Origin of the sequence: Acidovorax temperans, assembly GCF_028596105.1 — a bacterium.
Lineage (GTDB): Bacteria > Pseudomonadota > Gammaproteobacteria > Burkholderiales > Burkholderiaceae_C > Acidovorax > Acidovorax temperans.
The window spans coordinates 2,769,004-2,825,302 of record NZ_CP117193.1 but is presented as its reverse complement, the minus strand read 5'-3'; the positions used below and the strand labels follow the sequence as shown (position 1 = coordinate 2,825,302).

At 63.4% G+C, this 56,299-nt stretch carries 50 protein-coding genes and 1 pseudogene (2 of these 51 running past the window's edge); 19 read left to right on the top strand and 32 right to left on the bottom strand.

Annotation, left to right across the window (positions count from 1 at the left end):
• The 3 genes in view from PQV96_RS13285 to folK are tightly spaced (at most 54 nt apart) and all read left to right on the top strand, a layout consistent with a single transcriptional unit that may run on beyond the window.
• Positions 1–333 carry the final stretch of a histidinol-phosphatase gene (locus tag PQV96_RS13285; protein ID WP_207375554.1) on the top strand. The gene continues 387 nt to the left of window position 1, outside the view, so the window shows 333 of its 720 coding nt (coding positions 388–720); the start codon falls outside the window, past its left edge; it ends in the stop codon at positions 331–333.
• A gap of 54 nt (positions 334–387) precedes the next feature.
• Positions 388–1,974 carry a polynucleotide adenylyltransferase PcnB gene (pcnB, locus tag PQV96_RS13280; RefSeq protein WP_273623169.1) on the top strand — a complete coding sequence of 529 codons (1,587 nt, stop codon included), beginning with the start codon at positions 388–390 and terminating at the stop codon, positions 1,972–1,974.
• Positions 1,971–2,480 carry a 2-amino-4-hydroxy-6-hydroxymethyldihydropteridine diphosphokinase gene (gene folK, locus PQV96_RS13275; protein WP_273623168.1) on the top strand — a complete coding sequence of 170 codons (510 nt, stop codon included), beginning with the start codon at positions 1,971–1,973 and terminating at the stop codon, positions 2,478–2,480. Before pcnB ends, folK begins: the two co-directional genes overlap by 4 nt.
• Before the next feature lie 52 nt (positions 2,481–2,532).
• On the opposite strand, the gene PQV96_RS13270 is transcribed toward folK, so the two are convergent.
• Together PQV96_RS13270 and PQV96_RS13265 are read right to left on the bottom strand one after the other, a co-directional pair.
• Entirely contained in the window at positions 2,533–3,510 is a 978-nt protein-coding gene (locus tag PQV96_RS13270; protein WP_207373802.1) for a Bug family tripartite tricarboxylate transporter substrate binding protein, read from the bottom strand.
• Positions 3,511–3,686: 176 nt separating this feature from the next.
• Entirely contained in the window at positions 3,687–4,757 is a 1,071-nt protein-coding gene (locus PQV96_RS13265) for a CDP-6-deoxy-delta-3,4-glucoseen reductase (RefSeq protein ID WP_207373801.1), read from the bottom strand.
• A 198-nt stretch (positions 4,758–4,955) separates the two neighbouring features.
• On the opposite strand from PQV96_RS13265, the gene PQV96_RS13260 reads away from it, so the two are divergent.
• Positions 4,956–5,933, top strand: a complete 978-nt coding sequence (locus PQV96_RS13260) for an SDR family oxidoreductase (RefSeq protein ID WP_273623167.1) — start codon at positions 4,956–4,958, stop codon at positions 5,931–5,933.
• On the opposite strand, the gene PQV96_RS13255 is transcribed toward PQV96_RS13260, so the two are convergent.
• The 3 genes from PQV96_RS13255 to PQV96_RS13245 form a co-directional block, all read right to left on the bottom strand.
• The gene (locus PQV96_RS13255) at positions 5,918–6,643 is read right to left on the bottom strand and encodes a V-type ATP synthase subunit E family protein (RefSeq protein ID WP_273623166.1); all 726 of its coding nucleotides are present in this window, start codon (positions 6,641–6,643) and stop codon (positions 5,918–5,920) included. The two genes, PQV96_RS13260 and PQV96_RS13255, sit on opposite strands and share 16 nt — an antisense overlap.
• A 21-nt stretch (positions 6,644–6,664) precedes the next feature.
• Positions 6,665–7,180 (bottom strand): hypothetical protein, encoded by a 516-nt coding sequence (locus PQV96_RS13250; RefSeq protein ID WP_273623165.1) that lies wholly within the window; start codon positions 7,178–7,180, stop codon positions 6,665–6,667.
• 192 nt (positions 7,181–7,372) lie between these two features.
• On the bottom strand, positions 7,373–8,332 hold the full coding sequence (locus PQV96_RS13245; protein WP_273623164.1) for a chemotaxis protein: 960 nt from the start codon (positions 8,330–8,332) through the stop codon (positions 7,373–7,375).
• A gap of 695 nt (positions 8,333–9,027) precedes the next feature.
• Here PQV96_RS13245 and ppk2 point away from each other — a divergent pair.
• Positions 9,028–10,254, top strand: a complete 1,227-nt coding sequence (ppk2, locus tag PQV96_RS13240; RefSeq protein WP_273623163.1) for a polyphosphate kinase 2 — start codon at positions 9,028–9,030, stop codon at positions 10,252–10,254.
• Positions 10,255–10,296: 42 nt separating this feature from the next.
• Here the strand turns inward: ppk2 and PQV96_RS13235 are convergent, their stop codons facing one another.
• From PQV96_RS13235 to PQV96_RS13220, 4 genes are all read right to left on the bottom strand, one after another.
• The gene (locus PQV96_RS13235; protein WP_207373796.1) at positions 10,297–11,880 is read right to left on the bottom strand and encodes a methyl-accepting chemotaxis protein; all 1,584 of its coding nucleotides are present in this window, start codon (positions 11,878–11,880) and stop codon (positions 10,297–10,299) included.
• 279 nt (positions 11,881–12,159) lie between these two features.
• Positions 12,160–13,128 (bottom strand): tripartite tricarboxylate transporter substrate binding protein BugE, encoded by a 969-nt coding sequence (locus PQV96_RS13230; RefSeq protein ID WP_066783682.1) that lies wholly within the window; start codon positions 13,126–13,128, stop codon positions 12,160–12,162.
• Positions 13,129–13,225: 97 nt separating this feature from the next.
• Complete coding sequence (locus tag PQV96_RS13225; protein ID WP_273623162.1) at positions 13,226–14,485, bottom strand: CaiB/BaiF CoA transferase family protein; 1,260 nt, start codon at positions 14,483–14,485, stop codon at positions 13,226–13,228.
• A gap of 70 nt (positions 14,486–14,555) precedes the next feature.
• Positions 14,556–15,752: an acyl-CoA dehydrogenase gene (locus PQV96_RS13220; protein ID WP_066696739.1), complete on the bottom strand. Its 1,197-nt coding sequence runs from the start codon at positions 15,750–15,752 to the stop codon at positions 14,556–14,558.
• A gap of 180 nt (positions 15,753–15,932) precedes the next feature.
• Here PQV96_RS13220 and PQV96_RS13215 point away from each other — a divergent pair, with 180 nt between their 5' ends.
• Positions 15,933–16,892, top strand: a complete 960-nt coding sequence (locus tag PQV96_RS13215) for a LysR family transcriptional regulator (protein WP_044398180.1) — start codon at positions 15,933–15,935, stop codon at positions 16,890–16,892.
• Between the two features lie 209 nt (positions 16,893–17,101).
• Positions 17,102–17,923, top strand: coding sequence for a DUF6279 family lipoprotein (locus tag PQV96_RS13210; protein ID WP_273623161.1), 822 nt, complete (start codon positions 17,102–17,104; stop codon positions 17,921–17,923).
• A gap of 160 nt (positions 17,924–18,083) precedes the next feature.
• On the opposite strand, the gene PQV96_RS13205 is transcribed toward PQV96_RS13210, so the two are convergent.
• From PQV96_RS13205 to hemC, 8 genes are all read right to left on the bottom strand, one after another.
• Positions 18,084–18,707, bottom strand: a complete 624-nt coding sequence (locus PQV96_RS13205) for a VOC family protein (protein WP_044398182.1) — start codon at positions 18,705–18,707, stop codon at positions 18,084–18,086.
• Between the two features lie 138 nt (positions 18,708–18,845).
• Entirely contained in the window at positions 18,846–19,421 is a 576-nt protein-coding gene (locus PQV96_RS13200) for a YceI family protein (RefSeq protein ID WP_066783672.1), read from the bottom strand.
• 77 nt (positions 19,422–19,498) lie between these two features.
• Positions 19,499–20,068 (bottom strand): YceI family protein, encoded by a 570-nt coding sequence (locus tag PQV96_RS13195; protein ID WP_273623160.1) that lies wholly within the window; start codon positions 20,066–20,068, stop codon positions 19,499–19,501.
• 89 nt (positions 20,069–20,157) lie between these two features.
• The gene (locus tag PQV96_RS13190) at positions 20,158–20,733 is read right to left on the bottom strand and encodes a cytochrome b (RefSeq protein ID WP_273623159.1); all 576 of its coding nucleotides are present in this window, start codon (positions 20,731–20,733) and stop codon (positions 20,158–20,160) included.
• A 344-nt stretch (positions 20,734–21,077) separates the two neighbouring features.
• Positions 21,078–22,358 (bottom strand): heme biosynthesis protein HemY, encoded by a 1,281-nt coding sequence (locus PQV96_RS13185; protein ID WP_207373791.1) that lies wholly within the window; start codon positions 22,356–22,358, stop codon positions 21,078–21,080.
• Positions 22,359–22,372: 14 nt separating this feature from the next.
• Positions 22,373–23,485 (bottom strand): uroporphyrinogen-III C-methyltransferase, encoded by a 1,113-nt coding sequence (locus PQV96_RS13180; RefSeq protein WP_207373790.1) that lies wholly within the window; start codon positions 23,483–23,485, stop codon positions 22,373–22,375.
• Entirely contained in the window at positions 23,482–24,291 is an 810-nt protein-coding gene (locus tag PQV96_RS13175) for a uroporphyrinogen-III synthase (RefSeq protein ID WP_066695370.1), read from the bottom strand. Before PQV96_RS13175 ends, PQV96_RS13180 begins: the two co-directional genes overlap by 4 nt.
• Positions 24,292–24,308: 17 nt before the next feature.
• On the bottom strand, positions 24,309–25,253 hold the full coding sequence (hemC, locus tag PQV96_RS13170; RefSeq protein WP_066695368.1) for a hydroxymethylbilane synthase: 945 nt from the start codon (positions 25,251–25,253) through the stop codon (positions 24,309–24,311).
• A 138-nt stretch (positions 25,254–25,391) separates the two neighbouring features.
• Between hemC and ppc the strand changes: the two genes are divergently transcribed.
• Positions 25,392–28,181, top strand: a complete 2,790-nt coding sequence (gene ppc / locus PQV96_RS13165) for a phosphoenolpyruvate carboxylase (RefSeq protein ID WP_273623156.1) — start codon at positions 25,392–25,394, stop codon at positions 28,179–28,181.
• 60 nt (positions 28,182–28,241) lie between these two features.
• Here ppc and PQV96_RS13160 read toward each other — a convergent pair whose 3' ends face one another.
• From PQV96_RS13160 to PQV96_RS13150, 3 genes are all read right to left on the bottom strand, one after another.
• The gene (locus PQV96_RS13160) at positions 28,242–30,563 is read right to left on the bottom strand and encodes a putative bifunctional diguanylate cyclase/phosphodiesterase (RefSeq protein WP_273623155.1); all 2,322 of its coding nucleotides are present in this window, start codon (positions 30,561–30,563) and stop codon (positions 28,242–28,244) included.
• A gap of 97 nt (positions 30,564–30,660) precedes the next feature.
• Positions 30,661–31,803, bottom strand: a complete 1,143-nt coding sequence (locus PQV96_RS13155) for an AI-2E family transporter (protein ID WP_273625257.1) — start codon at positions 31,801–31,803, stop codon at positions 30,661–30,663.
• 361 nt (positions 31,804–32,164) lie between these two features.
• Entirely contained in the window at positions 32,165–32,644 is a 480-nt protein-coding gene (locus tag PQV96_RS13150; RefSeq protein WP_207373807.1) for a spherulation-specific family 4 protein, read from the bottom strand.
• Between the two features lie 32 nt (positions 32,645–32,676).
• Between PQV96_RS13150 and PQV96_RS13145 the strand changes: the two genes are divergently transcribed.
• A complete protein-coding gene (locus tag PQV96_RS13145; RefSeq protein WP_044398359.1) occupies positions 32,677–33,441 on the top strand; it encodes a hypothetical protein in 765 nt (254 codons plus the stop codon).
• A gap of 10 nt (positions 33,442–33,451) precedes the next feature.
• A complete protein-coding gene (locus tag PQV96_RS13140; RefSeq protein ID WP_273623154.1) occupies positions 33,452–34,000 on the top strand; it encodes a FlgO family outer membrane protein in 549 nt (182 codons plus the stop codon).
• Between the two features lie 112 nt (positions 34,001–34,112).
• Here PQV96_RS13140 and flhC read toward each other — a convergent pair whose 3' ends face one another.
• From flhC to PQV96_RS13115, 5 genes are all read right to left on the bottom strand, one after another.
• Positions 34,113–34,661: a flagellar transcriptional regulator FlhC gene (gene flhC, locus PQV96_RS13135; RefSeq protein WP_044398204.1), complete on the bottom strand. Its 549-nt coding sequence runs from the start codon at positions 34,659–34,661 to the stop codon at positions 34,113–34,115.
• Positions 34,662–34,718: 57 nt separating this feature from the next.
• Positions 34,719–35,045, bottom strand: coding sequence for a flagellar transcriptional regulator FlhD (gene flhD, locus PQV96_RS13130; RefSeq protein ID WP_273623153.1), 327 nt, complete (start codon positions 35,043–35,045; stop codon positions 34,719–34,721).
• A gap of 231 nt (positions 35,046–35,276) precedes the next feature.
• Positions 35,277–36,176, bottom strand: a complete 900-nt coding sequence (locus PQV96_RS13125; RefSeq protein ID WP_273623152.1) for a sulfurtransferase — start codon at positions 36,174–36,176, stop codon at positions 35,277–35,279.
• Between the two features lie 263 nt (positions 36,177–36,439).
• Positions 36,440–37,351 (bottom strand): DMT family transporter, encoded by a 912-nt coding sequence (locus tag PQV96_RS13120; protein ID WP_207373784.1) that lies wholly within the window; start codon positions 37,349–37,351, stop codon positions 36,440–36,442.
• 177 nt (positions 37,352–37,528) lie between these two features.
• The gene (locus PQV96_RS13115; protein WP_207373783.1) at positions 37,529–38,668 is read right to left on the bottom strand and encodes an aromatic ring-hydroxylating oxygenase subunit alpha; all 1,140 of its coding nucleotides are present in this window, start codon (positions 38,666–38,668) and stop codon (positions 37,529–37,531) included.
• Between the two features lie 308 nt (positions 38,669–38,976).
• Between PQV96_RS13115 and xseB the strand changes: the two genes are divergently transcribed.
• The 5 genes from xseB (at position 38,977) to PQV96_RS13090 (ending at position 44,815) form a co-directional block, all read left to right on the top strand.
• Complete coding sequence (xseB, locus tag PQV96_RS13110; RefSeq protein ID WP_044398212.1) at positions 38,977–39,219, top strand: exodeoxyribonuclease VII small subunit; 243 nt, start codon at positions 38,977–38,979, stop codon at positions 39,217–39,219.
• A complete protein-coding gene (locus tag PQV96_RS13105; protein WP_207373782.1) occupies positions 39,216–40,172 on the top strand; it encodes a polyprenyl synthetase family protein in 957 nt (318 codons plus the stop codon). Before xseB ends, PQV96_RS13105 begins: the two co-directional genes overlap by 4 nt.
• A 101-nt stretch (positions 40,173–40,273) precedes the next feature.
• Positions 40,274–42,169, top strand: a complete 1,896-nt coding sequence (dxs, locus tag PQV96_RS13100; protein ID WP_067511720.1) for a 1-deoxy-D-xylulose-5-phosphate synthase — start codon at positions 40,274–40,276, stop codon at positions 42,167–42,169.
• 341 nt (positions 42,170–42,510) lie between these two features.
• Entirely contained in the window at positions 42,511–43,593 is a 1,083-nt protein-coding gene (locus PQV96_RS13095; RefSeq protein ID WP_067511722.1) for a TRAP transporter substrate-binding protein, read from the top strand.
• 142 nt (positions 43,594–43,735) lie between these two features.
• Positions 43,736–44,815: a TRAP transporter substrate-binding protein gene (locus PQV96_RS13090; protein WP_067511723.1), complete on the top strand. Its 1,080-nt coding sequence runs from the start codon at positions 43,736–43,738 to the stop codon at positions 44,813–44,815.
• A 509-nt stretch (positions 44,816–45,324) separates the two neighbouring features.
• On the opposite strand, the gene PQV96_RS13085 is transcribed toward PQV96_RS13090, so the two are convergent.
• From PQV96_RS13085 to PQV96_RS13075, 3 genes are all read right to left on the bottom strand, one after another.
• Positions 45,325–47,094 (bottom strand): TRAP transporter large permease, encoded by a 1,770-nt coding sequence (locus PQV96_RS13085; RefSeq protein WP_067511727.1) that lies wholly within the window; start codon positions 47,092–47,094, stop codon positions 45,325–45,327.
• 18 nt (positions 47,095–47,112) lie between these two features.
• Positions 47,113–47,730, bottom strand: a complete 618-nt coding sequence (locus PQV96_RS13080) for a TRAP transporter small permease subunit (protein ID WP_066691211.1) — start codon at positions 47,728–47,730, stop codon at positions 47,113–47,115.
• Between the two features lie 181 nt (positions 47,731–47,911).
• Entirely contained in the window at positions 47,912–49,039 is a 1,128-nt protein-coding gene (locus PQV96_RS13075; protein WP_273623151.1) for a substrate-binding domain-containing protein, read from the bottom strand.
• 50 nt (positions 49,040–49,089) lie between these two features.
• Between PQV96_RS13075 and PQV96_RS13070 the strand changes: the two genes are divergently transcribed.
• The 4 genes and pseudogenes from PQV96_RS13070 to PQV96_RS13055 all read left to right on the top strand — a co-directional run bounded on the left by PQV96_RS13070 (position 49,090) and on the right by PQV96_RS13055 (position 52,240).
• Positions 49,090–49,827, top strand: coding sequence for an ABC transporter permease (locus PQV96_RS13070; protein WP_066691216.1), 738 nt, complete (start codon positions 49,090–49,092; stop codon positions 49,825–49,827).
• A 5-nt stretch (positions 49,828–49,832) separates the two neighbouring features.
• Entirely contained in the window at positions 49,833–50,564 is a 732-nt protein-coding gene (locus tag PQV96_RS13065) for an ABC transporter ATP-binding protein (protein ID WP_082759311.1), read from the top strand.
• 53 nt (positions 50,565–50,617) lie between these two features.
• Positions 50,618–51,388 (top strand): ABC transporter substrate-binding protein, encoded by a 771-nt coding sequence (locus PQV96_RS13060; RefSeq protein WP_420482210.1) that lies wholly within the window; start codon positions 50,618–50,620, stop codon positions 51,386–51,388.
• 3 nt (positions 51,389–51,391) lie between these two features.
• Positions 51,392–52,240 (top strand): annotated as a pseudogene (locus tag PQV96_RS13055) (molybdate ABC transporter substrate-binding protein).
• A 94-nt stretch (positions 52,241–52,334) separates the two neighbouring features.
• On the opposite strand, the gene PQV96_RS13050 reads toward PQV96_RS13055, so the two are convergent.
• The 4 genes from PQV96_RS13050 to modA all read right to left on the bottom strand — a co-directional run.
• On the bottom strand, positions 52,335–54,032 hold the full coding sequence (locus PQV96_RS13050; RefSeq protein WP_273623150.1) for an ABC1 kinase family protein: 1,698 nt from the start codon (positions 54,030–54,032) through the stop codon (positions 52,335–52,337).
• A 33-nt stretch (positions 54,033–54,065) separates the two neighbouring features.
• Complete coding sequence (gene modC, locus PQV96_RS13045) at positions 54,066–55,136, bottom strand: molybdenum ABC transporter ATP-binding protein (RefSeq protein ID WP_273625256.1); 1,071 nt, start codon at positions 55,134–55,136, stop codon at positions 54,066–54,068.
• Between the two features lie 5 nt (positions 55,137–55,141).
• Positions 55,142–55,819, bottom strand: a complete 678-nt coding sequence (gene modB / locus PQV96_RS13040) for a molybdate ABC transporter permease subunit (RefSeq protein WP_273623149.1) — start codon at positions 55,817–55,819, stop codon at positions 55,142–55,144.
• Between the two features lie 82 nt (positions 55,820–55,901).
• A protein-coding gene (modA, locus tag PQV96_RS13035; protein WP_273623148.1) for a molybdate ABC transporter substrate-binding protein crosses the window boundary here: on the bottom strand, positions 55,902–56,299 show its 3' portion. Its footprint extends 367 nt past the window's final position; only the last 398 of its 765 coding nucleotides appear in the window; its start codon lies off the right edge, out of view — the gene reads right to left on this strand; its stop codon occupies positions 55,902–55,904.

The window sequence follows — 56,299 nt, the reverse complement described above, 5'->3', positions numbered from 1 at the left end:
GCCAAAGCGCTGGGCGTGGGGGAATTGCTGGCCGTGCAATTGGCGCGCGATGCGCAAGGCTGGTACACCGGTGAAATTGACGGCATACCGACCATGCGCCAGGGTAAGGTGCTGCGCATGGAACAATGGCTGGCCGACCGCCAGTTGGGCTGGGGCGACGTGGAAAGCACGTTCTACAGCGATTCCATGAACGACGTGCCTTTGTTGGAAAAAGTCGATCATCCTGTGGCCACCAACCCCGATCCCCGGCTGCGCGCCCTGGCGCAAGAGCGCGGCTGGCGCATACTGGACCTTTTCGCGGACGATGCCAGCGCCGCCACTGCGGGCGCGTAAGCTCCCGCCCCCTGAACTGCGCCCCGTGCCAGTCACACTGTTTACTGCATACCCATGATCAAGAAGTTCATCGACAAACTGCTGGGCAAATCGACGCCCGGAACCTCTGGCGGCAAGCCGCACTTCGGCAAGCGCGAAGAGGTTCCTGCCTCGGTGCACGGCATCAACCCCGAGCTGGTGGACCGGCGCGCGGCCGATGTGGTGCACACGCTCAAGGATGCGGGCTACGAGGCCTACATCGTGGGTGGTGCCGTGCGCGACCTGCTGCTGGGTCTGCGCCCCAAGGACTTTGACGTGGCTACCAACGCCACGCCTGAGCAGGTGAAGGCGCTGTTTCGCCGTGCGTTCATCATCGGCAAGCGCTTTCGCATCGTGCACGTGGTGCATGGCCGGGGCCGCGAGCATGAAGTGATCGAGGTTTCCACCTTCCGCGCCTACCTCGACAATTCGGCCGCAGGGCAGGTGAGTGGCAACGAAAAGACCAGCAAGGCTCAGCTGTCGGGCATGCAGCATGCGGTGGATGCCAGCGGCCGCGTGCTGCGCGACAACGTGTGGGGCCCGCAAGACGAAGACGCCACCCGCCGTGACTTCACCGTGAACGCCATGTACTACGACCCGGAAACCCAGGTGGTGGTGGACTATCACAAGGGCATCCAGGACGCGAAGAAGAAAACCCTGCGCATGATTGGCGACCCCGCCACGCGCTACCGCGAAGACCCGGTGCGCATCATCCGCGCCGTGCGTTTCGCCGCCAAGCTCAGCCCCCTGGGTTTCACCATCGACGCCAAGACGGCCGCGCCGCTGGTGCAGTCGCAGGCGCTGCTGGCCGATGTGCCGCAAAGCCGCATGTTTGACGAAATGCTCAAGCTGCTGCAAACCGGCCACGCCATTGCCACCATCGAACAACTGCGCAAGCTGGGCATGGCCAAGGGCATTTACCCCCTGTTGGACGTGGCTGTGGAGCGGGCCGACACGCCGTTTGTGAAGGCTGCCCTGATGGACACCGACCGCCGCGTGCAAGAAGGCAAGCCCGTGGCGCCCAGCTTCTTGCTGGCCTGCGTGCTGTGGGAAGACGTGCGCAAGGGCTGGGACGAGCGCCTGAACCGCCGCGAGCATGCGCTGCCTGCCTTGCAGGATGCGATTGACGAGGTGTTTGACCGCCGCATTGGCGATGTGTCGGGCCGCGGCAAGCTGGCCGCCGACATGCGCGAGATCTGGGTCATGCAGCCCCGCTTTGAAAAGCGCGTGGGCAACACGCCGTTTGGCATGGTCATGCAGCCCCGTTTCCGCGCAGGCTTTGACTTCATGCGTCTGCGTGCCGACGTTGGAGAGGTGGAGGAAGCCCTGGCCGAGTGGTGGCAAGACTTCCAGACGGCCGACGACGAGCGCCGCGAGGACCTGATGGACCAGGCCCGGGAAGAGCAGCGGGCGCGCCAGAAGGCGCAGCAACAGGCCCAGCCCGTGGTGCGCCGTGTGCCCAAGAAGGCGGCCCCCGCAGCCGCCGCGCCATCGACCGAGGCAGGGTTGCCCACCGCAGATGGCGCGCCTGATGACGCTGCTGCCCCCAAAAAGCGCCGCCGCCGTCGCCGCAAGCCAGGTGGCGCGGCAGGAGACGCCGGGCCAGCATCGTCCGCCGAATGATTGCGGAGCAGGGCGCGGCCGCGCCTGTTGATGTGTGGGTGGGCCTTGGGGCCAACCTGGGCGAACGTGAAGAGGCCCTGCGCAGTGCCTTGCAGCGCATGGCTGAATGGCCTGGCACCCGTTTGATCGCAGTGTCTGCCCTGTACTCCAGCGCCCCCGTAGACGCGGGTGGCCCCGATTACCTGAATGCCGTGGCGCACTTGCAGACCGCGCTGGCGCCTCTGGATGTACTGCAGCGCCTGCAGGCCATAGAACAGGATGCTGGCCGCGAGCGGCCTTACCGCAATGCTCCGCGCACGCTGGACTTGGACGTGCTGCTGTACGGCAGTGAAGTGCTGTCTACCCCTACGCTCACGGTGCCGCACCCTCGCATGAACGAACGCGCATTTGTGCTGCTGCCGCTGGCAGAGCTGGCGCCTGGCTTGGTGAGCGAAGCTGCGCTGGAGGCCGTGGCAGACCAGCGCATTGCCCGTTTACCCCAGGCGTGGGTTGCAGGTTTGCTATAAAAATATGAGCTGCTGGCGCTTTGCATATAAGCGCTAGAGCCCAATTTTCCTCTTAATCTACCTTCGCGCCAGAGAGCTTCACCACGTCCTTGTACTTGGCACGTTCGCTGGCCATGAAGGATTCAAACTGCTGCGGTGTGGTGGGCACAGGCTCTGCCAACAGCGCCCCGAAGCGCGTCTTGGTTTCCGGGGCCTGAAGGGCCGCGACAAAGGCGCGGTTGAGCTTGTCCACCACGGGCTTGGGCGTGTCCTTGGGCGCTACAAGGCCCCACCAGGTGTCAATCGAAAAGCCCTTGAACGTGCCGGCCATGGTGGGCACGCCCGGCAGCGCAGAGGAGGGCTCCAGCGATGTCACTGCCAATGCCTTGAGCTTGCCCGAGCGGATATTGGGCGCCGCTGCGGCCAGGTTGTCGATGTTGAAGTCCACCTCGCCCGCCAGCAGTGCCAGCTGCGCAGGGTTGGCTCCGCGGTAGGGGATGTGCAGGGCGTAGATGCCTGCGCGTTGCTTGAACATCTCGCCCGCCAGATGGCCTGCACTGCCATTGCCGCCGCTGCCGTAGTTCAGCTTGGCGGGGTTGGCTTTGGCGTAGGCAATCAGGTCCGCCAGGCTATTGATCTTGAGCTGCTCTGCCTTCGCTGCATTCATGACCAGCACATTCGGCACCCGCACCATCTGCGTGATGGCCACGAAGTCTTTGGCTGCATCGAATGGCATGCGGCTGTAGAGCCACGGGTTCACCGCATGTGTGGCTGTGGCCGCGATGCCAATGGTCAGCCCGTCAGGCGAAGCCTTGGCAATCGCATCGGCCCCGATGTTGCCGCCCGCGCCGCCCTTGTTGTCGATGATGACCGTGCCCAGCGAATCGCGCACACGCTCTGCCAGGGCCCGTGCCGTCACGTCAATCGGCCCGCCAGGGGCATACGGAACGATGATTCGGATGGGTTGTCCGGTGTCTTGTGCCAAGGCCAGGGGTGATGAGAAGGCTGCTGCAACAGCAGCACCGGCGACGAGGAGGTTTCTGCGGTTCATGGCTACATTGTTGCAAAAAAGTGAACAACCTCAGAGGGAAGCCTGCACGGAGCGATGTGTGGCAGGCCCTCCAGCCCAATCGGCAAGCATCTGAATCGGTGAAGTGGATGAATCGCTGGAGGTGCCAGAGCAGCCAGGGATTCATCCTTGCGCAGCAGGGCCGTGCCCGCCAGCCCTCAAGCCTGCGGGCCGTGTTTGTCGGCTTCGGAGGTGAAGGAATCCGCGAAGAACTCTTCTGCAGGAAGACCCCGCTGTGCCGTGTAGGCCGTGCGTGCCGATTCCACCACGATGGGTGCGCCGCAGGCGTAGACCTGGTGGCCCGAGAGGTCGGCGAAGTCGTCCAGCACGGCCTGGTGCACAAAGCCGGTGCGGCCTGTCCACTGGTCTTCAGGCAGCGCGTCAGACACCACGGGCACGTAGCGCAGTTGCGGCATCTGCGCAGCCAGTTCGACCACCCACTGGTGCATGTACAGGTCACCCGGCCGGCGACCGCCCCAGTACAGCGTGGTGGGGCGTGTGATGCCCTTGAACTGCATGTGCTCCAGCAAGGCTTTGATGGGGGCAAAGCCCGTGCCCGAGGCCAGCAGCACGATGGGCTTGTCGGAATCTTCGCGCAGGAAGAAGCTGCCGAAGGGGCCTTCCACGCGCAGGATTTCCTTTTCCTTCATTGCGCCAAACACGTGGTCGGTGAACTTGCCCCCTGGCAAATGCCGAATGTGCAATTCGACACCTGCGGCGGTGGTCTGGGTGTGCGGCGCGTTGGCCATCGAGTAAGCGCGCCGCGCGCCGTCGCGCAGGATGAATTCGATGTATTGGCCTGCGTGGTAGCGGAACGTATCGGCCGCAGGCAGTTGCAGGCGCACCTGCATCACATCGTGCGACTTTTTCTCCAACGTGGACACGCGCACTGGCATCTTCTTGATGGGGTAGGCGCTTTCGTCGGTGACTTGCCGGGACTCCAGCACCACATCAGACAAAGGCCTTGCGCAGCAGGTCAGCACGAAGCCGGCGGCTTCTTCGTCGGCGCTCAATGCCTTGGCCTGATGGTCTGCGTGGGCTACTGAGCCGCTGAGCTTCTTGCACTTGCAGGAGCCGCAGGCACCGTCCTTGCAGCCATAGGGCAGGCCCACGCCGCTGCGGATGGCGGCAGCCAGAATGGTTTCGTCGCCCTGGCTTTGGAAGCTGCGCCCGCTGGGGGCTACAGAAATCTGGAATGCGGCGGCGCCACTGTCTTCAGGTCGCGTCATGTTGTGGGTATCCTCGGGGTTCTTGTGCGAATGGCGCCGATTTTGCCCTCAGAAACTGAAGGTCTGCTGAGGTGGCCTATTTGCCCGACGTTTCCTTGACATGGGCTGGGTGTGGTCGCCACGCGGGCTTCGCGTGCGGATGACCTGCCTGCGCCCGAGCAACACCCATCATCCTCGCTTGTCTGTCCGAAAGAATTCATGAGTACCGTGGCTTTGTCCAGTGGCTTGGGCGCCTTGCCCGCGCGTTTCCGCCGCGAGCGGTTGTTGATTGTGGGTTGCGGCGATGTAGGCATGCGCGTGGCCCGCAACTATGCGCAGGGCGCGGGTGCCGGCCGCGTGCGGGTGATGGCCCTGACCTCCAGTCCAGAACGCAAGGCGGCTTTGCGCGGGGTGTCTGTCACGCCGCTTTTGGGAGACCTGGACCAGCCTGCCACGCTGCGCCGCCTGGCCGGGCTGGCCACGCGGGTGTTGCACCTGGCCCCACCGCCTAGCGAAGGGGGTGGGCGCGACGCGTGGTGGCGCGATCCGCGCACGCTGGCGCTGGCCCGCGCGCTGCGCATGCGCAATTTGCCAATATCGCTGGCGTACGCATCGACCAGTGGGGTGTATGGCGATTGCGCCGGGGCGCTGGTGCCCGAAACGCGCCCCGTGGCGCCTGCTACCCCACGCGCCCAGCGCCGTGTGGATGCTGAAGCCGCCGTGCGCCACCTGGGCCGCGCAGGGGTGCGGGCCAGCATTCTGCGCATTCCGGGCATTTACGCGCCTGACCGGGAGGGCGGCACGCCCCAGGCGCGTTTGCTCAAGGGCACGCCAGTGCTGGAGGCGGGCGACGACGTCTACACCAACCACATCCACGCGGACGACCTGGCCCGCGCCTGCGAGGCCGCACTGTGGCGGGGGCGTGCGCAGCGGGCGTACCACATCAGCGATGGGCAGCACATGCAGATGGGGGCGTACTTCGACTTGGCGGCCGATCTGTATGGGCTGCCACGCCCTCCACGCATTCCGCGCAGCGCTGCGAAAGAGCAGCTCTCGCTCATGCTGCTGAGCTTCATGAGTGAATCGCGCCGGCTCGACAACCAGCGCATGCTGCGCGAGCTGGGGGTTCGCTTGCGGTTCCCGGATGTGGTGGCGGGCCTGCGCTCCGGGCTATCCGCCCATCAGCAGGGGGCCTGACCGCCTTTGGAACGGCACACGCCGTCGTTGCCGGGAAAGCGCCCTGGCCCCGCCCGTGGGTAGCGGGCGCCGGTGTTGTCCACGCAGTGAAAGTTGCCGCAGTGCGTGAGGTACGGCTTTTGCGGAACAGGGGGGGCATACACCGGCTGCCGTGGCGGGGCCACGACGATGCGCGGCTGCGTGGCGCGGGCGCGCTCCAGCTCGGCATAACCCTGTGGGCCCAGGCAGTCCAGATCCATCTGCCGCTGGGCAGCCTCCAGGCGCGGTTCCTGGTCATAGGTGTTGCCTGACAAGGTGCTGGAAACAAGCTCCAGATTTCTGCGTGAACGCGCGCATTCCGCAGAGCGTGCGTAGTCCTGCGGTTGCGGCGCGGTGGCGGCTGCTCTGGCCGCCCTCACGCGTTCTTGCTCGGCTTCGCGTTGGGCTTGCAGATCGGCCGCCGCTTTTTCGGCTTGCAGGCGTTGCTGTTTGAGCTCAATGGCCCGCTCGGCCGCTTTGCGATCCTGCTCTATTTCTTCGGCGGAGCGTTTGGCTTCCACCTCGTGGCCTGTGGTGCCCGCCGCGCATTTCCCATCGGTGTACGTCACTTGGCCGGTTTTTGGGTCGGTGCAGCGCACCACCTGGCTGGATGCAGGCAACGCGCTGAAGGCCGCAAGCGCCAGGAAGGCGACTGGTTTCCAGAGGGTGATCAAGCGGCGTGGCTGGGTCATGGCAGGGCCTGCTGACAAGGTTCAGGGCCGGGCTCCCGGCATGGAGGGGCGCCCCCAAGGGCCGCGGCCGTCTTCCGCACTTTGCCCTTGAGCTGGAGGGCGCGCGTCGCGCCATACCCGGTCAGGCCCTTGCGGGGTGGGTTTGCGGCTGGGTTCGCCGCCCTGGGGCTCGCGGTCAGGCTCTCTGCGGTCGGGGCGGTTGGGGCGCGGGGGGCTGGGCCGGTCTGGGTCACGGTCGCGGTGGGGGTCGCGTGCGTTGTCCCGGTCCGGGCCCCTCCAGTGGCCGGGCGGGCCGGGCGGCGGGGGGCGGCGGTCATCCCAGTGGCGGTCGTAGCCGGGGCGGCCGTAGTAGGCCGGTGGGGGTGGTGCAGGGTAGGGGCGAACGATGTAGGGTTGCGGGTAGATGTACACCGGCGGCTCGCCATACGCAGGGTGGTAGGCGGGCTCGTAGTAGCTATCTCCGGGCACGGTTGCGCAACCAGCCAAGCCTGCTGCCACTGCCGCTGCACTCAAAAACCGGAGGAAAAATGTCGTCATGGGCCGTTCCCTGGAGTAGTGCCACCTTTGCAGGCGCCGTGAACTGCCCGAGCAGGCGGTATTCACGGTGAGAGCACGCTACCACATGACGTTTGGGCACACGGTCTGGTTGACCGTTGCGGGCAACCAGGGCCCGGCCCTAGCCCTGCGGCGCTTGCGGGTGTGGGCAAGCGCTGCTGGGCCGAGTCTGTGTCAGTGCGGCAGAACCCGGCGGATGGTTTCCGCCAGTTCTTCGGCCACGAACTTGGCCACGTAGCCATCAGCGCCCACGCTGCGCACATGGTCTTCATTGGCTGAGCCCGAGAGCGACGAGTGGATGACCACGGGCAGGCCGCTGAAGCGGGCATCCTGCTTGATGTTGCGCGTGAGCGTAAAGCCGTCCATCTCGGGCATTTCCAAGTCAGTCAGCACCATGGCCACGCGGTCGGTCACGGCCTTGCCCTCGGCCTCGGCGGCCTTGGCGATGGCGTTCAAGCGGTCCCAGGCTTCCTTGCCTGACTTGACCATTTCATAGGGAGCATGCAGAGCCTTCAGCTCTTGCTCGATGAGCGAGCGGGCGACAAACGAATCGTCTGCCGCCAGAACGATGGTGCCGGGCTTGAGCTTGAGCTTGGCGCCGACCTTCTCTTCGGTCACTTCGTGGCCGTCCGATGGCGACACCATCTGCAAGATGGCTTCCACGTCCAGCACCTGGGCCAGGCGCGACTCATCGGTGTTGCCATCCAGGCGGGCAATGCTGGTCACCAGCTTGCCAGCGGCGCCGCTGGTTTCAGCGGAGAGCACTTGTTTCCAGTCCAGACGCACGATGTCTTCCACCGATTCCACGGCGAAAGCCTGTGTGGTGCGCGCGTATTCCGTCACCAGCATGATGTTCAAACCCGTCTGGGGCTTGCAGCCCACGATGGAGGGCAAGTCCAGCACCGGAATCACCTGGCCGCGCAGGTTGACCACCCCCAGCGAATGCGCCGTGGTGCCCGCAATCGGGGTGATGCTGGGCATGGCCACGATTTCGCGGATCTTGAACACGTTGATCCCGAACAGCTCGGACTTGCCCAGCGCGCTGTCGATACCCAGGCGGAACAGCAGCAGCTCGAACTTGTTGGTGCTGGTGAGGTTGGTCCGCTCGTCAATTTCCTGCTGAACTGCTTTCATGGTCGTGTCCTTCGCGTTGATACGCATATTTACAAATTCTAGGAGGAGTTCAGGTTGCGAGGGTGAGGAAATTTTCAGGCTTAACCCGTACAACCCACCCCGAATCTGCCCGGCTGCGGGGTAACAAGGGGTGGCACAGCGCCATGGGCGGCTGCCAAGGTGCCAGCATACGTCTTGCGCGTCGCATTTACGCGTCATTTTGCGCAATGAAGGGGATATTCCACTTTCGGTACGTGCGTGCATTGGCTGGCAGGGATGTGCGCGTGGCTGGACGAGGCGCTTTTGAAGGGGGCGGCCAACCCCCGTTCTGGCCTGCTGCCCCGAGTGCCTTGCGCGGGCTTTCACGCCTGGGCCAAGAATGCCGGGTTACATCGGCAAACCGTGGTTTTTCCCCAGCAGGACTGAGTTGCTATTAAAAATATAGCTGATTGCGCTTGTTTGGCGGGCGCTAGAGGGTGTTTTTTCTAAAATTCGCCATCCGGGCTTGCTTGCGACTTCTTGTGATCGCTAAACCCTTGCAGGCTTGATGCTTGTCAAATTGCAACCAGCGGTGCGCGCAAAAATGGTGCTTTCATAATTTTGTAACAAGCCCTCGCGCGCTGAGATCGCTACTGCGGATGCCAGAAAACGGCCTTGCTCGGTCTGGCCTGCAGCACAAGCTGCGAACGTGGGCGTGCCCAACCTGATACCTCGCCATGACACAACGCCGCGCTTCTGTTCCTCCCGCCGCTTCGGTCAGCCCTCTTGATGGCGTCGAGCCTGCCACGCCGGCCAGGCGCCGCCGGGCATCGGCGGCGGTCAAGACTCCCGTGCGTGCGGGGCGCACGGTGGCCCGGGGCGATGTGCCGCCCAGCCTGCAGTCGGCCACGCTGGCGCGGCATGTGGCGCAGCAGGCGGTGCAGGCGGCAGACGGGCAGCAGACGTCGGCCATACTGTCTTTGCTGGGCAGCGACGACGCCACGCAAACCACCCAGGAGCGCATTGACAGCCTGCGGGCCTTGCTGGCGGGGGCTTCGCAAGATGACCTGGACGCGCTGCGCGAAGCCTTGCGCCAGCACATGGACCGGCGCGATGAAGAGTCTGACGACAGCGTGAACCCTGACGAGGAGCTGGCCAGGGATTGGCGCCGGGGCGCCTACCCTTACCGCAACTTGCTGCGCCGCTCTACCTACGAGCGTGAGAAGTTTCGTCTGCAGGTCGAATTGCTCAAGCTGCAGGCCTGGGTCAAGGAGACCGGGCAACGCGTGGTGATCTTGTTTGAGGGGCGCGATGCTGCAGGCAAGGGCGGCACCATCAAGCGCTTCATGGAGCACCTGAACCCCCGCGGTGCGCGTGTGGTGGCGCTGCAAAAGCCCACTGAAACCGAGCGTGGGCAGTGGTACTTCCAGCGCTATGTGCAGCACCTGCCCACGCAGGGCGAGATCGTGATGTTTGACCGCAGCTGGTACAACCGAGCCGGTGTGGAGCGGGTGATGGGTTTTTGCTCAGACGCCGAATACGCCGAGTTCATGCGCCAGGCCCCAGAGTTTGAGCGCCACCTGGTGCGCAGTGGCGTGCATGTGATCAAGTTCTGGTTCTCGGTCAGCCAAAAGGAGCAGCGCCGCCGCTTCAAGGAGCGCGAGGCGCACCCGCTCAAGCAGTGGAAGCTCAGCCCCATTGACACCGCATCGCTCGACAAGTGGGACGACTACACGCGCGCCAAAGAAGCCATGTTTTGCGATACCGACACGGCCGACGCGCCCTGGACGGTGATCAAAAGCGACTGCAAGAAGCGCGCGCGCCTGAATGCCATGCGTTACGTGCTGCACAAGCTGCCTTACGCGGCCAAAGACCTCGCCCGCATTGGCAAGCTGGACCCGCTCATCGTGGGGCGCGCCCATGTGGTGTACGAGCGTGGCGAGCAGCCCGGCGCGATCCTCTAATAAGGCCAGCAGGGCGCGCGGTGCAAGCGCTTCCTCGGGGGCCTAGCCCGCAGCCAGTGACGGAGTGCGAGCGGCGGGGGCGGGAGAGGCCGAGTCCTGCGCAGACACACGGAAGAACGCCACCGCATCAACCAGCTGCCGCGCCTGCAGCTTGAGGCTGTCGGCAGCAGCAGCGCTTTCTTCCACCAGGGCGGCGTTTTGCTGGGTCACCTGGTCCATCTGCGTGATGGCTTCGCCCACCTGCGCCACCCCCTGGCTCTGCTCCGCGCTGGCGGCACTGATCTCGCCCACGATGTGCGTCACGCGTTGAATGGCGGCCACCACATCGGTCATGGTGCTGCCCGCCTGGTCCACCAGTGCCGAGCCTTGTTCCACCCGTTCCACGCTGGTGTGGATGAGCCCCTTGATCTCTTTAGCCGCTTGTGCACTGCGCTGCGCCAGGCTGCGCACCTCGCTGGCCACCACGGCAAACCCGCGCCCTTGCTCGCCCGCACGGGCTGCCTCCACGGCAGCGTTCAGCGCCAGGATGTTGGTCTGAAAGGCAATGCCATCAATCACGCCAATGATGTCTGCAATCTGCTTGCTGCTGTCGTTGATGCCCCGCATGGTGCTGACCACTTCAGACACCACGTCTCCCCCACGCACGGCAACCACAGACGCATCGGCGGCCAGCTGGCTGGCCTGACGGGCGTTGTCGGCATTGGCCTGCACGGTGGAGCTGAGTTCTTCCATCGAGGCGGAGGTTTGCTCCAGCGCGCTGGCCTGTTGCTCGGTGCGCATCGAAAGGTCGTTGTTGCCCAGGGCGATTTCAGCGCTGGCACCTGCCACGCTGTCGGCGTTGGTGCGCACCCGCTGCACCACCAGCGCCAGGCTGCCCTGCATGTCGTGCAGGGCGTTGAGCAGCTGGGCAATTTCATCGCGCCCGGCCGATGGGGCCGCCACGGTCAAATCACCTTTGGCCACAGCCTGTGACACCTGCACGGCCTGTCCGATGGGGCGCACCACCGACCGGCTGAACAGCAGCGCCCCCACCACGCTGGCGGCGCACACCGCCAGCATCACGATCAGGCTGACCGTGGTGGCCTGGCTGGCGCGCTGGGCCGCTTTGCCTGCAGTGTCAGCACTGGCCTTGGCGATCAGCTCTGCTGCTTCGTCCAGCAGCTTCGACGGCTCCCGGTCCATGCCTTGCACCGCCTTGTCTCCGGCCTGTGGGTCGTGGTCTGCTGCCTGAAAGGCTTCGTAACCCTTGCGATAGGCGGCCCCCATGCGCTCGTGCGCCTGGCTGAAGGCTCGCACCTTGTCCAGCGCGGGGCCTGGGGGCAATTCGGCCAGCAGCTGGCTGGCGTCTTGCACCACGATGCGCTCTTGTTTCTGGAAGGCGGCCCAGTAACGCTCGCGCTGGGCGCTGTCCTTGCCGCGCAGCAGCACGTTTTTCCACTCCTGCACCTGCACCTTGAAGTCCTGCAACATGGTGGCGGCTTTGCGCTCTTGCGCGTAGCTCTGCGCAACGGAGGTTTCGTACACCGCAAGTGCCTGGTTCAGCTGCTGTATGCCGAACAGGGCCGCACCCATCAACAGCAGCAACGCCGCCAGAAAGGCGAGGGGGAGCTTGAGACTGAGCTTCATGGAAATCTCCAAACAAAAAGCAGACCTGTTCTTCGTATCTGCTCTCGTCCATCCCTCACGCCAACCCGGATGACCCAAGAGCAAATGCCGCGCTTTGTCGGTGCCCCGCACTGCGCAATGCGGGCCAGCGCATTTTACACATGTTACGAATTGTTTGTGTGAAGATCACAGGCCTTGGCAGGCAGCCTCGCCCATGAAAAAGCCCCCGGGGTACGGGGGCTTGTGGGGCTCAGGCGTTGGCCTGCTTTGCTCGCAGGGCCAACGCAGGGGCGCGGCAGATCAGTCCATGGTCAGATTTTGCTTTGCCACCACGTCTTTGTAGACCGCCAGCTCTTCACGCATCTGCTTGGCAAAGGCCTCAGGCGTGTCGGCCATGATGATGGAGCCGGTTTCCTCGATGCGTTTGCGAATGGCGGGGTCTTGCACCACCTTGCGCACGGCGGCGTTCACTTTGTCCACCACGTCCTTGGGCATGCCCTTGGGGCCAATCAGCCCGTAGTAGGCCATGCGGTTCACCTGCTCCAAGCCGACTTCCTTGAAGGTGGGAACGTCGGGCAGGGCTGGCACGCGCTGCGGTGCCGCCACCACCAGGGCCACCAGGCGCTTTTCCTTGATGAAGGGCAGGGCCGAGGGCAGGTTGTCAAAAATCAGCGGCACCTGGCCGGCCACGGCGTCGGTCAGTGCGGGGCCCGAGCCACGGTAAGGCACGTGCACCATGAAGGTCTGCGTGCCCAGCTTGAACATCTCCATCATCAGGTGCGTGATGCTGCCGTTGCCAGGCGAGGCGTACGAGTATTTGCCTGGCTCGCGCTTCACGGCAGCCAGCATGCCCTTGTAATCCTGAAAAGGCAGCTTGGGGTAGGCCGCAATCACATTGGGCGTGGCCGCAATGTTGATGATGGGTGTGAAGTCGGTAGCGACGTTGTACGGAATCTTGGGGTTGATGGCAGGGTTGGTGGCCGTGGTGGAGACGGTGGCCATGCCCAGGTTGTAGCCATCGGGGGCGGCGCGCGCGGTTTCGGCAGCGCCAATGCTGCCGCCGCCACCGCCGCGGTTTTCCACCACCACGGGTTGGCCCAGTTCGCGCCCCAGGGGCTCGGCAATCACGCGGGCAATCAGGTCGGTGGTGCCGCCTGCCGCAAACGGAACCAGCAGGCGGATGGGCTTGCTGGGCCAGGCGGTTTGGGCCTGGGCTGTGCTGGCTGCGAGGGCGAGGATGCCCAGAGCGAGGGCGGTGCGGCGAATCATGAGGTTGTCTCTCCTTGTTATAGGGTGCGCGCAGCACAGGCTGGCGCAGCTTTCTCGCATGAGGGTGCCTGTGCACCCAATGTTTTTGGCCCGGAAGTCAGATGGCCTTGGCCGCGCGCAGCGCTGCAATGCGTTCGGCATCCAGCCCCAGCTCGCGCAGCACCTCATCGGTGTGCTGCCCCAAGGCTGGCGGCGCATTGCGCAGCACGGGCGGTGTGGCCGACAGGCGCAGCGGGCTGGCCACGCCGGTGATGTGCGTGATGCCATCGCCCGCTTCACCATCCTTCCAGCGCGGCAACGATACGGCCAGGCCGCGTGCCTTGACTTGTGCGTCGTCAAACGCCTGGGCAATGGTGTTGATGGGACCGCAGGGCACGGCCTTGTCTTCCAGCAGCGTGATCCAATCGGCCGTGGTGCGCGTTCGGGTCACAGCCTCCATGGCGGGGATGAGCTCTGCGCGGTGCTTCACACGCAGCGTGTTGGTGGCAAAGCGTTCGTCGCTGGCCCACTGGGGTTGCCCGGCGGCTGCGCAAAAGCGCTGGAACTGCCCGTCGTTGCCAATGGCCAGCAGCATGTTGCCATCCTGCGTGGGGAAGTCCTGGTAGGGCGCCAGGCTGGGGTGGCTGTTGCCCATGCGGCCAGGGGCCTGGCCTGTGGCCAAAAAGCCTGCGGCCTGGTTGGCCAGCACGGCCATGCCCACGTCCAGCAGGGCCATGTCGATGTGCTGGCCCTGGCCCGTGTGGTGGCGCACGTTCAGCGCCGCCAAAATGGCATTGCTGGCGTACAGGCCTGTGAACAGGTCGATGACGGCCACACCCACGCGCATGGGGCCACCGCCGGGGGCGTTGTCTGCGTGGCCGGTGATGCTCATCAGGCCTGTCATGGCCTGCACCATCAGGTCGTAGCCTGCGCGTTCGGCGTAGGGGCCGTCTTGCCCAAAGCCGGTGACGGAGCAGTAGATGAGCCGTGGGTTGAGCGCCCGCAGGCTTTCATGGTCCAGCCCGTACTGCTTGAGGCCGCCGACCTTGAAGTTCTCCACCACGATGTCCGCCTGCAGCGCCATCTGCTTGATGAGCCCCTGGCCCTCGGCAGTGGCCATGTCGATGGTGACCGAGCGCTTGTTGCGATTGCAGGCCGTGAAGTAGCTGGCCTGGTGGGTGTCGTTGCCCTGGGCATCCTTCAGAAAGGGAGGGCCCCACTGGCGCGTGTCGTCGCCCAGGCCTGGGCGCTCCACCTTCACCACATCTGCACCCAGGTCTGCCAGCATTTGCGTGCACCAGGGGCCCGCCAGAACGCGCGACAGGTCAAGGACTCGGATACCGGCCAGCGCGCCCGGCGTTGCAGAGGTGGAATTCATGGTTTTGAATAAAAAAATGCCGCTAGCGCTTATGGGTAAAGCGCTAGCAGCTATCAAAAGATGAGCGCTATCAGTTGGCGAACGCCGCCAGACCCGTCTGTGCGCGGCCCAGAATCAGCGCGTGCACATCGTGCGTGCCTTCGTAGGTGTTCACCACTTCCAGATTCACCAGGTGGCGGGCCACGCCAAACTCGTCGCTGATGCCGTTGCCGCCCATCATGTCGCGCGCCAGGCGGGCAATGTCCAGCGCCTTGCCGCAGCTGTTGCGCTTGATGATGGAGGTGCCTTCCACGCTGGCCGTGCCTGCGTCCTTCATGCGGCCGAACTGCAGGCAGGCCTGCAGGCCGATGGCGATCTCGGTCTGCATGTCGGCTAGCTTCTTCTGGATGAGCTGGTTGGCAGCCAGGGGGCGGCCAAACTGCTTGCGGTCCAGCGTGTACTGGCGGGCGGTGTGCCAGCAGAATTCGGCCGCACCTAAAGCGCCCCAGGCGATGCCGTAGCGGGCGCTGTTCAGGCAGGTGAAGGGGCCCTTCAGGCCTTGCACTTCAGGGAAGGCATTTTCTTCCGGCACGAACACATCGTCCATCACGATCTCGCCGGTGATCGAGGCGCGCAGGCCCACCTTGCCGTGGATGGCGGGGGCGCTCAATCCCTTCATGCCCTTTTCCAGCACAAAGCCACGAATCGGGCCGACGGCGCCGCCTTCGGACACTTCCTTGGCCCAGACCACGAACACGTCGGCCACGGGGCTGTTGGTGATCCACATCTTGCTGCCCTTGAGCTTGTAGCCGCCGGGCACCTTGTAGGCGCGCGTGGCCATGCTGCCGGGGTCGGAGCCGTGGTCGGGCTCGGTCAGGCCGAAGCAGCCAATCCACTCGCCGCTGGCGAGCTTGGGCAGGTACTTCTGGCGCTGGGCTTCGCTGCCGAATTCATAAATGGGCACCATCACCAGCGACGACTGCACGCTGGCCATCGAGCGGTAGCCCGAATCCACACGCTCCACTTCGCGGGCGATCAGGCCGTAGGCCACATACGACAGGCCGGGGCCGCCGTACTGCTCTGGGATGGTGGGGCCCAGCAGGCCCACTTCGCCCATCTCGCGGAAGATGCTCACGTCCATCTTCTCGTGGCGGAAGGCGTCCAGCACGCGCGGGGCCAGCTTGTCCTGGCAGTAGGCCGCCGCTGCGTCGCGGATGGCGCGCTCGTCGTCGGTCAGTTGCTGGCTCAGGAGGAACGGGTCATCCCATTGAAAAGCGGCGTGGGCCATGTGTGTCTCCAGGTCAAAAAGAGGGGGGTAACAAAAGAATCTGGATTGCATCGTAGGCCTGGCTTGGCCGAGCCGCAAGCGAGTTCTTTTCATCCAGAAATGCGTTTCATGAATATATGGAATACTTGATTCTGCTGGCAGTAGAGGAAATCGCTGCTGCTCAAGTTCCTTTTCATCATCATGCGCCGCAACATTCCATCGACCCAAGCCCTGGCCTGCTTTGAAGTGGCCGCCCGGCATGAAAGCTACACCCGTGCCGCACAAGAGCTGTTCTTGACGCAGAGCGCGGTGTCGCGCCAGATTCAGGCGCTGGAAGAGTTTTTGGGCGTGCAGCTGTTTCGCCGCACACGCCATGGCGTGGTGCTGACGCCCGCCGGTGCGCACTATGGCCGCCAGGTGGCGCGCTGGCTGCAGGGGCTGGAGCGCGACACGCTGGACGTGATGGCCCACCAGGGCGAGGGAGGCACCATTTCGTTGGCGGCGGTGCCCACGTTCGCCACGCGCTGGCTCATCCCGCGCCTGCCGCAGCTGGCGCAGGCACACCCCGACATCGTGGTCCACATCGAAACCCAGACCCGGCCCTTCTTGTTTGCCGACACCACCTTCGATGCAGCCCTTTACGCAGGCACACCCGAGCAGGTGGCCCACTGGCCCGGCGTGCAGGCGCAGTTGCTGATGCATGAAGACGTGGTGCCGGTGTGCAGCCCCCGCCTGCTCGAATCTGCTGCGCCCCGTGGCCGGGGCCGCGCCCACCAGCCGGTTGCTGCCGAGGCGCTGGCCGATTTGCCGCTGCTGCAGCAAAGCACGCGCCCCTACGGCTGGCGCCAGTGGTTTGATGCGATGGGAGTGGATGCGCCGCACGCGCTGGATGGCCCGCGCTACGAGCTGTTTTCCATGGCCGCCGTGGCAGCCACGCATGGCATGGGCGTAGCGCTGATGCCGCTGCTGCTCATCGAGGCAGAGCTTGCCAGTGGCGAACTGATGGTGGCCTGCAACCGCCCGCTGCGTGGCGAGCGGGCGTATTACCTCATCAGCCCTGCACAGGCCCAGCCACCGGTGCTGACTACGTTTGCGCAGTGGCTGCAGACCATGGCCCAGACGGCCACCAGCGCCGCAGGAAAGGCGGGTGGGGCCGAGTGATTCCTCGCCATTGGTGGTGAACAGGTATGGATAGCCACAGCATCTTTTGGCCGTGACAGACCCAGCCGCCCCATTACCCCTGCCGCACACTTCGGCACCCCATTGCCCCTATCCTGACGCCTCGATTGCTGTTATCGCCAGGAACCATCGTGTGTGCACTGTTGTTTCCTTTTCATTCCACATGGCGCGCTTTTGCCCTGTTGGCGTGCGTGCTGCTTATTCAGGGCTGCAGCGCCGTGAAGCTGGCCTACAACCAGGCGCCGCAGCTGGTGTATTGGCGGCTGAACAACTATTTCAACCTGACCGATACCCAGGCAAACCGTTTGCGAAGCGAACTGGGTGATCTGCACCAGTGGCACCGCGATCAGATGCTGCCGCAGCACGCCGCCCTGTTGCAACAGGTGCAGCAGCAGCTGGCTGCCGACATTACGGCTGACCAGGCCTGTCGTGTGTATGCCGACGTGCGCGCGCAGATCGGCCAGCTCATCGCGCAGGCGGAGCCCAGGCTCGTGGTGCTCGCATCGCAGTTGACCGAAAGTCAGATTCGGAACTTCGAAAAACAACAAACAGACAGCAATGCTGACTGGCGGCGGGAGTGGCTGGATGTGCCTGCCGACAAACTGGCTGCGCATCGTTTCAAGTTGCTGTTGTCGCGGGCTGAAGGCTTTTATGGGGCGCTGCAGGATCCTCAGAAAGCTGCTTTGCGCAGCTTTATTGCCGAGTCAACGTTCGACCCCCAGCGCAGCTACGCAGAACGCCTGCGTCGGCAAAGTGACTTGGCCCAGGTACTGCGGCAGATTGCCTCTGACCCAGCCAGTACAGAGCGCAACCGAAGCCTGCTGCGCGGCTACATGGAGCGTTTCAACACCTCACCCGACCCGGCTTACCAGGGCTACGCCCGAAAACTGGTGGAGGAAGGGTGCGCCGGTTTTGCCCTGGTGCACCGCGCGATGACGCCTGCCCAGCGGATGAAGGCGGTGCAGTCTGTGAAAGGATATGAGCAGGACTTTTGGGTGCTGGCGGGGTGTTGAACTCTGGCGGCAGCGAAGGGCTGTTTTTTTCAGCACTGACAATGGCGTGCCTTGGGGCCAGGCAACAAGTGCTGCGCCTGAGCCTCTGGTCAGTTGGGCAAGGCATAGCCTTTGTCGTTGATCAGTCGAACGGCCGCACCTGTGCGGCTCTTTTTGAACATCAGCCCCGTGCGAACTCCGGCCGGTCGTTTTGCTGCGGCTTCAAAGGCGCAGCTACCTTGCCTTCGGCGCGTTCCTTGCGCCATTGCTCCTTGCGTGCTGTCCACTCGTTGAGTCGGCCGTGCGCCACCGTGCTGTCTTTGGCCATCTGTTCTTCGTTGGCCACTTGTGCTGCCAGTTCCAGGCGTATGCCATTGGGGTCGAAGAAATAAATGCTTTTGAAGATGTGGTGGTCGGTCACGCCCAGCACTTCCACGCCGTGGGCTTGCAGGCGGGCCTTGGTGTCTTCCAGTTCCTGCACGGTGTTCACGCGAAAGGCGATGTGGTTCACCCACAGGGGGGTGTTGGGAGAAGGTTCGGGCTTGACGTCATCGCCCAGGTCGAAGAAGGCGATGAAAGAGCCGTCTTGCAGGCGGAAGAAGAAGTGGGTGTAGGGGCAATACTCGCCCGTGCTGGGCACATAGTCGCTCTGGATGATGTGGTACAGCGGCAGGCCCAGGATGTCTTCGTAGAAATGGCGCGTTTCCTCCGCATCCCTGGCTTTGTAGGCGTAGTGGTGCAACTGCTGAATGGCGGCTGGCGCAGGCAATGTGGCTGTGGGCGCAGGGGTCTGGGGGGCGGTCATGGGGCGTCTCCTGAATGTGGATCAAATTCTACTATTCATAATTGATTTACTTAAAAATAACTCTTGTGGATTCACCGGCATAAAAAAAGCCACCGCAGCGGCAGGCGCTGCGGTGGCTTTTTGCGGGTGCGCCAGGAATTACTGCTTCACAGCTTCCACTTGCACGACCAGGCGCACGTTCTTGGAAAAGCCCCAGTCCACGCCGTAGTTCATGCCCCACTGGGTGCGGTCGATGGTGGCTTCAAAGTCGCCACCGCACACTTCGCGCTTGAGCATGGGGCTTTGGTAGCAGGCGAACTGGTTGGCCTTGAGGGTGATGGGGGCTGTCTTGCCCAGCAAGGTCAGCTGGCCGGTGACTTCGCTCACGTTGTCGCCCTTGAAGACGAACTTGTCAGAAACAAACTTGATGGTGGGGTGGGCGGCTGCGTTGAACAGGTCTGCGCTTTGCAGGTGCTTGTCGAATGCAGGCGTGCCAGAGTTGACCGAAGTGGCGTCGAAAGAAATCTCCACCTTGCCAGTCTTGCCAGCACGGTCGAATTGCACGGTGCCTTCCTTCTTGTCGAAGCGAGCACGGTTGACCGATGCGCCGAAGTGGCTGATTTCAAAGGTCACGAAGGTGTGTGTGGGGTCGATGGCGTAGTTGGCCGACTGGGCTTGTGCAGCGCCTGCAAACATGGTTGCTACGGCGGCCAGTGCGAAGAGAGATTTGCGCATGGGAAAAACTCCTGAAAATCAGAGGGTTGAGGAAAGGGTTATGAAAATTGAATGCACGGCGGATGGGCGCGTGGGGCTCAGAGCTTGCCCACACCCGTCAATGCCAGCTTGAACTTGACTTGAACGTCATCGGCCACCATCGAGGTATCGGCCCATTCGTTCTCGCCAATCTTGAAAGCCAGGCGCTTGATGGGGAAGGAGCCCGTGGCGGTGGTGACAGGGCCGGCTTGTGTCAGCGTGACGGGTGCCACGATATTGACCGAATTGCCTTTGATGGTGAGCTTGCCCGCCACTTCAAACTTGCCGCCGCCCAGGGCCTTGATGGCGCTGGATTCAAACGTGGCTTGGGGGAACTTGGGCACGTTGAACCACACGGCCTTGGGCAGTTCGGCGTCTGTTTCCTTGGAGCCGAGGGTGGCGCTGCCGGTGTCTACCGTGAAGGTGATTTTGCTGGTGGCCAGCTTGGCAGGGTCGAAGGCCACTTGGGCATCGAACTTCTTGAAGTGACCGTCCAGGGGCACGCCCATCTGGCGTGCGGTGAACTGCACTTCGCTCCTGGCAGTGTCCAGCTTCTGCTGGGCCAGGGCGGGTTGGGCGAGCAAAGTGGAGCCCAGGGCCAGTGCGGAAACGATGTTGGCGAATTTCATGAAAACTCCTCAGAGATATGGGGCCTGCCAGCGAGGTTGGCAGCGATGAGAGTGTTGGTTTTGCGGTGCAAGCAGGTTCAGCGGTTGTTTCAGCGCTTGCCGGGCAGCATGCGTTGCAGCAAGCCGTCGCGGTCAATGAACTGGTGCTTGAGCGCTGCGGCCACATGCACTACCACCAGGCCTGCCATGGCATAGGCAGATAGCTCGTGCCAGGGCTTGATCGCCTCGGCCAATTCCTTGCTCACGGGCACAAAGTCGGGCAATTGCCACACGCCCAGGAACACGATAGGGAAGCCTGCTGCCGAGCTGTAAGCCCAGCCAATCAACGGCACTGCGAAAAACAGCACATACAGCAGGTGGTGCGTGGCGTGGTGCGCCGCCTTTTGCCACACGGGCATGGCGCGTTCCATGGCGAGTGGCAAGGCCGGTGGCCGGTGGGTGATGCGCCACACCAGTCGCAGCAGGGACAGCGCCAAAATCGTCACGCCCGCCCATTTGTGCCAGTTGTAGAGCTTGAGCCGCTGGGGCGAGAAGGGAAGCCCGGTCATGTAAAGGCCCAGGCCAAAAATCGCGATCAGTGCGATGGCCAGCACCCAGTGCAGCAGCATGGCGGTGCCTGAGTACCGCAGGGGCTTGGTGTCCGTTTCGTGAGAGTGTGAAGACATGGGGTGTATTGGTCGAAACTAAGGGGGCAGGAAGGCTGGCTTGGGAGCCAGTGCCATCGCTGCAATACCTGCAGTTTAGGAAGCGGCGGCCCGTGTCGGTTTCAGGCGAATTGTTGCCTTGGTTCAAAAAAACTGAATTGATATAGCCTCTGCGCTCAAAGTTCCCCAACGTTTGAGATAGCGCATTGCACGCAAAACGTGGCTTTCCCTGGTGGTCAACACCAAGGATCTACAAGGGGACTAGGGCAAAGTGGGCCACGGCGGTACGGCAGACCTTGGCCGTACCGGGGTTGGCTGAGAAAGGCAGGGAGAAGGGGCGTGAGGGCTGTTGCAGCCCTCCGAACTCAGCGTTGCTGCTGCGCGGCAGATTTCCAGGCGTGGGCAGCGGCTTCGCTGTCGCCCCGCTGTTCTGCCTGCTCGGCCAAGTTGCGCCAGGCACTGGCGCGCAGGGATTTGTCGGTCAGCTGGGATGCTGCTTGCGTCAGCAACTGCTGTGCCTTGCCCCAAAGCTGCCGTTTCAGGCAGGCCATGCCTGCCAGGTACTGCAACCGCGCATCGCGAGGGTTGGCTTGCTGCGCTGCTTCAATGCGCGCCAGCCAGCCGGCGTCGATGGTGGACAACCCGTCTTCGAGGCAATGGATGAGCTTCAGCGCCAGTCCTTCGGGCAGGCCATCGGGCAGCCCTACCATGCGCTCCCACACGGGCAGGAGCCAGGCTCGCACCTGGGCCGGATCGCCGCCCAGGTGGGCCAGGCGCTGGGCGGCCTGCACCGCCAGTTCAGGCATGTTGCGCTCAGAGTTTTCCAGCGATGTCCAGATCTGCACCAGCTGCGCGGGGTCGTGCGCCGACTGGATGAGTTCAATGGCTAGTCCGCGCACGATGCTTTGGGCAGCACCCGCAGAGAAGGCGCGGTGCTTGCCCAGCAAACGAGCGGTGTCCAGCGCTTCACGGGTTTGCCGTGCTTGGCGTGTGGCCTTGAGGCGAATGCGCAGTGCCAGAGTGCGACGGGCCGCTCCCTGCGGCAACGCAGCGAGGCGTTCCAGGGTTGCGTTGGGATCCCGGTCGTCCAGGCTCCAGCGGGCAGCGCGAATCTGGGCGCCCTCACGCAGTTCCTGGTCTTGGCCGTTGCCCCTGGCGGGAGCCTCTTCCAGGGCATTTTGAAGGTGGCTTTCGCGCGTGGCACGGTCTTGCAGGGCATGCGAGGATTCAGCCGCAATCAAATGCGCCAACGCGCGCAGTTGCTTGCCATGGGGCACCGGCTCGCCAGCGGACTGCAGGGCTCCTTCCTGCGCCAGCGCAGCCAGTGCCGACTTGCGAGAGCGCAGGAAGCGCCCGGCCAGCATGTGCGTCAGCGCGTCCAGCAGCGCGTGGTGCATGGCGCGTTCCTTTTGCTGCACGCGCCAGCGGCGGGCCTGGTGGGGCAGTGCCAGCAGGGCTGCCAGGGCCCGCAGGGCCGCATACAGCGTGGTGAACCCACCCACCAGCAGCAGCACGACCAGATTGAGTGACAGGTCTACGCGGTAGGGCGGCCAGTACAGGGTGACGGTGCCCTGGTTGTTGCCCGCAAACAGCGCAGCAGCCACGGCCACGCCAAACAATGCCAAGAGCCAGAGAGCTGCGCGCATGTTGGGAGCCCTCTTTAGCGGCCTGCGGCGGCAGTAGCCAGCGCAGAGAGGGTTTCATCCAGCCGTGGTAGTTCAGCGCCTTTCATGTGCTGCTGGGCTTGCTGCAGCATGGTGGCTGCGTTCTGGGTGCGGCGCGAGGCGGGGTCAAAGTATTTGTTCAGCGCTGCGGTGGCGGCCGTCAGGTCGGCCCGGGCTGAGTCGTATTGCCGAGCCAGCACGCCCAGGCGGGCATTGAGCAGCTTGAGCTTGAGGTTTTCGCGCAGGAAGAAGGTCTGGTCAGGGGCCAGCAAGATGGCTTCGGGCTGATCAATGCGGCTGACGCGTACCAGCCCGCGGGCTTCGTCGCGCACCACTTCCCAGCTACGTTGCAGGGTGGCTTGCCACCAGGGCAGGTCGGCCAGGTCAGTGGCGGTGCTGGTTGCAGCGGGTGCTGACAGGCGCCGCGTGGCTGCTGCCTGCGCCACGGCGTTGAGCACGGGCAGGTCATCCACCTGGCGTACCAGCTCGTCCAGCCGACCCAGCAGGCCGGCGGTGTCCGTCACAGCGGCGCGGGTCAGCCGGTCCAGATCGCGGCCGATGGCCCTTTGCAGGGGCGCCAGGCGCGGCTGGGCGGCGCGCTCGATGCGCTGATTGGCCGATTTCAGGGCTGCGACCAGTGGATCGAGGCTGCCAGTGAGCTGGGCCTGTTGCTGCGCCAGCCTGATGGCCGATTCAATGTCCACCACCAGGTTTTCGTCGCGTGAGCGCGACAGGCTTTGCATCAGCTCTTCAAGCTGGCTGCGTTGCAGCGCCACTTCGCTCACGCGGGCTTCTGCCACTGAAAGCCGGGCAGACGTTTCTCGGACTTGATCTTCCGCTTGCCGGGCGATGGTGCGCGCCTCAATGGCCAGCGCCCCCGAGTCTGCCGACTGCCGCGCCAGCTGTTCCTGGATGCCGGTGAGCTTTTGCCACAGCATGACGCTGCTGGCGAGTGCCGCTGCCGCCACCACGCCCAGCAACAAATGGGTGATGCCCACGCCCGTAGTGCGCCCAGGCGCGGCTGCTGGCGCTGTCACTGCCTCAGCGGGGGGCGGTGCAATGGTGGCGGCAGGGGGTTGTGGAAGATCGTTGGGTGGCGCAGAGCTCATGCGCCTGATTCTATCGATGCCACCACGTCCGCGAGGGCTGGACGGCATTCACGCACCTCGCCAAAGCCGGCGTCGTGGGCTGCCTGGGCAATGCGGGGGTGGGTGGCCAGTGCGCGGGCGGTGTGCCAGTGGTGCTGCGGCAACGCTTCAACCAGATGGGCGACGGCTTCGGAGCTGCTGAGCAGCCACAGGGATCCGTTGTGGGATGCCTGGCGGGCGAGGGCCAAATCATCCACCGATAGCTGCGGGGCGCCACGCTCGTAAGCCACCACGAAGTCCACATGCCCCCCGGCGGCTTCGATCTGGCGGGCCAGCCAGTCGCGACCGGAACCCTTGGTTTCGTGCACGCCGGCAGAGCGGCCGCGCACGATCAGGATGCGATCCCCCGGGCGAACCTGGGTGTGGACTTGCTCCCACAGCGCTTCGGAGTCGAACTGCGGTGCGTGGGCTGCGGGCCCATCAATCAGGGGGGCGGGCCAGCCAGCCTCTTGCAGCACGCGCGCCGTGCCGGGGCCAGGTGACCATGCTCTTGTTTTGATAGCTGCTGGCGCTTGATGGATGGGCGCTAGAGCATGAAATGATTCAAGAAAATACAAGGCAGCATTGCCGCTGACAAACATGGCAGCGCGGTAGCTGTTCAAACGGCTGCATGCTTGCTGCAGGGCCTGTTGCAGTTCGGGGCCGGAGGCGGGGGCCACGTGAATCAAGGGCAACGCTACCGCAGCAATGCCTCGCTGGGTCAACTGGCCCACCCAGTGCGCGGCTTCGCGCGCTGGCCGGGTCACGATGACTTGCGGGGGATGCAAGGCGCCGCCCGGGTGATTCAGCCCGCGGTGGCAGGCGTTGCGCCGACGGCCCCGCCATCGCGCAGTTGCTGCGCAATGGCAAGCCCCAAAGCGTCCGCCTGGGCCTGCGTGGTGACGGTGGCGCTGGCGCTGGCGCGCACCAAGGGGAGTTTGCCTTCCGTGTCGCCCCATGCGGCATCGAGCTGCAGGGTGGTGCCTGTCAAGGTGCCGTGGGCGGCCAAGGGCATAGAGCAGCTGCCACCCATGGCACGGCTTACCGCGCGCTCGGCCGTCACCGTCAGCCAGGTGGGTATGTGGGCCAGCGGCGCAAGGGCGTCGATCAAATCCTGGCGATCACTGCGCACTTCAATGCCCAGGGCCCCTTGGCCCGCGGCAGGCAGCATGGCGGTGGGGGCGAATGTGGCGCGGATGCGCTCGCCCATCTTCAGCCGTTTGAGGCCCGCTGCGGCCAGAACAATCGCGTCGTACTGGCCTTCGTCGAGCTTGCGCAAACGGGTGTCGAGGTTGCCGCGCAGGGGCTCAATCTTCAGGTCAGGCCTCAGGGCTTGCAGCAGCACTTGGCGGCGCAGGCTGGATGTGCCCACCACCGCACCTTGCGGCAGCGCTTCCAGGCTGGCGTAGCGCGGTGAAACGAATGCGTCACGGGGGTCTTCTCGCTCCATCACGCAGGCCAGTGCGAAGCCTTCAGGAAGCTCCATCGGAACGTCTTTGAGCGAGTGCACGGCGATGTGGGCGCGGCCTTCTTCCAGCGCCACTTCCAGCTCTTTCACGAACAGCCCCTTGCCCCCCACCTTGGATAGCGAGCGGTCCAGAATCTGGTCGCCCTTGGTGGTCATGCCCAGCAGTTCCACCGAGTGGCCCCTCGCGCGCAAAAGTGCCTGTACATGCTCTGCCTGCCACAGCGCCAGGCGGCTTTCGCGGGTGGCGATGACGATGGAAAGGGGGGATTGGACGGGGCTCAAGTTCGTAACCTGTTTGTAATCATTCTGCGGCGGGCGATGCTAGCATGCGCCCGCATCGGTGACCTTGATGTGGCGCGTGTCTATTGCAGTAGCGGCGCTGATCGGGCACCTCTTTCCCATCTCTGGAGACCCTCGCGCATGAAACGATCCGACAAGGACCAGCCCCTGATTGACGATATCCGCCTGCTGGGGCGTATTTTGGGCGACGTGATCCGTGAGCAAGAGGGTGTGGAAGCTTACGAACTGGTCGAGCAGGTGCGCAAGCTGTCTGTGGCTTTCCGCCGCGATGCCGACCAGGAGGCCGACCGCGCGCTCAAGAAGCTGCTCAAGTCCCTCTCGGGCGACCAGACGGTGAGCGTGATCCGCGCCTTCACCTACTTCAGTCACCTGGCCAACCTGGCCGAAGACCGCCACCACATCCGCCGCCGCGCCGTGCACGAGCGTGCGGGCGATACGCAAGAAGGCAGCATCGAGGTAGCCCTGTCACGCCTGCGCTGGGCCGGCATTGCGCCCAAGACGATTTCGCAGACGCTCGCCGGCAGCTATGTGGCCCCCGTGCTCACCGCCCACCCCACCGAAGTGCAGCGCAAGAGCATTCTGGACGCCGAGCGCGACATCGCCCAACTGCTGGCCGTGCGCGATGACATCCAGGTGCGCGCGCAGCTGTACAACAGCGCCAAGGACGCGCTCACCCCTCGTGAACTGGCCGCCAACGAGGCCTTGCTGCGTGCCCGCGTGGCGCAGCTGTGGCAAACGCGCCTGCTGCGTTACAGCAAGCTCACCGTGGCCGATGAAATCGAGAACGCGCTGTCGTATTACGAAGCCACCTTCCTGCGCGAGATCCCGAAGATCTACGCCGACCTGGAAGCCGAACTGGGCCAATACCCCGTGCACAGCTTTCTGCGCATGGGCCAATGGATTGGCGGCGACCGCGACGGCAACCCCAACGTCACTGCGCAAACGCTGCAGTATGCGCTGAGCCGCCAGTCTGACGTGGCGCTGCGCCACTACCTGACCGAGGTGCACTACCTGGGTGGAGAACTGTCTTTGTCTGCGCGCCTGGTGCGGGTGTCGCCCGAGATGGAAGCCCTGGCCCAGCGCTCGCCCGACACCAGCGAGCATCGTGTGGATGAGCCTTATCGTCGCGCCCTCACCGGCATTTACGCCCGCCTGGCAGCATCGCTCAAAGACCTGACGGGCGGCGAGGCCGCGCGCCATGCCGTTGCGCCCCAGAATGCCTACGCCAGCGCAGAGGAGTTTCTGGCCGATCTGCGCGTGATTGAAGCCTCACTCAAGTCGCACCATGGCGAAGCGCTGGCGCAAGAGCGTCTGCACCCGCTGATCCGCGCTGTGCAGGTGTTTGGCTTCCATCTGGCCACGGTAGACCTGCGCCAAAGCTCTGACAAGCACGAAGAGGTGGTGGCCGAGTTGCTGGCCAAGGCGCGCATCGAGCCGAACTACGCGGGCCTGCAAGAGGCCGCCAAGCGCGCGCTGCTGATCAAGCTGCTGAACGACGCGCGCCCGCTGCGTGTGGTGGGCGCCGAGTATTCGGCCCACACCCAGGGCGAGCTGGCCATTTTTGAAACCGCCCGGGTGATGCGTGAGCGCTTTGGCCATGAGGCCATTCGCCACTACATCATCAGCCACACCGAAACCGTGAGCGATCTGCTCGAAGTGCTGCTGCTGCAAAAGGAAGTGGGCCTCATGACCGGCACGCTCGATGCCGAATCGAAGAACCACCTCATCGTGGTACCGTTGTTCGAAACCATTGAAGACCTGCGCAACGCCGCGCCCATCATGCGCGAGTTCTATGCCCTGCCCGGCGTGGCAGCATTGGTGCAGCGCAGCGGCGGCGAGCAGGACATCATGCTGGGCTACAGCGACAGCAACAAGGATGGCGGCATCTTTACCAGCAACTGGGAGCTGTACCGCGCCGAGATTGCCCTCGTCGAACTCTTCGATGAACTTGCCACCACCCATGGCATTCAGTTGCGCATGTTCCACGGCCGAGGCGGCACGGTGGGACGGGGCGGCGGCCCCAGCTACCAGGCCATCCTGGCGCAGCCGCCTGGTACGGTGCGCGGGCAGATTCGCCTGACGGAGCAGGGTGAAGTCATCGCGTCTAAGTACGCCAACCCCGAGATTGGCCGCCGCAACCTCGAAACCCTGGTGGCCGCCACGCTCGAAGCTACCTTGCTGCAGCCCACCAAGCCTGCCACCAAAGCGTTTCTGGATGCGGCCGCGCAGCTTTCGCTGGCCAGCATGGGCAGCTACCGTGCGCTGGTCTACGAGACACCGGGTTTTACCGATTACTTCTTCAACTCCACGCCCATCCGCGAGATCGCCGAGCTGAACATCGGCTCACGCCCCGCATCGCGCAAGGCCAGCCAGAAGATTGAAGATCTGCGCGCTATTTCGTGGGGCTTCAGCTGGGGGCAGTGCCGCCTCACGTTGCCGGGGTGGTTTGGCTTTGGTTCTGCTGTCGAAGCCTTTGTGAATGCCGAGGGCAAAGACCCCAAGACCCAGTTGGCCCTACTGCAGCGCATGTACCGGCAGTGGCCGTTCTTCCGCACGCTGTTGTCCAACATGGACATGGTGCTGGCCAAGAGCGACCTGGCCCTGGCCTCCCGCTACAGCGAGTTGGTGACCGATGCCCGCCTGCGCAAGAAGGTGTTCACGGCCATCGAGGCTGAGTGGCACCGCACGGCCGATGCGCTCACCCGCATCACTGGCGACAAGCAGCGCCTGGCGCACAACGCGGCCCTGGCGCGGTCCATCAAGCACCGTTTCCCGTACATCGACCCGCTGCACCATCTGCAGGTCGAACTGGTGCGCCGCTGGCGCGCGGGGCAGGGCGACGAGCGGGTGCAGACAGGTATCCACATCTCCATCAACGGGATTGCTGCCGGCTTGCGCAACACGGGTTGATTGCGCGCAGCACCTGCAGAGAAGAACAGGCGAGGTTGGCTGCAAGCCTCGCTGGATCCTTTATTCCGGCAGATATTCCAGCGGTGCCTGCTGCGTGTTCCAGTCCTCGGTGAACGAGTTGAAAAACTCCAGTGGCTTGGGGGCAGACAGCAGGTAGCCCTGCGCTTCGTCAATGCCCGCGCCAATCACCATGGCCAGTTGCTCAGGGGTTTCTACGCCTTCACACACGGTGCGCATTTTCAGGGACCGTGCCAGCTGCGCAATGTGCTGCACCACGGCCAGCGCCTCAGGGCGCTCCATGGCTTCCTGCACAAAGCTGCGATCAATCTTGAGGGTGCTGAACGGAAAGCGGCACAGGTAGCTCAGCGATGAATAGCCGGTGCCGAAGTCGTCCAGCGCCACGTGAATGCCCAGGGCGTGCAATGCATGCAGTTGCTTGAGCGCGGCTTCGGTGTCTTCGATGAACACCGATTCCGTGATTTCCAGTTCCAGCCGGTCAGCAGGCAGGCCTGTGGATTCCAGCACCGATTGCACGAGCGATACAAATTCGGGATCGGCCAGCTGTACGGGCGAGACATTCACGGCCACGCGCACGCCTTTGAGCTGGTTTTGCCCGCATTCGCACGCGTGGCGCAGCGCCCACAGGCCAATCAGATCCATCATGCCTTCTTGCTCAGCCACTGGGATGAACTCGCCAGGGCTCACTTTGCCCAACTGCGGGCTTTCCCAACGCAGCAAGGCTTCGGTGCCGGTGATTTTCCAGGTGGAGAGATCCACCTTGGGCTGCCAATGCAGGCTGAGTTCGTCGCGGCGGACAGCCTGGTGCAAGCCTTCTTCCACCTCGGCCCGCCGGCGGGTGCGTTCTCGCAATGCATGGGTGTATACGGCAGCGCGCCCCCGGCCATGGGCCTTGGCGTCATACAGCGCAATGTCGGCCCGCACCAGCAATTCGTCCACATGGGTGACTTCACCGTCTATCAGCGCAATGCCTACGCTGGCGCCCACTCGCAATCGCCGCTCTTTGATCTGGTAGGGGCGTGAGAGTGCCGTCACCAGCCGTGCGGCCAGTGCTTGCGCTTCGGTGGGGTCTCGCTCGGCGTCGTTGTGGTGCAGCAATATGGCGAACTCATCCCCGCCGAGCCGGGCCACCAGGCTGTGGGGCGGTGCATGTTGCAGCAAACGCTCAGCCACGCAGGTGAGCAGCGTGTCGCCTACGGAGTGTCCCAAGGTGTCATTGACGGTCTGGAAATGGTCCAAGTCCAGCAGCAGCAACGCACCCGAGGGGGGATGCACCCGCAGTTGCTGCTCAATGGCACTGTGCAATGAAAGCCGGTTTGCCAATTGGGTGAGGGAGTCGGTGTGCGCCTGCCGCTGCAACCGCTCCTGCGCTTGTGCCACGGCGGTGCGGTCTGACATCACACCCCGCCAGCCTGAGGGTTGCCCCAGTTCATCGAACAAGGGCTTGCCCTGGAGCGCCAGATGGCAGTGCTGGCCACCCTGTTCAATCACCACAGCCACGTTATGGAATGGCACGCCTTTCGCCAGCGCCTGGGCCAGGTCGCCGCTGCCACTCAACGTATGTTGCTCCAGCCAAGACACTAGCGAGAGGCCCCGGAGCGTGTCAGGTGCGGTGTGCAGCAGCTTGGCCAAGCGCGCAGAGGGCTGCTGCAAGCGGCCCTCGGTGTCGATTTCCCACAGGGCGTCGGTTGCTCGCTGCTCGAAGTCCTGCAACACCACCGCCAGCATTTGCTCGTGCCGGATGGCCTCGTTTTTGGCCAGGATCAGCGCGGTGGCCTTGCGCCAGTACGAAATGCCGCCGACGAGCACCATGAACGCATACAGCAGCACCAGAAGGGCAAATGCGATGAACTGCGGTTCTCCTGCACGCGCCAGAGCCCACAAGGCCGACGCTGCGAACACTGCCACATACGCCATGCTCGCCAGCGGCAGGGCGCCCAACACAAAGGCGCCGGCCCCCATCATCCCGGTGAACAAGGCGGTAATCGCCACCTGCTGGCTGTGCCCTGCATCGGCGAACCACACCACGGGAAGAAAACCCCAGGCCAGCGCCAGCACGCCAGCGTGCAGGGTAGAGCGGCGGATAGCGCGGCAGGACACCTGGGTGGAGCTGCGATTCCGGAACCGGAACCAGCTGAGCAGCGACATGCTGGCCAGCGTCATCATCACCGCCCACCAGCTGAAAAGCCCTGCGGTCAGGCTGTCTTTGAAGCTCCACAAAATGAGTGAAGCATTGCCCATGTTGGCCGCCATGGCCATGGGGGTCAGTCGCAGGACGGCACTGAGGTGCTCATGGCGTATGCGCCCTGCCGCGGCTCCGGTGTCCCCATACATAGTCCTGATGCCGCTGCGCAGGAGACGCATTTCGGAGAGGAATGAATTTAGCATTGATGTTAGTTTTAACATATCGTAGCAAAACTACGATCAACCTCGTGGAGCAGAGGCCCTCCATCATCAGGGTTTAGTCGCTCAGCAGCTCGCCCACCGCCTTCAAGTCTTCTACCCGGTCGCACACCGCCTTCACGGCCATCATGACCGGAATGCCCAATAGCAGCCCCCACAGCCCCCACAGCCAGCCCCAGGCCAGCACGCTCACGAACACGGCGACGGGGCTCATGCTGCTGGTGCGGCTGGTGAGCCAGGGGGTGAGCAGGTTGCCGACGATGGTGTGGATCACGAGCGATGCACCACCAATGGCCAGGGCCATGTCGAACGAGCCGAACTGCAGGAAGGCCACGAGCGCCGATGCCCCGGTGACCAGCGCAGAGCCAATGTACGGCGCCAGGTTGAGTACCCCCGCCACCACACCCCATACGGCCGCGTTTTCTAGCCCCAGGGCCCAATAGGCCAGGCCCGTGGCCGCGCCCACCAGCACACTCGTGAAAACCTGCACCAGCAAATAGCGCTGAATCTGGTTGGTAATGTCTTCCAGCACATGGATGGTGATCTTGCGGCGCTCCAGGCTGGTGCCCGCAATGCGCAGCAGCTTGTTGCGAAACAGGTTGCCCGAGGCCAGTGCGAAAAACGTGAGAAACACCACCACCGTGAGTTGACCTAGTGCAGACATCAACCCCATGGTGCCGCTCCACAGGTAGTCACGCACATTGAATGGCGGGCGCTCCACCACCACCCGCTGCACACCGCGCCGGGGTGGGCTGGTGGTGCTGTTTTCGGTGGCGGCCTGCTCGATCTGGGTGGCCGCCTTTTGCACGGTGTCCAGCGGGCTGCTGCCGCCCGCCCGCGCCTTGAGGTTGTCGCGCACTTTCTTGGCGGCCACGGGCAACGAGTCCACCAATTGGGTGGCGCCATCGCTCAACGACCATGCGGCGCTGGCCAGCCCCAGCACCAGGCTGATGAGCAGTGCGCCGGCGCTGAGCCAGCGTGGTACGTGGTAGCGGTACAGCACTTCCACCAGGGGGCGCAGCGCGGTGGTCAGCAGCAGGCTCAGCATGATGGGGATGAACACGGCGCTGGCCCAGTGCAGCAGCGCCACACTGGCGAACAGCGCCAGCAAGGCCAACGACAGGTTGCGCACATCCACAGGCATGTGGAGCATGAGGGGCGCGGGGGCAGGCGGGGAGGCGGGGGGCTCTGTGCCAGTCATGGCTTCGCGCGGGGCATCGTCCGCTGCCGCCTGCGCTGCATCGGCGCTGCAGGGGGTTTCTTCCGAGTGCGGCGCCAGGGCCGCGCCCGGCTCTGAGGGCAGTGTGGGGGAGGGCTGTGGAGCTGTAACAGACGCGTTCATGCGCGGATTGTGGGGCAGCTCCAGCCCGCTGTGTGTAGGTGGCCGCCTGCGTCGCAATTTAGCTGCTAAAGCCTTTAGCAGAGCCTTCTACAGCGGTTGAGCAACTTGGGCGAAGCACCACAGCCATTGCTGGGGTGTGGGCACGGCTTTAGTCGGTGGATTTGCGTTCAGTGGCAAGGCCCGGGCTGCATCAGCACCGGCCTTGCTCCCCCGTCCTTGTTCAGCAGAAAGGAAGGGTGCGTTTCTTGTTGATGGCGTCCACCGTGCCCAGCAGCTGTGGCCAGTAGGTGGGCAGCGCCGACCAAGGCGTTCCGATGGTCAGGTTGGTGGGGTAGACCATGCCTGTGTTCATGCGTGGGCTGTTGGCCTTGGCCAGCGCCGTCTGCATGTCGGTGCATGTGCTGGCGGTGTGCAGCAGCATGGCCTGGGCGGTGTTGTCCTTCGCGTAGATCCAGGTGTGAGCAGGTTGCGGGTCAATGGCTTGGTAGGCAGCGGTGTTGCCGGCATACGTGACCAGCAAATCGGCCACGCCTGTGCCGGAGTTGGCGCTGGCGTAGGCAGCTGCAGGGTAGGTGCCGGGGTTGCCGATCACGCTGTACTTTCCGCCGTCTAGGCTCTTGACATAGGTGTGCCAGGCGCGCGCTGCGCCAAGCGGCGGAACCTGTGTTTTGGGCGGAAAAACAGGCCTTGTTGCCCGGATTGCGCGGCTGGTACGCCGCTACGATGCGTGCCATGCCCTCTTGCACATTCCGCACTTCTTCTGCCGCTTTCTTGGCGGCCTTGCTGCTGGCTGGCTGCGGCACGCTGGATGTGCCGCGCGCTGACAACTACCCCGCCACGGGCCAGAAAAAGGCCCGGGCCGTTCACCACTGGGACGTGCTGGCCAATGACGTGGCGGCCCGGGTGGCAGAAAAAATTGCCGCCTGGCCTGCGGGGGAGCATCCCATTCATCTCACGGTGACTGACAAATCCAGCTTCAGCCAAGGCTTCCTCAAGCTGCTGCGTGTGCAATTGCTCAACCGGGGCGTGACATTGGCAACGGGGCCCACCGAGGTGGAACTGCAAATCGAGGCCCAGCTGGTGCAACACCTGGAGCCGCTGTCTGCAAGCTCGCCCGTGCCGCTGCACTGGACTGCCCTGGGGGCGGGCGTGGGCGTGTGGCGCGATTGGCGCGAGCACTACCCGGACCGCAGCCTGCTGCCTGGAATGGCCACGCTGCTGGGCGTGGGCACAGGCCTGGCGGTAGACCTGGCTCAGCGCTACACGCAAGGTGATGCGGCGGGTGGCCCCACGCGCACGGAAGTGCTCATCACCACCTCGCTGAAAACCACCGACCGCTACCTGGCGGGCTCGGCCGACCTGTATTACATAGAACGTGGCGATGCGCCGTTGTATTTGCCAGAGCCGCCTCCACCGCCTCCGCCGCCACCCACGCCGGTCAAGAGCTGGCGAGTGACCGCGCCAACGCCCGTGTGGGCGACCCCCGCCACGCCATGAGCCGCTTGCCATGAAACGCCGAAATTTCTTCAGCGCCGCTGTGCTCATCGGTCTGACCGGGTGCAGCAGCTTTTATTACGGTGACAAGCCGGGTACGACCTGGTTTCCCACCGACCTGATCGAAGCCAACCACCGTGCGGTGGACGCCTTGCTGGCCAACGCGCCGCTGGATGCGCAGCATCCGGTGATGGTGGCAACACTGGTCCAGGTGGACCGGCTGAGCGAGTCCTCGCGCCTGGGGCGCATCTTCTCTGAGCAAATCGCCGGGCGCATGGTGCAGCGTGGCGTGCGCGTGGTGGAGTTGAAACTGCGCGACAGCGTGGCGCTGCAAAGGGACCAGGGCGAACTGCTGCTGTCGCGCGAGGTGCGCGAAGTGAGCCAGAGCCATGATGCGCAAGCGGTGGTGGTGGGCACCTATGCAGCGTCAGCGTCGGCGCTGTACATCAGCCTGAAACTGGTGACCCCGGCGGGCAACACCGTGGTGGCTGCCCACAACTACGCTGTGCCCATGGATGAGAACGTGCGGGCGTTGCTCGCCAGCGGTGGCTTGCGCTACTGACAAGGGCTGAAAAACCAAAAGCGAGCGTCAAGCTCGCTTTTGGCTTTGGCTTTGCTATTTAATTGATAGCTGATGGCGCTTATTTATCAAGCGATAGAGGCCATTTTGTTCATCAATGCAGCATCAACGCACCGGCAGACTTGCTCTTGCCTGCGCGTGCGGGTGGGTTGCACAGGCCGCAGGTGAAGTGGCGGTTTTCATACAGCTCGGTCACAAACTGGCCGCCGCACTGGCTGCACTTGGTGCGGGTGAGCATGCCTGCGTCCACAAACTTCACCAGGCGCCATGCGCGGGTGAAAGACAGCAGCGGCTCGATCTCGGCGGTGGCCACTTGTTCGTTGTACAGGCGGTAGGCCTTGGTCAGCAGTTCCACCGAATCCAGATCCACGCCCTTGGACAGGTATTCGTAGATGTTCAGGAACAGCGAGCTGTGGATGTTTTCTTGCCAGGTCAGGAACCAGTCGGTCGAGAAGGGCAACTGGCCTTTGGAGGGCGACTTGCCTGCGATTTCCTTGTACAGGCGGATCAGGCGCTCGTACGACAGAGTGGTTTCCGACTCCAGCACCTGCATGCGGGCTCCCATCTGGATGAGCATGGCAGCGCGTTCGATCTGCTTGGATTCATTCAGCACGCTTTTGGCGACGGTGGGAGTGGCGGTCATGGCAGGCTTTCGAGAAATGGTCGGGTTCGAGGGCGAAGAGCGAGAAGTGGGTGTGCCTTACAGCACTTCCGACACGCGGCTGGCCATCAGGATGTTGGCGTGCAGGGTGTTGGTGGCTTCGTTGCCCACCTTCTTGGCCGTGTGGTTGGTCAACAAGCTCCACACCAGGTTGTCGTCCACGCGGAAGCTGCACAGCAGCGTGTTGCATGACGCCAGCTTGAGCACCTGGGCGGCCGACAGCGAGGCCAGGATGTCCGCGGCTTCTTCGTTCAACCCCAGACGGAACACGGCTTCGGCCTTGTCCTGGCGAATCAGGTTCTGGGCCAGCATCAGGTAAGTGAGGTTGGCTTCGCGGATTTCGGCGAGGATTTGTTCGTTGGTCATGGCGGCTTCCTTTTCCATTGGCTGGATCTGCGTTTCATGCGGTTGCATGTTTTGCGTGATCCGTTGAAATGGATTGTGAAACTGCCCCAATCAAAAATTAAGTCCGTTTTTGACTGTGCCGAGTGTCTGGTTTTGGGTGGGCGTTTGTAGGAATTTGCCTTACACGCGCCGAAGGCTTTGGCTTGCAGCGCCCTTGTAAAACGCTGCTACTTGGCAGCACCCCAGGGCTGCTCAGCCCCGCTCGACCGGACGCGCCGGGTCGCTGCACCATTCGCTCCAGCTGCCCGCAAAAAGTGATGTTTTTCCGAGACCTGCGACTTCCATGGCCAGCAGGTTGGGGATGGCGCTGACCCCGCTGCCGCATTGGTGCACCACGGTGTCAGGGTTACGGCCTGCCAAAAGTTCATCGAACTCGGCGCGCAGCAGTGCTGCGGGCTTGAAGCGGCCGTCTGAACCCAGGTTCAGGCCAAAGGGCCGGTTCAGCGCGCCCGGAATGTGACCGGCCACAGGGTCCAGCGGCTCTGTCTCGCCCCGGTAGCGTGGTGTGGCCCGCGCATCCACCACCGTCTGCGTGGGCTGCTGCAAATTTTGCAGCACTTCGCTGGCTGTGACCAAGCGGCGCAGCGGCGTGTGCAAGGTGAAGTGGCTTTGAAAATGCGCGGGCTCGTCGCCACTGGCCACAGCGCCACCTGCGGCCTGCCAGGCTTGCAAGCCGCCGTCGAGCACGGCCACCGCATCGTGGCCTGCCCATTTGAGCATCCACCACAGCCGCCCGCAGTAGTTGGCGCCCTGGCGGTCATACACCACGGCTTGCATGTCGTTGGAAAAACCCACGCTCGACAGCCACATGGCAAAACGTTCACGGCTGGGCAAAGGGTGGCGGCCGCCGGATGCAGGCTGGTCTGCCTCTTGTGCCACCAGCGTGCCATGTGCGCCTGGCGCACCGTGCTTGGCACTCAGGTTCTTGTCCAGGTCGGCATATACGGCGCCAGGAATGTGGGCCTGCGCAAATTGCTGCGCCCCAGCAGATGGGCTGGTCAGGTCAAAGCTGCAGTCAAACACCATCAGTGGCTGGCCGCTGGCGATCAGTGCTTGCAGTTCCGTGGCGGCAATCAGGGTCGTGTAGGTCATGGGTGAATGCTCCGGGAGGCGCACATCGGCGCGCGGTGGGCGAGGGCAGGGGTGGTGCAAAAAGCCTATTTTGCGCCGTGCGCATGTCGCCAGGGATCCTCGGCACGAATTGAGCGGAAAGTGTGCGCTGCGGATCGGGATGGGCTGCAAGGCGCAAAGCGCAGCAATAGCAGCAGCTATTGCGAGCATTTGCAACGCCGCAGACCGCTCGAGTCCGCAGATGCACACGGCGCGGTGATTCGTGCAGAGGCTCCCTGGGTGTATCAGTGTTCTTCCGCAGGGGTGTCGGGTGCGGCGCGCGCGCGCAGCACGGTGGCCACAATGCCGCTGCCCACGATCAGCACCATGCCCAGCCACCCAATCGGGGGGATCTGGTCGTTGAACAGCGCCACGCTGTAGATGGCGGCGAACACAATGCCCGAATACTGCAAATTGGCCACCACCAGCGTGCCGCGCGATGTTTTGGCTGTGGAGTAAGCGCGCGTCATGCACAGCTGCCCTGCTGCCGCCAGAACGCCGATGGGCAGCAACCACAGGGCGGGCCAGCCCGGCCAGGCCGACGTGCCATTGAAAACCATGGCCACACCTCCCGCCACAGCCGAGCCCACGGCAAAGTAAAACACGGTGCGCGATTCAGGCTCGCCCAATCGCGAGAGCGCCACCACCTGCATGTAGGCAAACGCGGCCGTCATGCCCGAGAGGAGTCCCACCAGGCCCGCGAACGCCTGGTTCTGGTCCAGGCTGGGGCGCAGCATGAGCACAACGCCCACGAACCCCGTCAGCACCGTGAGGACCAGCGAGCCCTGAAATGCCGGGCGCGGGGTGGCGGCAGTGGGGCGCCAGGCCATCAATGCGCCGCCCACCAGGAAGGCGGCAATCCACACGCTGCTCATGTAGTTGAGCGTCATGGCGGTGGCCAGGGGGAGTTTGCCGATGGCATAGAACCAGGTGCCCAGAGAGGCCACCCCCACCAGGCTGCGCCAGGCATGCATGCCGGGGTAGCGGGTTGCCAGGGTGATTTGTTGGGACCGCGCCAGCATCCACAGAATGGCGATGCCAATGAGGCCGCGGTAGAAGACCAGTTCTGCTGCGTTGAAGTGGGCCGAAGCCATCTTCACGCACACCCCCATGCTGGCAAATATGAAGGCGGCCAACACCATCCAAAGTGCTTGCATGGAACGTGGAACCTGATCAGTGAGTTGAAATAAAAATAGCCGCCGAGGCTGGAGTTTCCAGCGCTGGCAGCTATTCTAATGAGAGCGGCAAGGGCACGTCCGTGTGACTGGCGGCGGTTTACCGCTGTATTTGGACGATTGGCTTTTGGCCGCGGATGGGTGAGGAGCCGGGTGGCCTCAGCGTTGAGGCACCGCGCTGCCCATGGTCTGGCGGTACCACTCGTGAAAGTGCTGCATGCCGTCTTCCATGGGGCTCTGGTAGGGGCCGACTTCGTTGTCGCCACGTTCCAGCAAGGCCTTGCGGCCCGCGTCCATGCGTTCGCCGATCTCGTCGTCTTCGATGCAGGTTTCCATGTAGGCGGCCTTCTGCGCCTCCACGAATTCGCGCTCGAAGGCTGCGATTTCTTCGGGGTAGTAGAACTCCACCATGTTCAGCGTCTTGGTCGGGCTGATGGGATGCAGCGTCGAGACCGTGAGCACGTGCGGATACCACTCCACCATGATGTGCGGGTACAGCGTGAGCCAGATGGCTCCGTGCTTTGGTGGCACGCCGTTACGGTACGCCAGCAGGGCTTCATGCCAGCGTTCGTACACCGGGCTGCCGGCCTTGCCCAGGCGGTTGGCCACGCCCACGGTTTGCACCGAATAGTTCTTGCCGAACTCCCAGCGCAGGTCGTCGCAGGTCACAAAGCTGCCCAGGCCAGGGTGGAAGGGGCCGACGTGGTAATCCTCCAGATAGACCTCGATGAAGGTCTTCCAGTTGTAGTTGCACTCGTGCAGTTCCACATGGTCGAGCACATAGCCGTCAAAGCTCAAATCGGCCTTCGGGCCCATTTGCGCCAGATCTGTCGCCACGTCGTAGCCGTTGTCTTCAAACAGCAGGCCGTTCCACTCGCGCAGCTTGTAGTTGTTCAGGTTCAGGCAGGGGTCGTGCGCGAAGTGCGGCGCGCCCAGCAATTCGCCCTTGGGGCTGTAAGTCCAGCGGTGCAGGGGGCACACAATGTTGCCGCCTGCGCTGCCTTTTTGCTGCGTTTGCAGCGAGCCCTTGCCCTTGAGCATCACGGCCTGGCGGTGGCGGCACACGTTGGAGATGAGCTCCACCCCGCCGTGGGCGTTGCGCACCAAGGCACGGCCCTCGCCCTCTTGGGGCAATGCGTAGTAATCGCCCGCATTGGGCACAGAAAGTTGGTGCCCCATGTAGCGGGGCCCGCGCTGGAAGATGGTCTCCAGCTCGCGCTGGAACAGCGCATCGTCAAAGTAGCTTGAAACTGGTAGTTGGCTTGCAGCCTGCTGCAGTTGAAGACTTAAATCAGACATGGGTGACCTGACCTAAAGACTCCCCACAGGGAGAAAGTGCGGGAGGTGCGCAAATGCGCATCTGGAAAAAAGAAACCGGCTAGGGGAGATAGCCGGCTCGACGAAAATGGGATTATAGGCGGTGGGGTTATTCCCGCGCACCCCTTGCGTGTATTGGTGCCGCGGGCTTGACCCAGAGCAGGGTTTGCGCAAGTTCATCACTGCCTGCTGAAAAGCGCTTGGCACGCGCAAACGTGTCCCCAAGGCAAAGCTCTGTGGATGCTGCGCCTAAAATCCTTGGTTTTACCTGCGCCAGCCGCCCACTGTCCATGCCCAAGGCTTCTCCCAAGACCGATCTGCCCAACGAACCCGCCAGCTATGAGCTGGCGCTGGAAGAATTGGAGCAACTGGTTGGCCGCATCGAATCCGGCCAGATGCCCTTGGACCAGATGCTGGCTGGCTACCAGCGGGGCGCTGCCTTGCTGGCGTTTTGTCGCAAGCGGCTCGATGCAGTGCAAGACCAGATCAAGGTATTGGACGAAGGCAGTCTGCAAGCTTGGGGGCAAGAATGAGCGCCGCCATGATTCCTGCATCTCTGACCGCTTGGGATTTGAACGGGTGGAGCAAGCACCACCTGGGCCGAGTGGAAGACGCGCTGTCTCGCTGGGTGGGCATTGAGGCCCCGGCAGGTCTGGGCGATGCCATGCGCTACGCCGTTCTGGATGGTGGCAAGCGCCTGCGCCCCTTGCTCGTGCTGGCGGCTTACGAGGCGGCCCTCAGCGCCCAATCGACCGCATTGGATGTGACGCAGCGTAGCGGTGCTGATGAAGCCGCTCTGCGCGCGGCGTGCGCTGTAGAACTGATTCACGCGTATTCGCTGGTGCACGACGACATGCCATGCATGGACAACGATGTGCTGCGCCGTGGCAAGCCCACCGTGCACGTGCAGTTTGGCGAGGCCCAGGCTTTGCTGGCTGGCGATGCGTTGCAGGCGTTCGCTTTTGAGCTGCTGACCCCCGACGATGAACGGATTTCAGCCGCTGTGCAGGCCCATCTGTGCCGCCAACTGGCCCATGCCGCGGGCTCAGCTGGCATGGCCGGAGGGCAGGCGATTGATTTGGCAAGCGTCGGCTTGTCACTTACCGAAGACCAATTGCGCCAGATGCACCGCCTCAAGACTGGAGCGTTGCTCGAAGGCAGCGTGATGATGGGCGCGACCTGTGCAGGGGCTCAGGCCACAGCCCGTGCCGCTCTGGAAAACTACGGAGCGGCGGTGGGCCTGGCCTTTCAAGTGGTGGATGACATCCTGGACGTCACGGCAGACTCGGTCACGCTGGGCAAAACCGCGGGCAAAGACGCTGCCAGCGACAAGCCGACCTATGTGTCGCTGCTGGGGCTGGAGCGCGCTCAGCAGTACGCTTCGCAGTTGCTTGAACAAGCCCATGCGGCCTTGGCCGATAGTGGCCTGCCTGACGTGCGCGCCCTGGCGGCTTTGGCTGACATGGTGGTGCGCAGGTCGCACTGACTTGTTATCGGGACTGCCTTGCCAGTTGCGTTCAGATTGATGTTTAAATCAGCCGCTAGCGCTTGATATATAAGCGCTGGCAGCTATTAAAAGAATAGTAAATGGCCACGACTTCCTACCCCCTGCTGCAAACCATCAACGATCCGGCAGACGTGCGCAAACTGTCCCGGGCAGACCTCAAGGTGCTGGCCACCGAGCTACGTGGTTTTGTGCTGGAGAGCGTCTCTCAAACTGGCGGTCATCTCAGCTCCAACCTGGGAACGGTGGAGCTGACCGTGGCTTTGCACCATGTGTTCAACACCCCGGAAGACCGCCTGGTGTGGGATGTGGGCCACCAGACCTATCCACACAAGATCCTCACCGGCCGCCGTGACCGCATGCACACGTTGCGCCAGCTGGGCGGTATCTCTGGTTTTCCGCAGCGGGCTGAGAGTCCGTACGACACCTTTGGCACGGCGCACTCCAGCACCAGCATTTCTGCGGCGCTGGGCATGGCCATGGCGGCCAAGCGCAAAGGGGAAGATCGTTACGCAGTGGCCATCATTGGCGATGGCGCCATGACCGCTGGCATGGCCTTTGAAGCCCTGAACAACGGTGGCGTGACCGATGCGAACCTGCTGGTCATCCTGAACGACAACGACATGAGCATCAGCCCACCCGTGGGTGCGCTCAACCGCTACCTGGCCCAGCTCATGAGCGGCCAGTTCTACGCGGCTGCTAAGAATGTGGGCAAGACCGTGCTGCGGCCGGTTCCGCCGCTGCTGGAGCTGGCCAAGCGCTTTGAACAGCAGGCCAAGGGCATGGTGGTGCCAGCCACGCTGTTTGAAAAGTTCGGCTTCAACTACATCGGCCCCATTGACGGGCACGACCTGGACTCGCTGATCCCCACGCTGGAGAACATCAAGGGCCTCAAGGGCCCGCAGTTCCTGCACGTCGTCACCAAAAAAGGGCAGGGCTACAAGCTGGCCGAGGCAGACCCGGTGGCTTACCACGGCCCCGGCAAGTTCGACCCGGCCGTCGGCCTGGTCAAAAGCACGGCTGCACCCAAGCAAACCTTCACCCAGGTGTTTGGCCAATGGTTGTGCGACATGGCGGCGCAAGATGGCCGACTGGTGGGCATCACGCCCGCGATGCGCGAAGGCTCGGGCATGGTGGAGTTTGAAAAGCGCTTCCCTGATCGGTACTACGACGTCGGCATTGCCGAGCAGCATGCGGTGACGTTTGCCGCCGGTATGGCGTGCGAAGGCGTGAAGCCGGTCGTGGCGATCTACTCCACCTTTCTGCAGCGTGCGTACGATCAGTTGATCCACGACGTGGCCCTGCAAAACCTGCCCGTCGTGTTCGCACTGGACCGCGCGGGGCTGGTGGGCGCTGATGGCGCGACGCACGCGGGTGCGTACGACATTCCATTTGTGCGCTGCATTCCCAACATGAGCATGGCTTGCCCTGCGGATGAGCGCGAGTGCCGCCAGCTGCTCAGCACGGCTTTTGAACAAGACCACCCGGTTGCCGTGCGTTACCCGCGCGGCAGCGGCGCCGGTGTATCCCCACTGGCTTCGCTCGAAGGCTTGCCCTTCGGCAAGGGGGAGATCCGCCGTGAACGCGTGGCGACGGATGACCTCGCCGCGCCGCGTGTGGCCATCCTGGCCTTCGGCACCTTGCTGTACCCCGCACTGCAGGCGGCTGAATCGTTGAACGCCACCGTTGTCAACATGCGCTGGGCCAAGCCGCTCGATGTGGATCTGCTACTGCAGGTCGCTTCTCAGCACGATGCACTGGTGACCGTGGAAGAGGGCGCCATCATGGGCGGTGCGGGCAGCGCCGTCACGGAAGCCTTGAATGTTGCGGGCATTACCTTGCCTGTACTGCAGCTCGGTTTGCCAGATGTGTTCATTGAGCACGGCGACCCCGCGAAGCTACTCGCCCTGCAGGGCTTAGATGCCGATGGCATCCAACAGTCCATCGCCAAGCGGTTCTTTGCAACGGCAGAGGGCTGACTGCCCGCTGCGGACATTGCTCCGCACGTCAGCATGTGCAGCGCTCCACGTGGCCAACTTGGTCTTGCTGCAGGGGCCTGCTCAAAGTTCTGCATCGCCGCGCTCTGATTTGCGCACCGGCACCTTCTACCTCCACTCGGTAGGGTGGAATGCTGCGCGCGTGCGAAACAAGCTTGCAAAACCCTGAAAGGCAGCCGAGACATCGGGGTTTTCGCGGGATAACCCGCAAAGTTCGCCGCCCGCAAGTTTTTACAATGCAGATTCAATTCGCACGTACCGGTCAGTGCTTGTTCCAAGCCCCGGCCGTCGAGCGGTGTGGTCATCACTCAGGAAAGATTTACATGGATCGTCGTTCCATCATCAAACAGGCCGGTATTGCCGGTGTGCTCGGCGCGGGTATTGCCCCAGCCGTTCACGCCCAGGCCACCGTGCGTTGGCGCCTTGCTTCCAGCTTCCCCAAGTCGCTGGACACCATTTTCGGTAGCGCCGAAATGTTTGCGAAAACGGTACGCGCTCTGTCCGGCGGCAAGTTCGAAGTGTCGGTGCATGCAGCCGGTGAATTGATGCCTGCCTTCGGCGTGGTGGACGCGCTGCAGAGCAGCACGATCGAGATGGCGCAGACCGCCCCGTACTACTACACCGGCAAGAACTCCATCTTCGCCTTTGGCTGCGCCGTGCCTTTCGGCCTGACAGCCCGCCAGATGGATGCCTGGATGGACCACGGCAACGGCCGCAAGTTGATGGACGCGTTCTACGCCAACTACAACATCAAGAGCCGCAGCGCTGGCAACACTGGCACCCAAATGGGCGGCTGGTACCGCAAAGAAATCAAGACCGTGGCCGACCTCAAGGGCCTGAAGTTCCGCATGGGTGGTGGCCTGTTTGGCGAAGCCATGCAAAAGCTGGGTGTGGTGCCGCAAAACATGCCTGCGGGTGACGTGTACCAGGCCCTGGAAAAGGGCACGCTGGACGCCACCGAGTTCGTCGGTCCGTACGACGATGAAAAGCTGGGCTTCAACAAGGTGGCACCGTTCTACTACTACCCCGGCTGGTGGGAAGGTGGCGCCGAGCTGGAGTTCTTCATCAACGCCAAGGCTTACGCTGCGTTGCCCGCTGAGTTCCAGGCCATCGTCGATGCCGCCACCACCGTGGCTGCCCGCGACATGACTGCCAAGTACGACGCCTTCAACCCCATCGCTCTCAAGCGCCTGGTGGCCGCGAAGACCCAGCTTAAGGCCTTCCCCAAGGAGATCATGGACGCTGGCTACAAGGCCTCGATGGAAGTCTTTGCCGAGCACGAAGCCAAGTCGCCCGAGTTCAAAACCATCCACCAGGACATGCGCGCCTTCCAGCGTGACCAACTGCTGTGGGCTCGCTACTCTGAGCTGCGTTTTGACAATTACATGACCGGCGTGAAGCTGTAACTGTGTTGTCCGGGGCTGTTTTGGCAGACCCGGTTTTATTTTTCGATCCGGTAGCCTGGGCTGTACACCCTGCAGCACAGATGCCGGTTTTTTTTGGGCCCGTCATGTGCCAAAAGCGCATGTGTATAGAAGGAAAATCACCATGGATCGTCGTTCCCTGATCAAAAAGACCGGTATCGCCGGCGTGCTCGCTGCCGGCATTGCTCCGGCAGTGCATGCCCAAGCCACGGTTCGCTGGCGTCTGGCATCCAGCTTCCCCAAGTCGCTGGACACCATCTATGGCTCTGCCGATGTGTTTTCCAAGGCCGTCAAGGAAATGTCGGGCGGCAAGTTCGAAGTGTCCGTGCATGCCGCAGGCGAACTGATGCCCGCGTTTGGCGTGGTCGATGGCGTTCAAAACGGTACGGTCGAAATCGCTCACACAGCTCCGTACTATTTCTTCGGCAAGAACGAAGCGTTTGCCATTGGCGGTGCGATTCCTTTCGGCATGAACTCCCGCCAGCTCACAGCCTGGATGGTCGATGGCAACGGTACCAAGCTGATGCGCGAGTTTTATGCTCAGTACAACATCGTGAACTTCCTGGGTGGCAACACCGGCGCGCAGATGGGCGGCTGGTTCCGCAAGGAAGTGAAGTCGCCTGAAGACATCAAGGGCCTGAAGTTCCGCGTGGGCGGCTTTGGTGGCAAGGTGATCGAGCGCATGGGTGGCGTGCCACAGAACATTCCTGGCGGCGAAATCTACCAAGGCCTGGAAAAGGGCACCATCGACGCCGCAGAGTGGATCGGCCCATACGACGATCTGAAGCTGGGTTTCCACAAGGTGGCTCCGTTCTACTACTACCCAGGCTGGTGGGAAGGTAGCCTGAATCTGGAGTTCTACGTGAACCAGAAGGCTCTGGAAAGCCTGTCTGCCGAGAACCGTGCAATTGTGCGTGCTGCTGCGCACGAAGCCCACGTCAGCACACAGGCCCGCTACGACTCTCGCAACCCCGGCGCCCTCAAGCAACTGGTGGCCGCCAAGACCAAGGTCGTGCCCTTCCCGCAAACGGTGCTGGACGCTTCGTTCAAAGCCACCATGGGTCTGTATGCCGACCTCGACAAGAGCAACCCAGACTGGAAGAAGATTTACGCTGACTACCGCAATTTCCAGCGCGATCAGATCCTCTGGTTCCGCTTTGCAGAGTCGCGTTTCGACAGCTTCATGTCGTCGCAAAAGCTCTGATTGCAAACGGGTGGTCTAGCGCCACTCCGGGCATGCAAAACCCCGCCAAAGCTTTGGGCTTTGGCGGGGTTTTTTTGTGGGTGCGTGCTGTAGAGGGGCCTGCGACCTCGATGAAGAGAGAGGTGCGAAACGTCCTGATCCTTGAGTGGCCGGCGAGGTTGTATAGCCCCTCAACATAACCCTCTGCGTATGCCGTCCTAGAGTGGGCCAGGGAAGGCATTCAGGGGTGCGTATCCCAGACACAGGCGCTGCCAGGCGCCCCATGCCTCTTGCAGTGATGTCTTGGCGTTGGTGGTCGCGCTCCATTCATATGCCAGTGCTGCCGCGTTTGCTCCGTAACCATGAATGGCGGTGAATGTGCGCTGGCGATATGGGTAGTCGCTGGCGTTGCATCGACGATGTGAACTGATGTAGCTCGCACCCCCCAAAAGAAAACCCGCCAGTGGCAACACTGGCGGGTTTTCAAATTGAGCATGATGGCAAGACCCTTGCAGGCCTTGCCATGGTCATCAGTTCTTCTTCTCAGCGTCCTGCGACAGAGATTCCTGCATGGCCTTCAGAGGATCATCTTCGGCTGCTGGGGCCTCTGATCCGGGCATGCCAGCCGTGGGATCAGCCTGCTCCATGGGTGCTGGCATGTTGGCTTCCATTTCGAGGCGAACCTTGTCCAGGTCATACACCTCGGCCTTGTCCAGCCCGCTCGAAACAATGCCAGGGAAGGTAATCACCAGGGCCACCATCAGGATCTGGATGCACAGGAAGGGAATGGCGCCCCAGTAAATCTGGGTCGTAGTCACGGGCGCAATCATCTTCTTGGTGACCTTGTCCATGTATTCCTTGGCTGGAGCCACGCTGCGCAGATAGAACAGCGCGAAGCCGAAGGGAGGATGCATGAACGATGTCTGCATGTTGATGGCCAGCAGCACACCGAACCAGATCAGGTCGATGCCCAGTTTGTCGGCCACGGGGGCGAGCAGAGGCACCACGATGAACGAGAGTTCAAAGAAGTCCAGGAAGAACGCCAGGAAGAACACCATGATGTTCACGACGATCAGGAAGCCCAGCTGGCCGCCTGGCAGGCCCGACAGCAGATGTTCCACCCACAGCGGGCCATCCACGCCCTGGAAGGTCAGGCCGAAGATGGTGGCGCCCACCAGAATGAACACCACGAAACACGAGAGTTTGGTGGTGGTATTGAGGGCTTGCGTCAGCAGGCTCATCGACAGACGACCACGAATGACAGCCATGACGATGGCACCCAGCGCACCCATAGCGCCGCCTTCGGTAGGTGTTGCCACACCCAAGAAGATCGTGCCCAGCACCAGGAAGATCAGCAGCAGGGGGGGGATCAGCACGAACGTCACTCGTTCAGCCGCACGCGACAGCAGACCCAGGCGGGTGATCTTGTTGAAGCTGGCGGCAACGAAAGCCAGTGCCACGCCGAAGCACATGGACACCACGATGGTTTCGTCCAGAGCGACCTTGTCTACGGCTTCGCCCGACCACCATGTGTGCAGTGCAGGCATGTTCTTGGCGACATAGATGGAGGCTGCCGTGCAGATGGCAGTCAACACCAGCAGCGATGGCACACCGCTCTTGCCGTTGTCTTCGCGCAGCGTACGTGCCTCGGGGGGCAGTGCAGGCACCCACTGGGGTTTGATGACTGCCAGCAAGATGACGTACAGGGCATAGAAGCCGGTGAGCATCAGACCAGGCAGGAAGGCGCCCTTGTACATGTCACCCACGCTGCGACCCAGCTGGTCGGCAATGATGATGAGCACCAGCGAAGGGGGAATGATCTGTGCCAGAGTGCCAGAGGCGGCAATCACGCCGGCCGCGAGCCGCCGGTCATAGCCATACCGCAGCATGATGGGCAGCGAGATCAGGCCCATCGAAATCACCGAGGCAGCCACCACGCCGGTGGTTGCAGCGAGCAGGGCGCCCACAAAAATCACGGCCAGAGCCAGGCCGCCGCGGATGGGGCCGAAGAGCTGACCAATGGTGTCCAGCAAGTCTTCGGCCATGCCGCTTCGCTCAAGGATCAATCCCATGAGCGTAAAGAACGGAATGGCCAGCAGCGTGTCGTTCTGCATGATGCCGTAGATACGCAGCGGCAAGGCCTGCAGCAGCGCCTCGGGCAATACGTTCATCTCGATGCCGATGAAGGCGAAGAACAGGCCGCAAGCTCCCAGGCTGAAGGCGACCGGAAAGCCGACCAGCAAGAAGCAGATGAGCCCCGCAAACATGATGGGGGCGAGGTTATGGGCAATAAATTCCATGGTGTGTGTCTCCCGCTCTTAGGCTTTGGCCTTGTTGCTGCCGTTGCCCTTGGCTGCCTCGGCCAGCTTGCGGATGGATTCGGCCAGTTCTTCTTCTGCCGTCTTTTCTGCTTTCTTGGCAGTGGGGTCTTCGATCAAGCCTTTCAGGAACGCCAGGCGCTTGATCAGTTCAGAAACGCCCTGCAGCCACAGCAAGCCGAAGCCCAGAGGCATCATCAGATATACGGGCCAGCGGATCAGGCCGCCGGCGTTGCTGGACATTTCGCCCGACACAAAAGCGCGGGTGAAGAAGGGAATGCCGTACCACAGCACGGCCATGCACATGGGCGTGAGGAAGACGATGTAGCCAAACACGTCGATCCAGATCTGGGTGCGCTTGGAAAAGCGGCTGGAAACCACGTCCACTTTCACGTGCTCGCCCTGCAGCAGCGTGTAGCCAGCAGCCAGCAGGAAAGATGCAGCGAACAGGTACCACTGCACTTCCAGAAAACCGTTGGAACTGACGTTGAACACTTTGCGAACCACTGCGTTCACACCGCTGATGAAGGTGGAACCGAGGATCAGCCAGATCACGTATTTACCGACTTGGGTGTTAAGCCAGTCGATCCCTCTTGATAACTTCAATAGAGCCTGCATGGTGTCTCCAATAAAAAGGCTTTGCCTACAACGCGCGGTCCGTGGCAGCTGATAGCCAGCGCGGAGCCCGAACTTTTTGCACGGCGCGATTCTACGGAGCACTGTAGGCCGAGTCTGACAGCAGCGTGACGGTGTTATCCCTTTGTCAGCTTTGATTTTGAAGCTATCAAAAACGTAGCAATTAGGGTTTCTTCCTATGCGCTGGCTGCCGCTTGGGGCGGCTGAAATCCCACCAGGGAAGGACGTTGCTCATCGCCAGCACCTGCCCACTGTGCATGGGTGAATACCCGGGCAAGCTCGCCAGGTGGTCTTGCCAGACCCGCGTGAGCAGCAATTCCCGAAGCGCTCGGGTGGCTGGTTGCTCCAGCGTTGCCTTCAGGCAGGCCAGGTGGTAGCGCTCGTCTACCAGAGGGACAAAGTCCAGCCCGCGCGCGCGAGCTGCCATCTCGATCCCCAGGCCCGTGTCAGCCGCACCGCTGACCACGGCCTGTGCCACCGCGGTGTGCGAGGTTTCATCGCGTTCAAAACCCGCAATGTGCTGGCCTGTGAGCCCTTCCTGCGCCAGCAGGTCTTCCAGCAGCACGCGGGTGCCGCTGCCCAGGGGGCGGTTGGCAAAGCGGGCACCGGTGCGGGCGACGTCCGTGAGGGATTGCAGGCCGAGCGGATTGCCCTTGGCAACGATCAGCCCCTGCGTGCGCCGCGCAAAGCCGATGATTTTGTGCAAGCCCGGCTGCAGCAGCGGTTTGTAGGTGCGTGCAGCCAGTGAGGTGGCTGCAGGTTGTTCCAGCGTGTGAAAGCCGGCGAGGGTGCAGCGGCCTTCGTTGAGTGCGCGGATGGCGTCCACGCTGCCCGTGAAGCGGATGTCCAGGTGTAGTGCACCGGAAGTGCCCGGTGTGGCTGCATGCGCCCGAAGAGACGCCAGCGCATCGTCGTGGCTGGCGTACATGGTCAGCACATGGGCACTGTCGTCAAACGCTACCGCGAAGGCGCGCTCCAGGTCGGCGTGCAGGGCGGCAATCTGGGGGGCCAGCCGCGCTTGCGCTTGCCGTTCTGCCCACAGCAGCTTGGTGCCGAACTCGCTGAGCTGGGCCGATTGCCCCTTGCCCCAGATGATGAGTTCTCCACCCAGTTGCTCTTCCCACCGCTTGAGGGCGCCCCACACGTGGCGGTACGACATGCCCAGCGTACGCGCTGCGGCCGAGATGGAGCCCTGCTGCGCCACGGCTTCCAGCATTTCAGGCAAGGGGTTGCGAATCTGGGCATCGCCCGCGTCGCGGCTCAGGGTGTAGTGGAGTTGGATCCTATGCACAGGATTACATATCGCTGGAGATTGGCTGGGTGCATACGATAGTCGAATCCATGTCCACTCTCACCGAAAGCGCGACAACAGCGCTGCAACTCACTTTTTCTGCCGACCCCGCGCTGTGGACCATCGTCGGCCGCTCCCTGTCGGTCAGCGCCACTGCGTGCTTGCTGGCCTGTGGTGCTGGCCTGGTGCTGGGCGCGTGGCTAGGTGTGGCCCGGTTTGCCGGGCGTGGCGCTGTGCTGGCTGTGCTCAATACCTTGCTGGCGGTGCCTTCGGTGGTAGTGGGGCTGGTGGTGTATTTGCTGCTGTCGCGCAGTGGGCCGTTGGGTAGCTGGGGCTGGCTGTTCAGCTTCAAGGCCATGGTGCTCGCCCAAGCATTGCTGGTGCTGCCAGTGGCCACGGCGCTGACCCGGCAGATGGTGGAAGACGCAGACCGTGCCCATGGCGAGCAGTTGCGCTCCCTCGGCGCCAGCCCTTTGCTGCGCAGCTTGCTGCTGGCCTGGGATGAGCGCTATGCCTTGCTCACCGTGCTGCTGGCATCGTTTGGGCGTGCCATTTCTGAAGTGGGCGCGGTGATGATCGTGGGCGGGAACATCGACGGTTTCACGCGCGTCATGACCACTGCGATTGCGCTGGAGACCAGCAAGGGGGACCTGCCCCTGGCCTTGGCGCTGGGCATGATTTTGCTGGCCGTGGTGCTGGCCCTGAATGTGGTGATTGCGCTGCTGCGCCGCTGGCGCGAGCGGGTGGACGGCAGTGCGGCAGACTTGCCGGTGGGGGTGACCGCATGAGTGGCATGCCGCCCAGCGCCGGCTCCCGCTGGCTCATGGATTTGCGGGGCGTGGATGTGCGCTTTGGTCGCGTGCACGCGCTGTCCGGCATCACGCTGCGCATCGCGCCGGGGGAGCGGGTGGCCCTGGTGGGTGCCAACGGCAGCGGCAAAAGCACCTTGCTGCGCGTGTTGCATGGGCTGGTTCCCGCCAGTGCCGGAACCTGCATTACCGCCTTGCCACACCAGCAGGCCATGCTGTTTCAGCGGCCTCACATGCTGCGCACCAGTGCGCAAAACAATGTGGCCCTGGGCCTGTGGCTGCGTGGCAGCCGCTGGGGCGCTGCCCGAAAGACGGCGCTGGCCGCACTGCAGCGGGTCGGGCTGGAATCCATCGCACAGCAAAACGCCCGCACCTTGTCTGGCGGGCAACAGCAGCGTGTGGCACTGGCCCGTGCCTGGGCGCTGCAGCCAGATGTATTGCTGCTGGACGAGCCCACGTCCAGCCTGGACCCCCATGCCAAGCGCGAGGTGGAGCGCATGATGGCTGACTTTGCCAACGCACACGCCGAACAGGGGCGCGCTCAGCCCGTGACCATGCTGTTCAGCAGCCACAACCTGGGGCAGGTCAAGCGCCTGGCCAGCCGGGTGATTTATCTGGAGCACGGGCAGCTGGTTGCCGATTTGCCCGTGCACGACTTTTTCAATGGCCCACTGCCCGAGGCCGCACGTCTTTTTGTCAAAGGAGAACTGGTATGAGTCAATTCAAGGTTTATCTGGCTCTGAAGCCCATCCATCAAGCGCTAGCAGCTATGCTTTTTGTAGCGTCTGGCGCGGTGTCAGCGCAGTCCATCACGATGGCATCGACCACCTCGACCGAGCAGTCGGGGCTGTTCTCGCACCTGCTGCCTGAGTTCAAGAAGGCCAGCGGCCTGGATGTGAAGGTGGTTGCGCTGGGCACAGGCCAGGCGCTGGACACGGCCCGCCGTGGCGACGCTGATGTGCTGTTCGTGCACGACCAGGTGGCCGAAGAAAAGTTTGTGGCCGATGGCTGGGGGGTGAGGCGCTACCCGGTCATGTACAACGACTTCATTCTGGTGGGCCCCAAGGCGGACCCCGCGGGCGCCAAGGGCAAGGACATCGTGGAAGCCCTCAAGAAGCTGGCGGCGGGCAATGCCAACTTCGTATCGCGCGGCGACAAGAGCGGCACCCACGCGGCTGAGCTGCGTTACTGGAAGCTGTCTGGCGCCGATGCGGCCAAGGGCAGCGGCTACAAGGAGTGCGGTTGCGGCATGGGCCCCGCGCTGAACATTGCAGCCTCCAGCGGCGCCTACGCGCTGGCAGACCGCGGCACCTGGCTCAACTTCAAGAACCGTGCGGATTTGGCCATTCTGGTGGAAGGCGATACCCGTCTGTTCAACCAGTACGGTGTGATGGTGGTGAACCCCGACAAGCACGCCCATGTGAAAGCGCAGGACGCGCAGAAGTTTGTGGACTGGATCGTGTCGCCCACCGGTCAGGCTGTGATCGCCAGCTACAAGATTGGTGGCGAACAGCTGTTCTTCCCCAACGCGGGAAAATAAGCCATGTCTTCAGCCCGTCATAACGCATGGGGCGTCTCTTCGCTGATGCTGGGGGTTGTGGTGCTGTCGGGCTGCGCCACGCAGCAGGGCGCAGCACCCGTGAAAGCCCCTGCGGCCGGGGCTGACCCGGTGCAGGTTTATGCGGCGGGTAGCCTGCGCGACGCTCTCACCGAGATCGCACGCGACCATGAGGCCCGCACGGGTCAGAAGGTGGTGCTGACCTTTGCTGCATCGGGCCTGCTGCGGGAACGCATTGAGCAAGGCGCACACGCCCAGGTGTTTGCTTCGGCCGATACGAAGCACCCGCAGCGCCTGGCCAACCAGGGGCAGTGGCAAGCCCCTGTTGTTTTCACGCGCAACACCTTGTGCGCGCTGGCGCAGGGTGCGGTGGCGGTGACCTCTGATACTTTGCTCAGCACCATGCTGTAGCCCCAGGTGCGGCTGGGCATTTCCACGCCCAAGGCTGATCCCGCGGGCGACTATGCCTGGGCTTTGTTCCAGAAGGCCGACGCGCTGCAGCCAGGGGCCACTGCGCGCCTGGAGGCCAAGGCGCTTCAGCTCGCAGGTGGTGCCAATTCGGCGCAAGCTCCGGCCGGTCGCAACACTTACGCGTGGGTGATGGAGCAGAACCGCGCGGATGTGTTTCTGACCTATTGCACCAACGCCGTGGCTGCACGGGCTGAAGTACCCAGCCTGCAGGTGGTGGCCGTGCCAGAGGCATTGCAGGTAGGGGCAGCCTATGGGCTCACGGTGCGCGCTGGTGCGCCTGCCCACGCACAGGCGTTTGCCCAGGCGGTGTTGCAGCCCCCGGCACAGGCTGTGTTCCGCCGGTTGGGTTTTGCTGCACCCTGAGGCGCGCAGGGCTATTTCCCGGTCAGTTCCAAGCGCTGCGCCCTTGTGTGGGGCGCAGCGCTTTTTCATTGGAGAAGCGGGCCTGGTGGCTTCGTCAATCGTCGTCCCGCCCGTGGCTGCTGCGCCAGATGGCACGCACCAGCCAAAGACCGCACACCACTGCCCCCATGAATCCGAGAAAGCCGAACGCTGGCAGGCCAAACAGCGTGGGCCCTGCCTGTACCGTCATGACGATGGAGGAGCCGATGATCAGCGCGGCAATCACCAGGGCCATGGCCAGCCGGTTGGCCGAGCGATCAATCTGGTCGCCCACGCGCTTGAGGTGGGCCAGTTCAATGCCGACCTGCACCCGGCCACGTCGCGCGTTGCGCAGCAGGCGGCCGAGGTCGTCTGGCAGGCGCTCCAGCGTGCTCAGCGTTTGCCGCACCGACTGCCAGGCACGCCCCGCCAGGGCGCGCGGCTGGTAGCGTGCCCCCACCACCTGCTTGAGCAAGGGCAGGGCTTCTGAAGCCATGTGAAAGTTCGGGTTCAGGTTGCGGCCCATGCCTTCCAGTGAAATGAAGGCTTTGATGAGCAGGGCCAGATCGGACGGCAGCGCCAGCCGGTGCTCACGCAGGATGGCCGTCACATCGGCCAGCATCTGGCCCAGGCGCAGCTGGGCCAGCGGCACGCCGTGGTATTGGTCCACAAAGGCTTCGATCTCGGTCTCCAGCTGGCCGATCTGCACTCCTGGCTCGTCACCCGTCCAGTCCAGCAGCACATCGGCCACGGCCTGGGGCTGGTGCTCCACGAGGCCCAGCAGCAGTTGCAGCAGCTCATCACGACGGCGTTGCGACAGCCGGCCAATCATCCCAAAGTCGATGAATGCGATGCGGTTGCCCGGCAGGTAAAACACATTGCCGGGATGGGGGTCTGCGTGGAAGACGCCGTCTTCCACAATCATCTTGAGCACGGCGTGGGCGCCGCGTTGGGCGAGCAGCGTGCGTTCAAAACCTGCTTCGGGCGTAAGGGCCTCCAGATGGTTGCCCGGAACCCCATCGATGAAGTCTTGCACGTTCACCCGCTCGCGCGTGTGAGCCCAGTACACCTTGGGGATGGCGATGAAGCCCAGGGGCGCCATGTTGGCGGCAATGCGCTCAGCATGGCGGCATTCACCGGCCAGATCCAGCTCACGTTTGAGCGAACGGGCAAATTCGCGCACCAGTTGCTGGGGGCGGTAGGGCTTGAGCGTGGGCAGCTCGGCCTCTGCCAGTGCCGCCAGGCGCAGCAGCAGGCGCAGGTCGGCCTCGATCGTGTCGGCAATACCGGGGCGGCGAATCTTGACGATGACTTCGGTGCCGTCGTGCAGGCGCGCCCGGTGGACTTGCGCGATGGAGGCTGCGGCCAGCGGCGTGATGTCAAACCATGCGAAAACAGCCTCGGGCTCGTCGCCCAGGTCTTCACGCAATTGCGGGCGCAGTGCGTCAATAGGCAGGGCGGGTACGTGGCTGTGCAGCTTCTCGAACTCGGCAATCCACTCCGGGCCAAACAGGTCGGCCCGGCCCGCGAGGATCTGGCCAAACTTCACGAACGTGGGCCCCAGTTCCTCCAGCGCCAGCCGCACCTGCACGGGGGGCTCCAGCCGCGCCAGTTCGGCGGCGTGGGGCCAGTTCAGCACCTGCCCGGCGCGCTCCAGCCGGTCTGCCAGGCCCAGGCGGCGCACGGTGTCGCCAAAGCCGTGACGCACCATCACACCCAGAATTTCCTTGAGGCGGCCCAGGTCTCGTGCGGTGTCCAGAGTCTCGATCAGCATCCGGGCATGATAGCCCCGCCCTTGGGGGTGATATCAATCCAGCAGCGCAATGCCTTTGACTTGTGCCACCACGTGCATGCCTGGCGTCAGGCACAGCGTACGTGCTGAGCGTTGGGTGATGCGTGCCAACAGCCGAGTGGTACCAGCCTCAAGCCCCACCATGATTTGCCCAGGGCTGTCCTCGCGCAGCGCCACGACCTGCGCGGGAACGGCATTGAGAATGCTTGTGCCGGTTTGTGGCGATAGCGTCAGGCTCACATCGCGGGCTTGTACCCTCAAGCGTACGGCCTGACCCACAGGGCGCTGACGGGTGCTCACGAGCTGTAACTGTCCACCCGGGAAAGCGATGGTGGTCAGGTGATCTTCCAGGTCGTGAGCCAGCACCGTACCGGCCACGATCGTGGCGGCTGCATCGCCCTGCGCGAGGGGTAAGTCCAGCGCGCCCATCAGCTCTGCCGGGTCGCCTTGCGCCTGTACCTTGCCGTCTCGTAGCAGCACAAGGTGGGACGCAAGTCGGGCGACTTCGTCAGTAGCGTGGCTTACGTACAGGATGGGCATGTCCAATTCGCGCGGAAGGCGTTCTAAGTAGGGCAGTACCTCTGCTTTGCGAGCCATGTCCAGCGCTGCCAGTGGCTCGTCCATCAGCAGCACGCGCGGGCTGGTGGCCAACGCTCGAGCAATAGCCACACGCTGGCGCTCACCGCCAGAGAGGGTTTCGGTAGCGCGCTCCAACAAAGGCGCAATACCCAGCAGGTCCACCGCCTGTTCCAGGGCAATCTGGCGGCGTGCTGCAGGCGTACGGTTCAGGCCGTACTCGATATTGCGGCGCACGCTAAGGTGGTGAAACAGGCTAGCCTCCTGGAAGACATAGCCCAGTGCGCGTTCGTGGGTGGGCCGCCACACCCCCTGGGCATCGTCTTGCCACACCTGACCGTGCACCGCGACCCTGCCTGGGTGGGCTCGTTCCAGTCCTGCCACTGCGCGCAGCAGGGTTGTCTTGCCGCAGCCCGAAGGCCCAAACAAGGCGGAAACGCCTTGGCCGGGCAGGTGCAGATCAACGTCGAGCGTGAAGGTGGTGCGCTGCAAGCGCAGCTGCAGTTCCATGCCGTTCACAGTCGCGCTCCTCGAGGTTGCAACCAATGCAGGGTCAGTAGCACTACGAAAGAGAATGCAACCATGCCGCCCGCCAACCAATGGGCCTGGGCGTATTCCAGCGCCTCCACGTGGTCATAGATTTGCACCGAGACAACGCGCGTGACGCCAGGGATGTTGCCGCCCAGCATCAGCACCACGCCAAACTCGCCCACCGTATGGGCAAAGCTCAGAATGGCCGCGGTGACGAAGCCGGGGCGCGCCAGGGGCAGGGCCACGGTAAAAAACCGGTCCAGCGCGCTGGCGCCCAGCGTGGCGGCGGCTTCCAGCGGGCGCGGGCCGATGGCCTCGAATGCGCGCTGCAAGGGTTGCACCGCAAACGGCAGCGAATACACCAGCGAGCCAATCACCAGGCCGGGGAAGGTGAATGGCAGGGTGCCCAGACCGAGCGCCTGGGTCAGCTGCCCCAATGGGCCGTTGGGGCCCATGGTGACCAGCAGATAAAAACCAATCACCGTGGGCGGCAGTACCAGGGGCAGGGCCACGATGGCCCCCACCGGGCCGCGCCAGCGGGAGCGGGTGGTGGCAAGCCACCACGCAATGGGCGTGCACAGCACCAGCAGCAGCACTGTGGTGGTGGCCGCGAGCCGCAGGGTGAGCGCGATGGCGGTCCAGTCTTCAGCAGAGAACGGCATGGCGGCAGGACGAGTGGCTTGAAAGAGGCATGGCGCCCGCGATCTTCGCAGAACCAGGGCTGGCGTTGGGGCGAGTGCGCCGTCAGAAGCGGTAGCCGAAGGCCTTGATCACCGCGCGCGCCTTGTCACTGCGCAGGTATTGCATCAGCGCAGTGGCTGCGGGGTTGTCCTTGCCACTGGCCAGCAGCGCGACGTCTTGCAGGATGGGCGCATGCAAGTCGGAAGGAACAACCCAGGCCGAGCCTTTGGTGATCTTGCCGTCCTCCATCACCTGCGACAGTGCCACGAACCCCAGCTGGGCGTTGCCGCTGGCAACGAACTGGTAGGCCTGGGCAATGTTTTCACCGGTAACGATGCGCGCCTGCAGATGTGCGGTCAGGCCCTGTTTGTCCAGCACCTGCATGGCTGCAGCGCCATAGGGCGCGAGCTTGAGGTTGGCAAGCGAGAGGTGCTTGAAGTCTCCCGTCTTGAGAACTGCGC

Bases quoted from the DNA above. Each gene is read 5' to 3' on its own strand.
- PQV96_RS13185 (WP_207373791.1), bottom strand. From the start codon at position 22,358: ATGCGCGCAGCTCTCTGGCTCTTGGCATTGTTTGGCGTGGCCGTGGCT.
- PQV96_RS13180 (WP_207373790.1), bottom strand. From the start codon at position 23,485: ATGAGCTCTGCGCCACCCAACGATCTTCCACAACCCCCTGCCGCCACC.
- PQV96_RS13270 (WP_207373802.1), bottom strand. From the start codon at position 3,510: ATGAACCGCAGAAACCTCCTCGTCGCCGGTGCTGCTGTTGCAGCAGCC.
- PQV96_RS13140 (WP_273623154.1), top strand. From the start codon at position 33,452: ATGAAACGCCGAAATTTCTTCAGCGCCGCTGTGCTCATCGGTCTGACC.
- ppc (WP_273623156.1), top strand. From the start codon at position 25,392: ATGAAACGATCCGACAAGGACCAGCCCCTGATTGACGATATCCGCCTG.
- PQV96_RS13155 (WP_273625257.1), bottom strand. From the start codon at position 31,803: ATGACTGGCACAGAGCCCCCCGCCTCCCCGCCTGCCCCCGCGCCCCTC.
- PQV96_RS13160 (WP_273623155.1), bottom strand. From the start codon at position 30,563: ATGCGTCTCCTGCGCAGCGGCATCAGGACTATGTATGGGGACACCGGA.
- PQV96_RS13190 (WP_273623159.1), bottom strand. From the start codon at position 20,733: ATGTCTTCACACTCTCACGAAACGGACACCAAGCCCCTGCGGTACTCA.
- PQV96_RS13200 (WP_066783672.1), bottom strand. From the start codon at position 19,421: ATGCGCAAATCTCTCTTCGCACTGGCCGCCGTAGCAACCATGTTTGCA.
- xseB (WP_044398212.1), top strand. From the start codon at position 38,977: ATGCCCAAGGCTTCTCCCAAGACCGATCTGCCCAACGAACCCGCCAGC.
- PQV96_RS13080 (WP_066691211.1), bottom strand. From the start codon at position 47,730: ATGCAGGCTCTATTGAAGTTATCAAGAGGGATCGACTGGCTTAACACC.
- PQV96_RS13105 (WP_207373782.1), top strand. From the start codon at position 39,216: ATGAGCGCCGCCATGATTCCTGCATCTCTGACCGCTTGGGATTTGAAC.
- PQV96_RS13090 (WP_067511723.1), top strand. From the start codon at position 43,736: ATGGATCGTCGTTCCCTGATCAAAAAGACCGGTATCGCCGGCGTGCTC.
- PQV96_RS13255 (WP_273623166.1), bottom strand. From the start codon at position 6,643: ATGACCCAGCCACGCCGCTTGATCACCCTCTGGAAACCAGTCGCCTTC.
- PQV96_RS13195 (WP_273623160.1), bottom strand. From the start codon at position 20,068: ATGAAATTCGCCAACATCGTTTCCGCACTGGCCCTGGGCTCCACTTTG.
- flhC (WP_044398204.1), bottom strand. From the start codon at position 34,661: ATGACCGCCACTCCCACCGTCGCCAAAAGCGTGCTGAATGAATCCAAG.
- PQV96_RS13235 (WP_207373796.1), bottom strand. From the start codon at position 11,880: ATGAAGCTCAGTCTCAAGCTCCCCCTCGCCTTTCTGGCGGCGTTGCTG.
- PQV96_RS13120 (WP_207373784.1), bottom strand. From the start codon at position 37,351: ATGCAAGCACTTTGGATGGTGTTGGCCGCCTTCATATTTGCCAGCATG.
- pcnB (WP_273623169.1), top strand. From the start codon at position 388: ATGATCAAGAAGTTCATCGACAAACTGCTGGGCAAATCGACGCCCGGA.
- dxs (WP_067511720.1), top strand. From the start codon at position 40,274: ATGGCCACGACTTCCTACCCCCTGCTGCAAACCATCAACGATCCGGCA.
- PQV96_RS13060 (WP_420482210.1), top strand. From the start codon at position 50,618: ATGCTTTTTGTAGCGTCTGGCGCGGTGTCAGCGCAGTCCATCACGATG.
- PQV96_RS13095 (WP_067511722.1), top strand. From the start codon at position 42,511: ATGGATCGTCGTTCCATCATCAAACAGGCCGGTATTGCCGGTGTGCTC.
- PQV96_RS13230 (WP_066783682.1), bottom strand. From the start codon at position 13,128: ATGATTCGCCGCACCGCCCTCGCTCTGGGCATCCTCGCCCTCGCAGCC.
- modB (WP_273623149.1), bottom strand. From the start codon at position 55,819: ATGCCGTTCTCTGCTGAAGACTGGACCGCCATCGCGCTCACCCTGCGG.
- flhD (WP_273623153.1), bottom strand. From the start codon at position 35,045: ATGACCAACGAACAAATCCTCGCCGAAATCCGCGAAGCCAACCTCACT.
- PQV96_RS13215 (WP_044398180.1), top strand. From the start codon at position 15,933: ATGCGCCGCAACATTCCATCGACCCAAGCCCTGGCCTGCTTTGAAGTG.
- PQV96_RS13265 (WP_207373801.1), bottom strand. From the start codon at position 4,757: ATGACGCGACCTGAAGACAGTGGCGCCGCCGCATTCCAGATTTCTGTA.
- PQV96_RS13145 (WP_044398359.1), top strand. From the start codon at position 32,677: ATGCCCTCTTGCACATTCCGCACTTCTTCTGCCGCTTTCTTGGCGGCC.
- PQV96_RS13220 (WP_066696739.1), bottom strand. From the start codon at position 15,752: ATGGCCCACGCCGCTTTTCAATGGGATGACCCGTTCCTCCTGAGCCAG.
- PQV96_RS13250 (WP_273623165.1), bottom strand. From the start codon at position 7,180: ATGACGACATTTTTCCTCCGGTTTTTGAGTGCAGCGGCAGTGGCAGCA.
- PQV96_RS13245 (WP_273623164.1), bottom strand. From the start codon at position 8,332: ATGAAAGCAGTTCAGCAGGAAATTGACGAGCGGACCAACCTCACCAGC.
- PQV96_RS13115 (WP_207373783.1), bottom strand. From the start codon at position 38,668: ATGTCTGATTTAAGTCTTCAACTGCAGCAGGCTGCAAGCCAACTACCA.
- PQV96_RS13205 (WP_044398182.1), bottom strand. From the start codon at position 18,707: ATGACCGCCCCCCAGACCCCTGCGCCCACAGCCACATTGCCTGCGCCA.
- PQV96_RS13225 (WP_273623162.1), bottom strand. From the start codon at position 14,485: ATGAATTCCACCTCTGCAACGCCGGGCGCGCTGGCCGGTATCCGAGTC.
- ppk2 (WP_273623163.1), top strand. From the start codon at position 9,028: ATGACACAACGCCGCGCTTCTGTTCCTCCCGCCGCTTCGGTCAGCCCT.
- PQV96_RS13260 (WP_273623167.1), top strand. From the start codon at position 4,956: ATGAGTACCGTGGCTTTGTCCAGTGGCTTGGGCGCCTTGCCCGCGCGT.
- PQV96_RS13050 (WP_273623150.1), bottom strand. From the start codon at position 54,032: ATGCTGATCGAGACTCTGGACACCGCACGAGACCTGGGCCGCCTCAAG.
- PQV96_RS13085 (WP_067511727.1), bottom strand. From the start codon at position 47,094: ATGGAATTTATTGCCCATAACCTCGCCCCCATCATGTTTGCGGGGCTC.
- folK (WP_273623168.1), top strand. From the start codon at position 1,971: ATGATTGCGGAGCAGGGCGCGGCCGCGCCTGTTGATGTGTGGGTGGGC.
- PQV96_RS13070 (WP_066691216.1), top strand. From the start codon at position 49,090: ATGTCCACTCTCACCGAAAGCGCGACAACAGCGCTGCAACTCACTTTT.
- modC (WP_273625256.1), bottom strand. From the start codon at position 55,136: ATGGAACTGCAGCTGCGCTTGCAGCGCACCACCTTCACGCTCGACGTT.
- PQV96_RS13125 (WP_273623152.1), bottom strand. From the start codon at position 36,176: ATGACCTACACGACCCTGATTGCCGCCACGGAACTGCAAGCACTGATC.
- PQV96_RS13065 (WP_082759311.1), top strand. From the start codon at position 49,833: ATGCCGCCCAGCGCCGGCTCCCGCTGGCTCATGGATTTGCGGGGCGTG.